The following is a 57,671-nucleotide window of genomic DNA, read 5'->3' as shown; positions in this document are numbered from 1 at the left end:
CCAGCGTGTTGTCGTCGCCCAGCGTGTTCCAGTTGCCCAGCGTGTTGCTGTTGCCCAGCGTGTTCCTGTTGCCCAGCGTGTTCCAGTTGCCCAGCGTGTTCCAGTTGCCCAGCGTGTTGCTGTTGCCCAGCGTGTTCCTGTTGCCCAGCGTGTTCCAGTTGCCCAGCGTGTTCCTGTTGCCCAGCGTGTTGTCGTCGCCCAGCGTGTTCCTGTTGCCCAGCGTGTTCCAGTTGCCCAGCGTGTTCCAGTTGCCCAGCGTGTTGTCGTCGCCCAGCGTGTTCCAGTTGCCCAGCGTGTTCCAGTTGCCAAAGTTTTTAACCATTTTTAAATCCTTTCATTATGGAAAAACAGCCTGAATTTCAGGCGTCCTGTTTGTTGTCGGTTTGGGTAAGAACAAATGTGTAATCTGTGAATGCTTCTGTTTCGCGCTGGCAGAATAAACACATGGCCTCGTAAAGCTCGTAGTCATGCTCGCCTGTATCCCAATTTCGCGTTCCAAAATCGCGCATACTTGCTTCTTCTATTAACCAGTCATGCCATGATTCGTTGTCGCCGTCGATGCCGTCATCTATGCAACTCTTGTAATACAGCGGCGCGATTTCGGCGGCGATTTTCAGACAGTCGTCAAGCCAGTATTCCATCATGCTGATTTCTTCACTTTCGCGTGCCATTGCGGCATCTTCTGCGGCGTACCATGCTTCCATTCCCCAGTCAGGGCTGCTGTATCCTATGTTGCACATTTCTTTTACCCGTATGAAAAAAGCCGACTTTTCAGCCGGCTTTGCTTGTTAAACTGATTCGGCAAACGCGCTATCTTGATAGCCAAGAGTTCTGCCGTAATGTCTTGCTGCGTCTGCTATTTTTTGCAGGTTGGCGGATTTAAGAATAATCGAGCCATCCATGTCTTTAAGGAAATATGTTCGCTGTGATTTCCCGATTTTTGCGATGGTGAAAGGCCGCCATTCGGTGAAATTGCTACGAACCTGAACCGTGAGAACTGTTTGCATGACCAATCCTTTTTTGTTGCGTTGAAATTAAGTAAGCCGTCTCGTCTGCATCTCGATGTTTCCCGCTGTACCGGCGGTTGGCATTTAGCACGTTTCCCGAAACGGCTTACTTAAGCCGCCTGTTCCCAAGCGGCGAATCCAATCTATCGCTGATACCTTTCCGCGCTACCGGTTGACAACTACGCCAAGAAAACTAAAGAACAATGCGCAATTAAATGCGCGGCTTACTGTGGTTGCAGGTATCGCAAACTTACAAACCCCTCGGCGTGTCAACCTAGACTGTATTTCCTGTGCCGGTCGCTAATCCCGAATGCTGTTTTAAAGACTTACATCGGGGGGCGTTTCGTTCTGTTTGCTGCTTCGTTGGGTTTATATTAGCGAAATGCGAAAATGAGATCAACAGGAAAACGCTAAATATTTAGCGAAATGTGATAAACAATTGAATTTAAAAGAAAGAAAGATTGTGGAAATTTTAGCGAAATGTGAATAGTCTTGAGAAATTTAGGAATAGAAAAGCCCGCGCATGGCGGGCTAGTTTTTTTATAATGCTGATTTTTAATTATATTTTTTAAGTTTGCGCTTTCTGTTGTGTTCTTTTAGACAGAACTTGCACCATTTTGTAAGGCCGTCTGCGTGCTTATGGCTTTTATAAAAGCTCGATAGCCGCCGTCTTCGCCCGCAGTTTGGGCAATATTTTAAATGCTTGTTTGGTTGATCGGTAAAAAGTTGCTGCTGGCTATCATTCTCCTGCCTTGCATGGTCTGCGCTTTGATTTGCGTTCGTTCCCGCATCTTGTTTTTTTATGACTGTAATTACAGACGGCGGGCGTTTGCGGATTTTGCGTAGTTCGTAGTATTGGATAAATAGCGTAAAAGCCAATACCAATAAGACAATTAAAAAAGCCCCCTCTATTATCTCCATTTTAGACGGCCTTTTGTAGCGTGTTTAAAATCTGCCAGCCGTCATCATGTCTTGACCGGACAATATCAGGTTCTATGATGCGTCGTTTTATTTCTATTACCACGCCACATATCACGGCATCATCAGGCATCGGTATATAACCAGCCGATCGGTTGGCTTGGTTAATCATATATCCGCCGGATATCCCAAATTGCAGGCGGGCAATAATGGGGCGTTGACGAGTGCTGTAATCAAGACACACCAACACTATATCGTTATCGCGCGGCTCCATCATCGGTTCAATAATCAGGATATCGCCTTTGAAAATGGTTTCATCGTCTGCCGCATTTTGAATTGTCATGCTGTCGTCGGCCATTTTAATGCCAAACGACTTGTCAGAATGTGAAACAAACGTTGCTATCTTATCGCCAGCCCGCTGCATTTCATCTTGCGGCAAATTTCCTAATGCGTATTGCAGGCCGTCTGAAATATCAAGTAGCGGCATGACCTTTAAAAACTGGTCTTGCTGAGCAGGTGTGGCCGGCTGGGATTCGCCGCCCTGGCTATACATGCTGTATTGGTTGTTTGACTGGTGGCCGTTTCCGTAGTTGTTCGATAGCTGCATGGTTCCGCTGTTGTCAACATTAATAGGCGTATCAAACCATGCGTTCGGCAGTTTTAATATTTTTTCTATTTTTCGAGCCGTGCTTGAGCTTAACGACCGCGGCTTGCCTGACTTTGAATCAAGAGAGCTATTAACCCATTGAGATACTTGCGAAGGGGACTTGCCTATAGCCTCTGCAAAATTCGATTGGCTTCCTAACTGCTTAATTATTAAGTCCAATCTTTCTGCACGTATTTCTTCTATCGTCTTCATGTTCACGGTTTCCAAATTTATAACTGATTGTATTTTAGCCAAAAGCAGTAATAGCGGTCAAACCTTTTCCAATCTTAGCAAATCGCTAAATTATTAAGCGATACGCTTGACTATAACTTAAGGGATTTGCTAAAATGAAATTAAATCCAAGTGGAGATAAAAATGAAATTTATTGATTACGCTAAAACCCAACAACGGGGCTGGCAAACCAAGATGGCAAATGACATAGGCGTTAAAAACGCAGACTTGTTTTATTGGGTTAAAGGCAAACGGCCTGTACCCATTCATCATTGCGTGAAAATCGAGCGAGCCACTAACGGCGAGGTAACGCGCAAGGATTTGCGCCCCGATGATTGGCATGAGATTTGGCCGGAATTGGCCGACAAATAAGAAAAGCCCGCGCTGGAACACGGGCTTTGCGATGACAAGCATTACTTTGTAATAACTCATGGAGTTTTTTAATTATGTCTGAAAACCTATCTCAATGCAACATGATTTTAAACCTGTTGCAAAGCGGCGGAAGCTTAACCAGCTACGAAGCATATACCAAGTTAAACATTACACAACTTGGCGCACGAATTAAAGAATTGGAATCGCGCGGATATGTGATTGGCAGGACTTGGGAAACAAGCAATAACAAACGTTATAAACGGTATTTTTTAGGGTAAGCGGAATGAGTGTTAAATTGATGTCAAAAGCATGGGAAATGGATATACCGACAGGACAAAAGATGGTTCTGTTGGCTTTGTGTGACCATGCAAACGATGATGGCGTCTGCTATCCGTCGCAAGATAAATTATCAGTAAAGTGTTCAATGGCTAAAAGAACGATTGTTTCACATATCCAATGGCTTGAGGAGCGCAGAATAATCACGCATAAGCGCCGGCAAAATACCCAACGTCGCCAGTCTAATTTGTATCAAATTACCCTTGAGAACTACTCTCAAGAATCAAAAAACAATCATTCTGCATGTGCAAATTCTGCATGTGCAAATTCTGCATGTGCAAATTCTGCATGTGCAAATTCTGCGCCCGAAAGTGCAAATTTTGCACCTTCCGAAAGTGCAAATTTTGCACCTTCGTATTATATAGAAGAACCATCAGTATTTAACCATCAAGAAGAACCATCAGTAGTTGCGCCTACCGCCGAAGCGGCAGACGCGCCGCCACCGTGCTTACCAAAATTGCTGAACCGTGATTGTCTGCAAGACGGTGATGTGCTGGTGTTGGAAGCCGAAGCCATGCCGTCTGAAAAACCTGCCAAACAGAAAACGGCCAATCCCGACAATACGAAAACATGGGAAGCATATCGCCAAGCCTACCTGCAACGTTACGGCGTTGAGCCTATCCGCAATGCACAGGCAAACGCCCTGATTGCTAACTTGGTTAAAGCGGTGGGCGGCGAAGAAGCACCGATGTTGGCTTGGTTTTACGTCAGCCACAACAAAGGCTGGTATGTGCAAAACCGCCATGCGTTAAAGCACTTGATTGCCGATGTGCAGGCTGTGCGCACCGACTGGCTGCGTAACGAGCAGATGACGACAATACGGGCAAAACAGGCTGAGCGCAAGTCAAGCACCGCCGAAGCTGCCGCCCGTCTGATTGCAAAATACGAAGCGGAGGGCGTGCAAAATGGGTAACAAAATCGAGATTGCAAAAGCATTAGCTGTTACGGCGGAATTGACCGCTACCGAATTAAGCGACATGGCAATGGAGGCGATTGTCGAAGACTTGGCGGTTTACGAAACTGCCGCCGTGTTGAAAGCCCTTAACCGCTGCCGCCGCGAACTTTCAGGCCGTCTGACTTTGGCGGCGGTTATTGAGCGAATCGATACGGGTTTGCCGTCTGCTGACGAGGCGTTTGGAATGCTGGTTGAGGGTTGGAAAAACGAAGCCTTGACCGTTGTCGTCCCTGAAATTGCGATGAAAGCGGCGGGCAATGGAGCGCATGAGTTGTTTTTGGCAAATGACAAAACGGGGGCGCGTATGGCTTTCCGCGATGCCTACCAGCGTTTTGCCGCTGATTTGCAGATTAACGGTGGCGCGGTTAAGTGGTTTGTGAGCAAGGGAAGCGACCGAAACCACCAAGTACAGGCGGTGATGGAGGCGGTGAGGTTAGGCCGTCTGAAGCAGGATGAGGCGGCAAAATACCTGCCATGCGAAGCGGCAGAAGAGCGGTTGCTGTTAACAGAAAACCGATTGCTTACGAACGAAGAAAAACAGACTGCATTGAAACACACGGGCAAGTTGCTGAAACTGCTTAAAAGCAAGATGGTGGTGCAGTCATGACGAAATGCTACCGATGCGCCAACGCTGATTTTAAAACGCCGGCAACAAATCAGATGGCGGGATTTGCAAACTGCCTGATTTTGAAACAGCCATACACCTACCTGCCTAGCTGTTGGGTGTGCGATACGGGTAAGTTCAAACAGGCGGGCGAAGCAACGATGGAGCGGCGGCGGCTGTTTTTCAGAAGCAATGGAAAGATGAAAGGGATTGAATGATGAATGTTGTTTTTACTTTGGTTTTAACGGCGGTTATTGCCGCCGCCATATTTGGGATTACTGCCTTGGTTGGCGCTTACTTTGACTATCGTGGCGATTTTAAGGATTACGAAAAATGGCAATGACGGGCAAATACGCAAACCAACGGCGCGGATATATCCGACGCGATGCAATCGAGAATCCTATGCTTATTGCGGGCTGTAAGCATGGCAGCAAAGGCAGAAACAACGAGCTGGCAAAGAAGCGCATAGCGCAATCGGTGAATCAGTATTACAAAAAGTACGAGGATTCATACGATGACAATTGATTTTGTTGATATTTTATTTGGCTATATAGTGTTGATAATGTTGTGGGAATCGAATGATGATTGACTGGAATGATGTTTTAGACGGTTCGGCTGCATTGGTTATGCTGCTGGTGTTTTGCTTCGCTTTAGCCTTTCTGCTGGCGGCGTTTGAAACGCTGGCCGATATGGAATACCGAAACGAAAGGGGAAGCCGTGAAGAATAAAATGTACGCACTAGGCCGTCTGAAAACTGGCGAAATGAACAAAACAGAAAAGGCTTACGCGGAATACTTGGAATCGCTGAAACAGGCGGGGGCTATCGCTTGGTATCGGTTCGAGGGCGTGAAGCTGCGGCTGGCGGATAACACTTTCTACACTCCCGACTTTGCTGTGATGAGTGCAGCGGGAACAATGGAAATGCACGAAGTGAAAGGGCATTGGATGGATGATGCAAAAGTAAAAATCAAGGTGGCCGCCGAAATGTACCCGTTCAGATTTATTGCCATTAAAGCCAAGGCAAAAAAAGACGGGGGCGGTTGGGATATGCAATTGTTTTAATGGGGTGAGAAAATGAGTGAAATTTTAGAGAAGACCTGTACATATTGCGGAGAAACGCTACCCGCAACTAGCGTGTATTTTTATAAATCAAAGCGCGGCAAGTATGGGCTGTCTGCTTACTGCAAATGCTGCGAGCTTGATATTAAACACAAAAGGATACCTAGAAAAAGCGATATACCGCTGTCTGTGTTTGATGGTTCTTGGATGCCGCCGATACTCGACAACGCATTGTGGCAGGCCGTTATAAACGGAACGCGCAATAATCGTAATGCAGCAACACCGAGCTGCGCAAACGGATTGCCGATACTTGATAATAAGATGTGGAGCAAGATATGCAGCAGATAACATACCGATGCCAAGTATCAAACGCCCGCCCGCTGCTCGAAACGATAGGCAGGAATATCAACGGCTGGCTGGCCGGCTGCCCTGACCTTGAAATTGTTATCAGGCCGTACAAAAGCAAACGCAGCATAGAGCAGAATAAGCGGCTTTGGAAAATATACAGCGAGATAGCCGATAACGTTTGGGTGAGCGGCAAGAAGTTTGACGCTGAAACGTGGCACGAATATTTCAAAGGCCGCTTTATCGGCTATGAAGAGCGGCTGCTGCCGAACGGACAAACGCTAAAGACGCCCCTATCCACCACTACACTAAACACGGCAGAAATGACGGAGTATCAGAACAAGATTCAGGCATGGGGAGCTGGCAGGGGGATTATTTGGGAGTTTTGAAAAAGGCCGTCTGAAATGAACTGACCCCAAAAAGTTGGACAGTTTAATCAAGCGGCTTCCAAGGACTGAATCCTGTACCGAACAGGACTCAGTCCTTTTAATTTCAACTTGATCCTGTCATGATTGTAATAACGGATATATTCGTGCAATGCCGCTTCCAATTCGGCAGCGGAATCATATTTGCGCGTATGGAAACATTCCGACTTCAACGTCCCGAAGAAACTCTCCATGGCCGCATTGTCCAAGCAGTTACCCTTACGCGACATACTCTGAACCAGACCGCTGTCCTTCAACTGCCTCTGATAGGCATGCATCTGATACTGCCAGCCTTGGTCCGAATGCAGTATTGGCTTTTCAGACGGCCTCAGTTTCTCCAGCGCACCTTTCAGCATTCTGCCGACCAAATCGAAAGTCGGGCGGGTTTGAATACGGTAACTGACGATTTCCCCGTTGAACAAATCCATAATCGGAGACAGGTACACTTTTTCCCCGCCGACATCAAACTCGGTAACGTCGGTTACCCATTTTTCGTTCGGCTGCCCTGCCTTGAAATGGCGTTGCAGGATATTCGGTGCGGTTTTTCCGACTTCCCCTCTGAACGAACGGTATTTACGCCGCCGTATCACCGCCTTCAGTCCCATCACCGTCATCAGACGGCTGATTTTCTTATGATTGACCTGTGTTCCTGTGTGGCGGATGGCTGCCGTGATCCTCCGGTAGCCGTATCTTCCTTTATGCTGCCGATAAATGTCATGGATATGCCGTTTCAAATCAGCATATTTGTCTTCTGCCGATTGGACGGTCAATTGGTAATAGAAGGTGCTGCGCGGCAGTCCGACAATCTCCAACAGCAGTTTCAACGGATGGCTTTGCCTTAATCCTGCGACGGTTTGCGTTCTTTCTGCCGCACTTCTTTCTCGCGGATTAAGGCATCGAGCTTTTTTAAGACGGCCATCTCTGCACGAAGATAAAGCAGTTCTTCCATCATTTCTTCTTTGGTTTTCAGATGGTCGGCTTTTTTGGCGGTTTCGGGTTGTTCGGGTTGTTTCACAGACTTCCTACCTTTCTGTTTGGGTCTCAATCCGTCTATACCGTGTTGGCGGTATCGGTGCAGCCATTGGGCGAGTATGGAGTCTGTCGGCAGATTCAAGCGTGCGCACGTTTCTTTTTGGGACAGACCCTCATGCATGACCATTCTAATGGCGTTCAACTTGAAATCCAAAGAATAGGCAGTGGTGCCGGTGCGCCGGTTGATGCCTTCTTCTCCGTGAAGGATATAACGGGATGCCCATTTGCGTACGGTGGCATGGTTTAAGGAAAAGACTTTGGCCGTCTGCTTTACACCGTGTCCCTGCAAATGGTATTTCACTACTTTCAATTTGAATTCATTTGGATACTTTGCCATAAAAAACTGCACCTCGTAAGTTGGGGATGGTGTCCAACTTTTGGGGTGCAGTTCAGAAAAGGCGGCTTTTTTGCGTTTTATGCCTTTGATTTTAATACTGATAATGTTTGATTTTTTTGTTTCCATTGATGCTGTCAAGACTGGATTTTGATTTAAAATACATATACTTAATTACTATTTTTTTGTATTTTGAATGAGTGATAAAGCATATCAGGCTTGGGTTAGGCGGCAGCCGTCTTGCATAAGCGGGCGGTATAGCGAATGGGTTAATGGTGATGGGTGGTGTGAATATGCCCATGTTCGGCGGGCGAAGAGCAGCGGAACGGGATACAAGCCCCTGTATAGCGGCGTGCCGTTAACCCGCGAAGAACACCGCCTGCAACACGAAATGGGAGAAACCTACCTATTGGCCGCCAACGGTATCATCACCGCCGATGCTAAGGGCTGGTTTGACGAGCAGGCCAAAAAGTATTTTGAGCGTTATCAGGATTTGGTATTGAGGGAAGGCGATGCTTAGAGATGATATTTTGAGATGCCTGCAAATGCACGGCAGGCAGTCGGCAAAAGAGATAGCGTTAAACATTAACCGCCCTGAAAAAAACGTTATGCGTGAGCTGTCATCATTATATGCGGGCGGCTATGTGTTGTATGAATCCATTAATGTTGTGCGGTATTTAAAGCTGCGCGGCTGGTCAATAAAGTCTGAAAAGACGCGGTTTTATTACTTGCCAATTAGACATGAACTTAAAGACGATATTTTGCGCATGAGGTGGACGACGTGAGCAGGGTGGTTAATGAATATGGCCTGACCGATAACCAAGAGGCATTTGCACAAGCATTCATCACATCAAAAAATGCGAGTGAGGCGTACAGGCAGGCATACAGCACAAAAAACATGAAGCCTGAATCTGTAAACAGGATGGCAAAAAAATTAATTGACAATGTCAAGGTGCTATCAAGAATCAATAAGCTACGCGAAGAACACAGAGAAAGGCATAACATGACGGTGGACGACATCATAAGAGAGCTGGAAGAGGCGCGGCAGATTGCCAAGGAAGACGGAAAGGCTGCGCCGATGGTATCTGCTTCAATGGGTAAGGCTAAGGTATTAGGGCTGATTATCGACAAACAAGAGATTAAGACGCTTGAGCCGCCCAAGATTGTGGTGGAGCTTACAAGCGGACAATCTGAATAATTAGAATAATATTCTTTTTTGAATATATTTTTTAAAACATAATGGCATTATGCCTATATGGATAATTGGCACAAAATGGCTGAAATGCGTTTAAAGCTGCATGAGCGGCAAAGTTTGGCCTACCTAAGCAAGGCAAACGAGATGCTTTACGGCGGGGCAGCGGGCGGCGGTAAGTCTCACCTGATGCGCGTCGTGGCAATAATGCTGTGCATGGAAATTGTGGGCTTACAGGTGTATATCTTTCGCCGTGTTTCAGATGACCTGAGAAAAAACCATTTAGAGGGCGTGAGCGGTTTGCGTTCCATGCTTTCATCATTGACCGATAGCGGCCATGTCAAGTTTAACGATTCAAAGGGCATATTTGAATTTTGGAACGGCGCAAAGATATATTTGAGTCATTGCCAGCACGAAAAGGATATGTACAAGTATCAGGGCGCGGAAATTCATGTGTTACTGATTGACGAGCTTACCCTGTTCACCGAAAACATTTTCAGGTTTTTGCGCGGTCGTGTGCGTTTAGGTGGGCTTAAAGTGCCTGACAAGTATAAGCACAAATTGCCTTTGATTTTGTGCAGCAGCAATCCGGGCAATATCGGCCATCAATGGGTTAAGTCTATGTTTGTAGACTCTGCAAAACCTATGGAGATATGGCGCACACCAAAATCAGAGGGCGGTATGCTGCGGCAGTATATCCCCGCCAAGCTGCAAGACAACCCAACGTTATTACAAAATGACCCCGACTACATACATAGGTTGGACGGCCTAGGCAATCCCGCCCTTGTAGCCGCCATGAAAAACGGCGATTGGGATATTATCGACGGTGCGTACTTTAGCGAGTTTGAGCGGGCAAGACACGTTATCAGGCCGTTTGCCATACCGCACTACTGGCCGCGAATTATGGCGCATGACTGGGGCTTTGCAAAGCCGTTTTGTGTCTTGTGGGGAGCAGTTTCAGACGGTACGTTCAGGAACCCAGATACTGGCAAATACATTCCGAAAAATGCCATTGTTATTTATCGTGAGTGGTATGGCAGTAATGGTGAACCTAACGTTGGGCTGCGGCTTAATGCGCTTGAGATTGCCAAAGGCATTAAGAGCAAATCACTTGATGAGCGGTTTGCGCAAATGGTGGCAGACCCTGCCATCTTCAGCCAAAACGGCGGCGAGAGCATAGCCGAAACCATGAGCAATAACGGCGTGCAGTTTTGGGCAGCGGATAACAAACGTGTAGCGGGCTGGCAACAGATACATCTCCGCCTGACTGGTACAGATGAGAGCGAGGGCGAGCCGCTGTTATACATCTTTGACACCTGCCTACACCTGATACGAACGCTACCCGCATTGCAACATGACGGTCATAATGCCGAAGACATAGATTCAAGTATGGAAGACCACGCAGCCGATACGCTGCGTTATTTGTGTATGACCCGCGTTCTGGCAGCGAGCAAGCCGAAACGGAAAGAATCGATGCCCGCATGGTTGCGGATTGAATCGTGAAACCGATTAAAAAAATCACACAATTATAAGCATTTAAACGTATGGTGCAGACATGGATAATATTTTAAAAGACGACCAGAAAGACGGAAAAAGCGGCGGCGATAATGCCACGCTGAAAAAATGGAATAAGGAAGTTGAACGTGCGCTGAAAGACGCCGATAAGCAACACAGGGTGTTTAAAAAGTGCCGTGACTCTGTTGATTTAAGCTGCAAGACGGAAAAGCGAAAAGTGAATCCTTATTTGATTTTCTCGACGCTATCAAGCCTTGTACCTGCTTTGTATGCCAAAAACCCTGAAATTGAGATACGGCCTAGTGCGGTTGCAGCTTCTGCTGCTAGTAATGGCAATATCTGGGTTGAGTTTGCCAAGACAGCCGAACAGCTTGTACAGCGTGAACTGGTTGTAGAAACAGACCTTAAGCGCAAGATGAAGTCTTGCCTGTTATCAACACTTACAACAGGGGTGGGTTGGTTAAAGGTTAGCCTGCAAGATGATTATGGCAGCGACCCTATCCAGCATGACCGTATGCCCGACGCACAAGACAATGTGGCAGAAATCAAGGCATTGTCTGAAAAGCTGGAAGATGCGGGAACTGAACACGACTTAATCAAAGAAGAATTGGAAGTACAAATGCAGAATGTTGAAGCAAGCCTTATGGGCATGGGCGAGCTTTTCATTCAAAAGGGTTTTGTTATCGACCGCTTGGCAAGCGAAGATGTTTTTGTGCTTGATGACAGCATCAAGGAAATATCGGAATACGCCAACGCCAACGCCATTGCGCAGCGTGTATGGATTAGTGGCGACGACTATATGAAGATGTTCGGCAAGAGCGAAATACCGCCTTCTGCCAAGCGTTTCAGCCGAAACAAAACCGAAAACAGTTACAAATCAGACGAGCAGACAGAAGACGTTATGCTTGAGGTTTGGGAAGTGTGGGATAAAAAATCAGGCCACGTTTATACCTTTGCCCGTGGCGCAAAAGAGTTTGCCCGCGAACCTTACCGACCGCAGCTTACCGGTGAGCGTTTCTATCCTTTTTTCTGCCTTGCATTTAACCATGTTGACGGGCGGTTTTGGCCGTTGAGCGATGTGGAAACACTCATTGACTACCAAGATGAGTATGCGCATATGCGGAGCCAAATACGAGATGTGCGCCAATATAACAAGCCTACATATGCAGTACCCAAAGGTGGAGACCTTAACGCTACCGATGCAAACCGCATGATTCAGACGTTGAGAGATGATGAGCATGGCACATGGCTGGCGGTTAATGTAAACCCCAATCAGCCTATTTCAAGTAATTTCCAACAATTGCCCATTCCGCAAGTCAATCAAAGCCTGTTTGACCCGTCTATGGTATTCCGTGATGTTGAGATGACCACACGGTCAGGCGATGCGGCGCGTGGCTACATCAACAAAGCAAAGACTGCAACGGAAGCCGAAATTATGTCTATGGGTATGCAGTCGGGGATTTCGGAACGCCAAGATGTGATGGAAGACGTGATGCGCGATATGAGCCGATACGCGCTTGAAATCCTTGTGCGCAGCTATACGCCTGAAGAAGTAGCCCGCATTCTTGGTGCGGATTCATTTTGGCAGAACCTTGATATTGATACCGCATACCGTTACTTATCGGTGGATATTAAGGCTGGCAGCATGAGCAAGCCTAATAAATTCCAAGAGCGCGAGCAATGGACGCAATTCCTGCCCGTGTTCCAGCAGAACATTATGCAGATGGCGCAGCTTATCCAATCAGGGCAAAACTCGCTGGCTATGGCGTTGCGTAAGATGCTGGAAGAGACACTTAACCGATTTGACGAAAGAATTAACCTTGATGAATTTATTCCAGACTTTCAAGCTGATATGATTACGCAACAGCAAATGCAGATGCAAATGCAGCAGGTCGCAAACCCGTTAGAACAAGTTGAGCAACAAGGAGCCATGTAGCATGACGACAGAAGACGTTTTAAGCCACGACAACAACACCGAAGACACAGGCGAAGATGCAGGCAATCAGCCTGATGAATCGCTGGAATCCGTAATTGATTCCGCGCTTGGCGGCGATGAAAGTACGGAAGATGCAGCAGATTTAGACGGCCTGCCCGCCAAAGAATCAAAGCCCGAACAGAAAGAAGAAAGCAAGCAGCCCGAACAGCCGCAGGTTGACGAAGACTTAACGCCACCTGATGGCTTAGGACAAAAGGCAAACGAACGTTTTCAGGCGCTTGCAAACGAAGTGCGGGAACGCCGCGCCAAGGATGCGGAGGTGCAGCAGATTGCCGCGTCTTATCAAGAGTTCCAGCGTCTTGCCCAAGAAAGCTGTAATGATGCTGGTGAAGTTTCGCAGTTGTTTGATTATGCAAAAGCCGTTAAGAACGGTGATTATGACCGTGTTGAACAATACTTGCGCCAACAGGTAGCACAGTTCGAGGCATTGAGCGGGCGCAGCTTGGGCGGCTTGCTGATGGAAAACTACGGCGACTTAAAACAGCGCGTTACCGATATGGAGCTTGACGAGGAAACAGCCCGTGAAGTTGCGGCGGCGCGATGGCAGCAACAGCAGCTTGAGCAGGCGCAACGACAACAGCAGCAGGCATACATTCAGCAACAGCAACAAATGATGAATGAACAGGCTATTCGCAATCAGGCAATTCAAGGCGTTGAACAGTTCAGTATGCGCATGGCTAAAACTGATTTGATGTGGCCTGAAATTGAGCCGAAATTAACAGACTATGCCAGAAAGAATCTTACCAACATTCACCCGTCTATGTGGGTTGGCGCATTGCAAAGCTATTACCAAGGTCTGAAAGCATCAATGCAGCCCGTTCAACAGCGCGTTAACCCGTTACGAAGCGGACGACAATCAGGCGGCGCGCATGAGCCGCGAACGCTTGAAGATGCAATCAGCGCAGCCTTAGAGGGCTAACAAACCAAACCGCCTACATAGCGGTTTTTTAATGCCTATCGGAAACCGATTAAGGATTTGGCAATATGCCGACATTGATAAAAAGGATGATGATATGAGCAGTTACCATAAAAAAATGATGGCAATGCTTGACGGTGTGGAGGGAATGGACGACACATCGGCAAGTTTGGTTCGATGGGCGCAAAATGCTTTTGGCGATGCTGGCGGTGATGTTGCGCGTGCGGTTGTTCAGGCACCTGCAACATTTGCGCGTGGTATCGGCGGCGGCGCAGTATCTGCAAATGCCGGCATTAACCAAATGTTGCGAGATTACACGCCGCTTGGCGCGTTACCCGTTGTCGGCTATTGGTTGCAAGATGCGGCTAATCAGGGCAGCAAAGACGCGGCGCGAATCCAATCAGGCGCAACAGCAAACTACCAAACAGCTATTGGCCGTGATGTCGGTCAAGGCATTAACAGCCTTGGCGCGACCGCACCGCTTACAGCCGCAGCCGTTGCAACCAAAAACCCCGCTATTATGTATGGCGGCATGGGCGCACAAACTGGATTCACAGAGTATGGTAATGCGCGGCAGGCTGGTTTATCACCGCTTAACGCCTTGTCTTATGCTGGCAATCAGACGGCCATCGAAACGGCAACGGAGAAACTTCCCGCTGGCGCATTAGTTGATGCGTTCAAAACAAGCAGCCCAGTTGCAAGCCTGATTAAGTCGCCCCTGAAATACGCATTGGGCGAAGCTGGCGGCGAGCAGTTGGCAACGCTTGGTCAAGACTTTATCAAGGGCGCATACATTGATTCACAAACCAATGATAACTGGTTGCAGGATTACCAAGACAGCCGTCTTGATGCGGCGCGTTCTACGCTTGTTTCTTCGCTGGTTGCTGGTGGTGGTAACGTTGCTATCGGTTCGGTATCCAATGCGGCGGCGGAAGCTGTTGGCGGAAATAAGTCTAACCGCTATAAAAGATTGATGGCGGAACTTGATAAGCCGCAATCAGGCAATGCCAATCAGGTCAACCAGTTTCTGAAAGACAGCGTTGTCGGCGGTGGCATGAAGACGCGCAACGATATACCGACTGTGCGACAAGCTACGCAACAGAATATCAAATACAGACAAGCATCACCGAAAACCATTAATGATTTACGGGCGATTTCACAAAATCCGAATATGCGGAAAATGCTTAACCTTATTTCCCACACAGAGGGAACGGAAAAGCACGGATACAATACGCTTGTCGGCGGTGGCCGTATTAACGACTTAGGCAAACACCCCAATAAAGTAGGGCTTGTAACAGGTGATGGAGCAAGCACGGCTTTTGGACGCTATCAGATTGTAGGCAAAACTTGGCGCGGACTTCAGAAACAATACGGATTCACAGATATGAACCCTGCCAGTCAAGACGCGGCGGCGGTTGCATTGATTCATCAGCGCGGAGCGCTTAATGACGTTCTCAATGGAAACTATAAGGCAGCCATTAACAAACTTGGCGATGAGTGGGTTAGCCTGCCATCAAGCACAAACAAGCATCAAGGAAAGCGGTCATGGGCTAGGGTTGAAAAATTCCTGAATAGTCAGGGCGCAGGCATTGAATCAAACGGGCAGCCATTTGTTCAAAATGGCCTTGATGATGATATGCCTATTCAAGGCGCAAATATGTATGATGATAACCAAAGTAACATCATGCGTAATTCAGCAAAAGAACAGGAAGATGCAGCCCGCGCAATTGCAGCGTCGGCAGAAGAACAGGCGTATCAGGCGCGTCGGGCTGGCCGTGCAACGCGCGTATTCCTTGATGGGAAAATGCAAGATGCGACGCTTGAACTGATGGACGCGGACGAGTTGACACCTGCCGTTGCCAATACCGATAACCAGTATCGAGACCGCAGCCGCGCCGCTTCGCAGGTGCAGATTAACCAAATTGCAAACAATCTTGAGCCTGAATTACTTGGTGATAGCAAACAGATTGATTCAGGCGCCCCGACTTTGGCGGCGGACGGCCAAACAATTATCGGTGGCAATGGCCGTGTGATGGCAATCAATCAGGCATACGAACAGGGCAACGGCGATAACTACCGCCAGTATCTGGTTGATAACGCGGAGCAGTTCGGCCTTAATCCTGATGATATTGCGGGAATGAACAAGCCTATATTGGTTCGCCGTTTTGTTGATGCGTCTATCGATACGAATAAAGCCGCCGTTGCGTCTAACGAGGGCGGCTGGCTTGGTATGAGCGCATTGGAGCAGGCGCGGGTAGATGCAGAGCGTTTGCCTGATTTTGGCACGTTTGTTCCGGCTGACAACGGGGAGTTGAACACACCTGCCAACCGTGGATTTATCCGCGATTTTGTAGGTAGCATGCCTACTACCGTTCAGGCGCAGATGATTGGTGCAGACGGCCAATTAAGCCAAGATGGCGTTAGACGTTTTCGCAATGCCATGTTGTATAGCGCATATGGTAATAGCCCTGCATTGAGCCGTATGGTTGAGAGTACCGACGCGGGAATGAAAAACATGGTTAACGCCATGATGCAGGTTGCGCCGACAATTGCGAAAGCAAAGAACCATATCAAAGATGGCGCCATGCACAGCGCCGATATTTCGGACGATATTGTTTCTGCCGTTGAAAAGATTAATCAGATACACGAGAGCGGCGGAAGTGTTGCTGATTACTTGGCGCAGCAAGGAATGTTTGAAGATGACTTATCACCTGTTGCCCGCGAACTGGTGGCATTCTTCGATGAACACCGCCGAAGTGCGAAAGCCATTACAACATTGCTTAAAAACTATTATGATTTGCTTGCAGCGCAAGGCAACCCAGCCGATGCCGATATGTTCGGCGGCGATGCGCGAGCACCCGATAAACAACAATTGTTAAATGAAAGCATTAATACCTATGAACGACAACACGGAAAACAACAGCAGCGCGACATCTTCACAGACGGCCAATCAGAATCAAACGCCGCCGTTGGTGAGCCTGTTTCAGAAACTGAACAGCAACCCGCAGGCAGCCGAAGCGATGAAACAGGCGTTGGCGAAAACACGGGCGGAACTGAAGAACGAAACAGAGAATCAAGCGGAATAATTTATAGCCGTTCTGAACCAACACGCACCAAGTATGAGCAGCGTATTGACGAGCTGTTTAATGGTGCGAAAGCCGATAAATTCGGCGGCGTTACCGTGCTTGATCGCGCCGATATTTTGGATATGCTTGGCTATGGTGATATGCCGTTGCGTCTTGTTGAGGGCAAAGTTATTGCCGGACAGACAAATCACCCGCTGATGACTGCTGATGTTTGGAAGAAAATCCCTGATTGGGTTGATAGCCCCGCTATGGTGTTTGATTCCGATACGGTAGATGGACGATTGGTATTTATTGCGCCTGAAAAAGTGCGCGGAAATGATGTTCGTATTGTTATTGAACCGAAAGGCGATGAATTACAGGCACATATGCTTGTGAACGCCTATGACAAAGATACAAGTTCGCCATATCTTCGCTGGGCAAATGACCGCTTGTTGAGGTATGTAGATAAAACAAAAGCCGCACGGATTAATGAGAGATTCGGGCTCCGATTGCCCGACATTCTCAAAAATCCATCTTTAGCCCCTAGCGCCCAAATTCATGGCATGGATCGCGGAAACACTAAAGACTTGCGGCTTGGCAAGATTCTAACAGAAAAGAACCTGCAAGGCTACCGTAAAAATAATCCTGATAAGCGTTTTGAGCGTGGTGAAAGCAGGCCGTCTGAAATTTCATCGGAAAGAATCGCCGAACTGGAAAGCGCTGTTGTTGCTGCAATTGGCAAAAAGAATGCCGCGATGATTGATATTGTATCGCGCACAGATGTATCACGCCCCGACAACGCACAAGACTTGCTTAATGCGCAAGGCTGGTTTGATCCACAAACAGGCCGTATAACGCTTATCGCAGAAAACATTCAAAATGAAGACACAGCTAAGTTTGTTGCTTGGCACGAACTGGCGCATAAAAAAATCCGTGTTGATGGTTTTGATAAGTGGCAGTCGCTGTTTAAGCAGGCAGACGGCAACGCTGCTGTTAAGCGTCTTACCGATGCCATTATGAAACAACGGCGCGGTGATAAAGATGCGGCAGCCGTAAACCGTATTGCCGCCGTTGAAGAAGCCATTGCGGAACTCTATGCTGCCAAACAGGAAAACAACATAGAAGCATTAGAGCGCAAATACGGAATAACCATGCCGGCAGCATTTAAAGACGGCTTGGACGGTTACTTGTCGCGCGTAGTTAACCGAATTAAAAACATCCTGAAAGACGTACTGGGAATTAGCCGTGAAACGTTTTCAGATGGGCAGGTATTCGGATTGCTTAAGCGCGTTGATAGCATTGATGCAGGTCAATATTTTGCAGAAGAAAGAAAAGTAAATGAACAGTATAGCCGCGCATCTGATGATGAAAAGATTGCTTATGAAAAAGCAAGAGATGCCGGTGAAACTGAACTAACTTTCGGCCAATGGAAGCAGGTTAGAACACCTGAATTTAAGTCTTGGTTTGGCGACTGGGAAAATGATCCTGAAAATTCGTCTAAGGTTATAAATCCGCGCACAGGCGAACCGCTTGTTGTGTATCACGGCACTAATTCGTATGGATTTAATATATTCGACTCCAGAAAAACGAAAGGGGTTTATTTTTCCAGCGTAGAAAAAGTTGCGAAGAGTTATGATTTCGGAAGCATCGGCGGCGTCTATGATGTTTTCCTTAATATTCGCAACCCCGGTATTGTGGACTTTCACGGTAGCAAGTGGGATAAATATGTTTCCCCTGAATCAAGAACATATGGTGAATTTATTGTTATTAATCAATATAACGAATTTGAAGCTAGATTTGATAATTTAAACGATGCTGAAAAATATGCAAATGAAAATACAGATTATGACGAAGATTTTATCTTAAGTGTAATTAATGAAAAAAATGCTAATGAAATTTATGGAATCCCAACAGGAAAACAAAAATATTCAACAACAGAAGATTTGTCTGTATCTGCAAAATCAAAAGGAAAAGACGGAAGTATATTTAAAAATACGTCTGACAATTCAGATTATGAAGTTGATACGATTTCAGATATTTACGTTGCATTTAATTCAAATCAAATAAAATCTGCAACAGGAAACAATGGCCAATTTAGCGCTGACAATGACGATATACTCTACTCAAGCGGAAATACCGACATGAGCAAAAAAGAGCGCGTCTTGTTTAACGAGCTTGGAGAGCTTCAAATTGGCTTGGCGGCATACAATAAGCTTGGAGAAGTGATTAAACCGCTGGCGTCTAAAGCTGGTTTGGCAAACGGATACCATGAGAACTTCACCCAATACATGCGCGACCACATGGCTAGCATTAACGCGGCAGGCAGAACGGCAAAACAAATAGCTGAAATGGGTAAAAAACTTACCGAATCGGAACGGAAGCTGCTTTCTGATGTTTTGGAAAAGGAATTGCCGGAAGGTGCGGAAGTTACGCCTAAAATTCAGGAATTGGCCGATACCGTGCGCACTATATTTAACCAACAGACGGACGACCTTGTAGCGCTTGAAATGGTTTCAAAAGAGAGTGCCGAACGGTTCCGCGATACCTACCTGCCGCGTATGTATAACAAGATAGATATGCTGCCTGAGAGCATCGATAAGATGCAAAAGCAGTTTAACCGCGCATTGCGTGGCGGCCTTGGTAAAGCCATTGCGGGCAAACACCTTAAAGGGCGCGGCCTGTTCAAAGAAGTTAATCGTGGCGAAGTTGAAAAATACGAAGCGCAAGGGTTTGAAATCCGCGAAGACTACGGAACAAAAGGCCAAAAAGCAAACAAGGTTTTGATGTGGCGCGACTTTACACGGGAAGAGCGCACAGCAATGGGAGAAGAGCGCGACGCCATGCTACGCTTTTCTGTTGGCTATATTAGGACGCAGTCGGATATTGCCAAAGGTATGTTGTTTAAGCGCATTGCATCAGATGAAAACTTGGCAAGCATTACGCCAGTTGACGGCTGGGTTCGTGTTTCTGATGCGGTTATTGCGGATACTGGCGGCGTGAAACGCTACGGCGCATTGGCTGGAATGTATGTACACCCGCACGTTGAAGTTGCGCTTAGAAACCAATTTTATGTTGATGGCGTGATGCAAAAAATATGGCGTTCAATGCTTGGCTGGTGGAAGATTACCAAGACTGTTTACAACCCAGTTGCGCACGTTAATAACGTGGTAAGCAATATCGTTATGACGCAGACGGCAGGGGCAACACCCAAAGACATTGCGGCAGGCGCAATTGCGGTTAAGGATAAGAACGCACTTTATCAGGAAGCGCTTGAGCATGGCCTTGTCGGTGAAGCTGTTGACGTTGCGGGCATTAAAGAAATGTTCGTTGGCATAAACAATGTTTCAGACGGGCAGCTTACCGACCTGCTTATTACCCGTGCAATCAAACTGGCGGATAAATTGACAGGCCAAGTTGTGAGCAAGACGGCCAAGTTCGCACAAGATTCCTACCGCGCCGAAGATGAAGTATTCCGCATGGCTTTATACAAAATGGCGCGAGACCGTGGATTGAACCCCAAAGAAGCGGCGGATTATGCCTATACGTTTATGTTCGACTATGCAGATGTTCCGCCGACAATCCGCAAGGTGCGAGACTTGGGCATACTGCCGTTTATCAGTTACACCTACAAAGCTGTTCCCGCAATGGCGCGTCTTGCATTGACCCGACCGCACAGAATGTTGGCCGTTACTTTGCTGATGTACGGCATTAATGCGATGTCTTACCTGCTGATGGGCGAAGATGCGGACGAAGAGGAAGAGCGCGAAAATATGCCTGAATACCAAAAAGGCTATACCATTTTCGGAACGCCAAAACTTATCCGCCTGCCGTGGAATGATTTGGACGGCAAGCCGATGTTTATTGATGTTTACCGATGGTTGCCGCTTGGCGATTTTGCCGATACGCAAAACCAAATGGGCGGCATTCCGCTGCCGCAATGGTTGACGCCGAACGGACCCGTTATAAACCATACGCTTGCTTTGCTTGCAAACAAAGACACCTTTACAGGCAAGGAAGTTGTCAAGGATTACCAATCAACGGAAGAGAAAGCGAAAACATACGGCAAATGGCTTGCTTCCCAATGGCTGCCTGCAAGCGTTGGCGTTCCATACTCGTATCACACCAACAACGTTTTAGACGGCCTGAAAAACCAGTTTGAGGGTACGAAGTTTGCAGATGTGCTTGAGTATATGGGCTATACGGGAACAGATTCGCGCGGAGACGGCAAGCAGTTATACCGCGCCGCGCTTGGTTCGGTTGGCGTTAAGATACGCGGAGAAGACCCCGCAGAGCTTAAGGCGAGAAAGGCGCGGTATATTCGGTATCAGATACGCGAAGCTCAGGCAGATATGCGCCGCATCAGTCGGGATAACAGATTAACGGACGATTCCAAGCGTTCAAAAATCGAATCACGACGCGAGCATATAAAAGAACTTCAAAGACAATTAGGCCGCCGCGAATCTGAAACTGATTAATCGGTCAATAGAATACCCATGAAATTAATACATGGGTATTTTTATTATGGCACAACCGAACAAGTATAACCCTATCACACGGTTTTCCAATTCATCGTACAGCACCAGCCGCTCAAAGATTGAACCGTTGGCGCTTGATACGGAACTGAAAAATATTTCAGACAGCATTAACAATGTTGTTACCAATCTTGCAAAAATACAGCGGGACGATGGAAACATTAATGATGCTGCGCTTGGCGAGTATTACAAAAAAATCGAGCAAGACGCATTAAGCAGCGTTGATGCGAGAATTTCCAGCACTATTGGCGGCGCGGCAAAATCAGCTGTTGATGCTTATATTCTTAGTGGCGCTGTTAAAGCTGCCGTTGATGCCTATGTTCGAACGTTAACATTTCCCAATGGCGGAACAACGCCCGCGCCTATCGGGACAACAGAGTTTGACCTGCTTAACATTCTGCGAGCCGCAAACGACGCGGCAGACTTCGCGTATCTTGAAGCTGGCACATACAAAATCACATCACAAATCCGCATCACACCAACGGAATACCCGAACCTTAAAGGCATTATTGGTAAAGGCAAGGGCAATACCGTTATTACTTTTGATTGGGCGCAAAAGTTCGACTGGGATTCAAATACCAATGAAACAGATGCCCGTTCAGAGTGCGGTATTTTGGTTGATGGCGTACACAACAAAACGCTAAAAGACTTTTCTATCCGATACGAAGGGGAGTTTTACCGCAAAGGCCAAAGCTACTTTGGCTGCGTTTCGTGTATCAACATTCAAAACTCAAATAATAACTTAGTTGATTCAGTTGAAGCCAGTGGCGCAAACAGAGCCGGTATCTTTTTTGGCGCGACGAGCGACGCATTGAAACAGGAAAATGCGGCCGTTAAAAACGGAACATTGAGCGTTGATTCAATTAAGAGCCACGGTTTGAACAATACCGTGCAGAACTGCCATGCGCACCATAACCGCGTGGCTGGTATTCTGATTCAAAACCAAGTCGGTACTCGTGTTCTTTCAAACACCTGCGAATACAACGGCCACGAAGCCGACGGCGGAACTGGCTATGGCATTTGCGCGTTCTCGAATAGCGTAAACGTTGGTATCAAGGTTATTGGTAATACAACCCGCAAAAACTACCGCAAGGGCATTGATTCCCACGATGCATACGACTACGAAGTACGCGATAACCGAAGCGAGGGAGACCGGTTCTTCGGCTGTGCAATTGAATCTCGCGGGTTCCCTATGCGAAACATTGTTATTGAAAACAATGTGTTTATTCAGGACGGAACTTTCCGACTAACCCTTGATGATGAACATACCGACTGGACGAATCACAGAAATTCTGACTATTACCGCTATACGGCGGTTCGAATCGAGAATAAATCTCAAGCATCTCAACCGTGGAAAAACCAGCCGGATAACGTTTCAATCATTATCCGAAACAACAACATTTCAGGTATTGAATGGGACGGTCGAGGAATCCACCGTGTTATTGAAATTCGCAACAACGAACAGGCTACCCATGTTCGTTTGAACTGCGATGTTAGCGGCAATACAATCAAGGGCAAGAGCGTTCACAATATCTTTTTTGGATATAGTGAAACTACTGCTTATAACGGGCTTGGTAACTTTGTTCTCAAAAACAACAATATTGATTTTGATGAAATACGCGATGTTCCGTTCTCTTTTCAAGAGAAGAATCAGTCAGGTGTTACGGGCGGTTTGCTTGAGGTTTCGGGAAATACAATCACCACTCGAAAAAATGATGCATGGGTAAATATCCTTAACCTTGAGTGCGAAACCCGCCCGCTTATCAAGTTTAACGGCAATACCATCAATATGCCGATGGTAACCAAGCAGCAAATCCGTTTGGTTTCTTCTGCCGGTGCTTCAAAGCAGTTCTTAGAAGTTATGAATAATATTTGGAATACAGCAAGCACGGCTGATCAGGTTAAAGCATTGTTTATTACCCGCAACACCGTTCCTGCTTCGAATATTAACGTTTACAACAACCGCGTTAAAGATTCAAACGGCGACATTATTACTTATGATGGGGCAACAACAAACGCCACATCTAAAGACCCTGCTAACCCCAGCACTCAACCCAGCACGCCTGTTGGCGGCAATATTTGGGAAGATTCCTATACGCTGCCTACTGCTACGGTTACAGCACCTGATTCATCTATTGTTCTTAACTGGGATGGCGCTACCGCTGATTCTATTCAGTCTTCTGATGGATTCTCAATTGTTGTTCAGGCTGGCGGCTACCCGCCTGTTGGTTGGACATCTATTGTTGATACTGCTGCATCGCCTAAGTATATGCGTTCCCGTCTGAAACGTGACATGGCGTCTGCCGGCGTCTATCCGCGCCTGAAGATGAACAGGGCAACGACATCAATTAGCACGATCATTTTCCCGATGAAGATTGTTTCGCTTGGCACATCTTCTCGAATCACAACCGGCTTGCCGATTATTGGTTTTGGTAAAACTGAGAATGAAGTTGATTCTGTTATTTCAGGCGGCGCGGTTGCTATTCAGGGTTCAGATGCAACCAAATTCAAATTCACTAAAACAAACGGCATCTATGTTGACGGCAAGCCTTACAACCTAGAAGAGCTTAGCATTGGCAAAACATACATTATCGCCCTGAATGCCGAACCGGGCGCGACATACATTAACTTCGGTGCAGCATGGAACGGCAACGGACAAGTAAGTGCTGATACCTTTGAGGGTGTTGAGATACATAATCGCTCTTTAAGCCCTGCCGAGACAATCGCTGCATCTTTGCGAGCAATAGCAAAAGCCAAGCCGGAGCTTATCAATGGCGGCAGCGGCAGCAATGCAGGTACTGGCGGAACTGACAGCGGTACTGGAACAGGTGGCGCAGGTGGTACTGGTGGCGCTGGAACAGGCGATAATTCGAACACTCAACCCAGCACGACGACACCAACGCCGACTACTGACAAGAACGCAGTATTCAGCATGACAAATGCAGAAATTGGCGCAAATTCTGTATCGGCAGATAGTGGAAGTGTTGTGCTTGTTTCCGCAAAAAATGTTGAAACGCGCGCTGATGCAGCCGATTGGTCGGGTATGGTTGTTAATGATGGAACATTTAAGGCGGTTAAAACATCGCTTCCTAATGGAAATACTATCGCTGGCCGATTTATCCGAGTTGATAACCTGTTGGTTGGGGAAGAAAGCAGCACAATTATATTCCCGTTCAAGGTATTTGCAGGTGGAACCACAGGTTCTGTGGCAATTGTCATTTCCATGTTATCGGGTTCGCCTGTTGCCGTTGGTAATGCAGCTTTATCAGAAGATGGCTTGGGCTGGATTGCCTACCCGTCTAACGGATTCACGATCAACGGCGTGCTGCCTAAATCAACGAATTTACTTGAGTTCAATAAGTGGTATATCGGCATGCTTACTCAAGCCAAATCTATTGATGCTGTTCGATTTGGCACCAACCATGTTGCGAATGTTTGGCGAAATCTGTTCATCGGAGAATCAGTTGAAATTGCAACCGGCGCAAGCAGTTCAGAAGTGCAGGCCAAATACGAAGCGCTTAAAACAAAATATGGTGTCGTTTAGACGTAGCTAGGCCGATTCGGCGGCCTTTTCTGGAGTATTAGATAAATGAAAAACATTACTATGGAAACGGGAAGTGGCATTAGTTGGGGCGGAGCAGGAATAGGCTTGCTTGGCCTTGTGAATGAAATTGAGTGGGTAACTCTTGTAGGTATGGTTGTTGCTATTGGCGGCTTTGTTATGAATTTCTACTTCTCATATAAAAAAGATCGCCGAGAAGCGCAGTTATCGAGCATGAAAGAATCCCGCGATAAGGAAGAGCATGAGCTTAAGAAGCAAGTGTATTTATCGCAGATTAAGCACAGGAGCGGAAATGAACAATAAGTGGAAAGTTGCAGCGTCAACATTGGCTGTTTCGGCTGCTTTTTTCTCCGCCTTAATTGGCTACGAGGGATACCGGAGCAAGCCTTATATTGATTCTGTTGGCGTACCGACAATTGGCATCGGGAATACTGTTTATCCAGGTGGGCGAAAGGTAAAAATGACCGATAAGCCCATCACCAAGCAGCGGGCAATCGAAATCAGCAAGCATCATGTAAGCAAAGATGAAGCCAAGTTCAAGGCGTCTATTCCTGATGTTTATTTGCATCAAACGGAATACAACGTTTTTATGGACTTTGCTTATAACTTTGGCATGGCTAACTGGAACAAGTCATCAATGCGGCGCGAACTGCTCAATGGCAACCATGTGGCGGCTTGCAAGGCATTGTTGAAATACAAGTATGCAGGCGGGCGGGATTGTTCCGTTCGGAAGAATAACTGTTACGGGGTTTGGAAGCGCCAGCTTGACCGATATAACAAGTGTATGAGTGTGAACTGATGATTTACTTAATTAAATACTGGAAATATGTGGCGGCTGTTTTGTTGGTTGTTTGCGTATTTGTTGTTTGGAATAGCGGGAAGCAGAAAGCCTACAATCGCGGCTATAACGCAGCAACAGCAAAGATAAGCGCGGAACTTGCAAAGGCTGCAAAAAAGCAGGCTGAAAAAGCCTACGCGGCAAGTGTTTCATATCAGGAAGCAAAGGACGAACGAGAACAGAAAGAAAGGGTTAGAAATGTTGAAGTGCAAAAAATTATTGAACGGCCTGTTTATCGCAACGTGTGTCTTGACGATGGCGGCCTGCAAATCATCAACGATTCTACCAACGGCCATTAATCCGCCACCAGCAGACTTGGCACAGCCATGCCAAAAGATACCAAAACTGCAAGGCAAGACTGGCGGCGAAGTGTTGCCGTATATTCTTAGCCTGCATAGTATTTATAAGGATTGTTCGGAAAAGCAGGCGGGTTTGGTCAAGGCGTGGCCGAAATAAAACACATGAAATATAGAAGCCATCTTTAATCAGATGGCTTTTTTATTTGCGTATGAAACTGATTAATCAAAGTTAAAAATCATGTCATACCGATTCATGGCGTAATTTCCGCTTCGCCAGCGGCAGCGTTAGCAGGTTCGCATCTGTAAATCTAGTCGGTTCTATTTTTTATTTCAAATAAACTGGAGTTGATTATGTCTCTTACATCTGCCGAACTTGCCCGCGCTGGCAAGGCTGGTTTAGACCATTACCTAAAAAACAATCCGATTGACCAAGTGGATATGAAGCGCCCACTTCTGAAACACCTTACTGCCAAGAAAAAGCCTTTTGTCGGTGCGCGTGAACACGTTGTTGAACAAATCCGCAAGGGTTATGGCTCTGCTGGTCAATGGTTCGACAGTTCCGATACGCTGAACTATACCGTTCGTGATACGCTGGAACAAAGCCGTTTCCCGTGGTATGAATTTCACGACGGTATGTCTGTGAGCGAATCTGAACTTGCCGCCAATGGTATTACCGTTGACGACAGCGGTAAATCAGGCTCAGTTACTGATGCGGAAAAAATTCAGCTTACCAACCTGATGGCCGAAAAGATGGAAGCGTTGCGCCTTGGTGCGCAAGAACGTTTCAGCCAAGACTTGCATTTGTCTGGCGCATCTTCTACCAAGCAGATTGTCGGCTTGGACGGCCTGTTGCCGTTGGATAATGCGACTGGTACTGTTGGCGGCCTTGACCGCGCAACATTTAACTGGTGGCGACACCATGCCGATGCCACTCTTTCAACGTCAACCATGCACGACAAGATGGAGATTGCTTGGCGACAATGTTCAAAACGCTCAAAAGGCGGCCAGCCCAATGTTATCTTGGCTGGTGGTGCGTTTATTGACGAATACCGCAAAGCAGCCCAACAATCCAATACCATCGGTGCGGCTGTTCGCCACGTTACCGACAGCGGCAAGGGCGGCGTTGACTTGGATATTTCCGCCAGCGGCCTGTACTTCAAAGGCATTCCGATTGAATACTGCCCAGAATGGGACGACAATTTCGGCGGCCGCGACAGCACAAGCAAGGATTGGTCTAAACGTTGCTACTTCCTCAACATGAACCACTTAACTTTGCGCCCGCTGCAAGGTAGCGATTTCGTAACCCGCCACCCGCCCCGTGCTGCATCTAACTATATCCACTCATGGGCTGTTCTGTGGCGTGGTGCGTTAACTATGAATATGCCTTCTGCCCACGCCGTGTTGGCATTGGCCTAACGAATAACGGGGCTTGTTTATCTTGCCCCGTTTCCTATTAACACTCAAAAGGTTTTTTTATGAAAGTAGCCCTGTATCCTTTTTTTATTGCACGTTCGATTGATACTAAAATCAAAGTAACTGTACCGAAATATGAAGCTGAAATTTTGTTATCGGTTCACGGTGAAGACCGCGTATCCATCGAAAGCGATAATGTTGTCGGCTCGTTTGAAGTTGACAGCGCAGCAGAAGAGCGCGAACGCTTGCGCATGAAATACGGCATGAAAAACCAAGATTCGTTTTGGGTTGATGATGTTTTCAAGCGGCAACAAGACTTCGCCGACGCGCTGGAAAAATCAAAATACATCGAAGAATCTGCCGAAGATGGCGCGTATTCAAAAAACACGCGCGAAGAACTCAAAGCCATTCTTGACGGCATGATGGTGAAATATCCCGCCAACGCCTCTAAAGAGCAGTTGATTTCTTTGGTTGAAGCCAATGCGCCCGCTGTTTAAAACACTCGCTGAATTGCGCCAAAGTCTTGCCATATCGCTTGGTTTTGGCGCGATGGCTGGCGTGATTGATTTACAGATACCGATTCTTAACCAGTTCTTGCAGCAGGCGCAAAGCCAATTATGGCGTGATGTGAATTGGCGTTATCTGTATCGCCAACACATTGAAGACTTGGGGCTTGGGCAGCGTGTTCTTGATTTGCCTGATGATGCGCCGCTTGGGAATATAAACGGCATATACGCCTATATTAACGATGAGTGGCGCGAGCTTCGGGCAGGCATTCCGCGAAGTGGTGAAATTGTCAGCTACGGTTATCCGATTTGGTATGAGTTAACAGGCAGACAGTTTGATGTTCTTCAGGTTGAGTTTGAACCTGTTCCGACTGATAAACCGATACCGATACGCATTGAGTATTACGCCGCGCCCGAAAACTTCACAAATGATGATGACCGATGCAGCGTTCCCGATGATATTCTGCTTACGCTTGCAATCATCATGGCAAAAGGCCATTACCGCCAGCCTGATGTTCAGCTGTATGCAGACCGATTCTCAAAGATGTTGATTCATGCAAAGGCGGAAAATTTCGGTGTTGACGGCGAAGTGTTCAGGCCTTGTCGCGCATTGTATGACCCATATGCAGAACCAGTTAAGACTAAATAAAGCCGACGAGAGTGTCGGCTTTTCTGTTATTTGAAACCAATTAAGCGGGTGTTTTAATCGCATTAAATTTACATTTGAGTGCGATATGCCAGCTATTACATTTGACAGGTTCGATGGCGGCCTTGATTTGCGGCAGCTTCAATCTTCTGCCGATGCAAACCGCCTACGAACTTTGAGAAATGCCTACATCACGACGGGGCGCACAATCAAAAAACGCCCCGGCATGAAAAAGGTTGCAAACATGCCGACAAATACGGTAGGTATATTTTCAGGCATTGACGGATTGTTTACGTTTACATCTGATGTAAATTCGCCAAAGACGGCGCAAGGTATAGACGGCTCGCTTATCCGCATTATCGCCGTTCCGTATAACAATGACACGCTTCAGGAAATTGTTCATGTTGAAGTGTTTAACGGCAATTTGTATGTTGCCGCAAAGTATGTAGGCGGCGATGTTAAACACCATTACATCAGCGGAGATGACCCTAAAGCGTATTTGATTGACGATGCAAACTGCCCGCATTCCCGTTCATTTATTAAGAAGTCGGGCAAGATGTTTGCCATTAAAGACGATGTTGTAAGGTTTTCTGCAACAGGTAATGCGCGGGATTGGACGACTGAAAAAGATGCAGGATTCCTGCCCGTATCTTTGCAGCAATCAGTAAATAACAAACCTACTGCACTGGGTGAATACCAAGACAACCTAGTCGTATTCTTTGAGGATACCGCGCAGATTTGGCAGGTTGATGCCAACCCTGCTAACCATAGGCTGGTTACTACGGTTCCGATTGGAACGGTTTATCAGTATAGCCATGCAAATATGTCAAACGATATTTTCTTTTTATCGCCGTCTGGTTTTCGTTCTATTGCGGTACAGGCGTTTTCCACAAACATGATGGACAACGACATAGGCAGCCCGATAGACACGATTGTAAAAGATACAATAACTAGTATTGCAAACAACAACCCGCGCATGATGTACTTTCGCGGCGGCGGTCAGATTATATGCTTTAGCGGAAATATTGCCTATGTGTATTGCTTTAGCCGAAGCAGCAAAATTTCAGCATGGTGCAAATGGGAGTTTCCATTATCAATCGACAATGCTACTGAAATGGACTCAAAGGTTTATTTGCGATGCGGCAATAATCTGTTTGTACTTGATGAAAAAACAAAAACGGATTTTGATACATACGGCATTGATGCGGAAATTGAGTTGCCGTTTTTGGATATGCGCCAGCCTGGAATTTTAAAACAATTCACGGGTGTTGATATTGCCGCATATGGCGATATTGAAATGAGCTTTAAATTTGACGCGCGAAACCCCGAACTTGAAACGATGCCGCTTTATCTGGACAACGATACGCGTTCAATGCCAAGGATACCCGTTGAGGTTATGGCCACGAATATGGCGATTAACATAAAAAACAATTCAGACGGTGATTTTGAACTTGCGGCAATTACGGTTTATTTCGAGAGAATGTCGGGGTTTGGCGTATGATTGTTCCATTAACACATGAATATGCTAATTACATTGCATTCAATATGCGTGAAGATGATGCCCGCGAAGTTCTCGCCACGCAAACATCTGATTACCGCCATCAATTCGCCGACGAGTGCGCGGCAATGGGTGGCTGGTGTTTGATAGATTCAGGCGGCATACCCGTTGTAATGGGTGGCGTTTTTGAATGCTGGCCTAATGTTGGCAATGCTTGGTGTGTTGCAACGCATGATATATCCAAGCATGGAATTGAAGCAACAAAGGCGGCAAAGTTCGCCATTAATGAGAAGCAGCATTTACACAGGGTTCAGGCTTTTAGTGCGGATTTCCACACGGTATCCCACAAGTGGCTTGAGTGTTTGGGATTTTCTCGCGGGGCTACGTTAAAGAAGTTTGGTAAGCGTGGAGAAGATTTTATTGTTTTTGAACTTTTGAGGTGATTTTATGTGTGGTGGTGGAGTTTTAAAACCCTTGCGTGCACTTGACCCGATGACGCGCATCATGTCTAACAGCAGCAGCGCGGCCAAAACGTTAGACCCGTTAGACCATTACGGATATACGGCGGAGCGTAACGCAGCGCAGCTTGCCCAAGAAGAGGCGGAGCGGCAACGACAGCTTAACGAGGCAGCGGCGGCGGAAGAGGCACGAAAAGCAGCAGAGGAACAGCGTCGGATTAACGCGGTAAATTCAGTTAACAGCCTTTATGATTCTAGCGGTCGGCAGCAGGGGTATGATTCGGTTCGTGATTCAAGCCTGAAATTTGCGATGGACGAAATTGCACGAAACAAAGCAGATGCCGAACGCATGGCGCGTTTTGGTTTGGCACGCTCTGGCCTGTATGGTGGAAGCGCAGATTTGTCAACAAGCAACGACATTGCCGATTCTTACAGCCGCAGTATTATCCAAGCAAACCAGCTTGCTGATAACAAGGTTGCTAGCTTGAGAAGCCAAGACGAAGCTATGCGCGCAGACCTTATTTCACGCATTAATGCTGGCCTTGATGCGGATAGCGCATTGTCAACGGCAAACCAGTCAATGATGAATTACCGTAATGAAGCATTGACCGCTCCACAGAGCGCATTATTGAATAATCTGTTTTCAGGTATAGGCAATGCATTCAGTAGTTACCAGTACGGAAAAGCGGCAGCTAACCCTTATGGCGCCTTGGCAGAAACAAGCCCTGTAAATTCAGTAGGTCTTGCATCCAGCTATAAAGGCCGTATTACAAGTTAAAGGGGGGTTATATGTGCAATCCCGCAATTTTTATTGCAGCAGCCGGTGCTATCCAAGCAGAACAAGGCAGGCAAAAACAGGCGTTTGAATTTGAGCGTGCGCAACGTGCGGACGATTTTTACGAAAATGCGCGGCAGCAATTACTATTACAACAGCGGCAGCAGAATGAAGATTTTGCCAAGCAAAAGAATGATGCAATCGTGAAAGAAGCGGAAGAAGTTTCACCGCTTCGCCTTGAGAAAATCATTCAGGCCGAAGATGCCCAAACGCGCAGCAATGTAAAAGCTTTGCAGGATTTGAACGCGGTAGGCAATGAAAGCATTTCACAATATGCTGACGGCAATCACAGCGAAACATACCTGAAAGCACGAGCCAATACGGCGGCAAAGCAAACCGAACAGGCAATTGCATTAGCTCGTCTGTTTGCTTCGCAATCCGCGCCAAGTGATGCCATTGCCACGCAAAAGCAAAACTCGCTTATGCCAAGACTGGAACAGGGGCTTATTGATTCCCGCAGAAACAGCGCAAACCGTGGCTTTAATGTTCTGTTCGACAATATGGCAAGTTTGCGAAACCGTGCTACGCGGGTTGACCCAACCAAGGGGCAGGCGCAACAGGCACTTGGCGGCGCTATGATGCAGTATGGAATGGGTCAGATGGGCGAAAGCGCGGGCGGATATTTCGGCAATCAATCGGCGAATCAGTCAATAAAAAACAATCTTTTCTAACGGTTTATCATGGTTAAATTCTACGTTGACGGACAGGGCTTATCTGCCATTGCGCAAGCATTATCAGGACAATCAAAGCAGGCAGGTATTCAGAAAGGGTTGCAAAATCAAATGATGGCGGCCAAGCTGGATAATATGCGGTTTGAACAGCAGGAAAAATACCGACAACAGGAAGCTAAAGACGGCCTGCTTACTTCAACGGTTCGGCAAATGTTCCCGCATTTAAGCCAGCGCGAACAGGAAAACATCGCATATCAGGCTGGCGGCAATGCGCCCGTGCGTGGTTTTCAGTATGGTTCAGACGGCCAGCCCGTTATGGGCGCGGACGGTGTGCCGCTTTATGATGATGATTATTCAATTCCTGATTCATTGCGCAACACGCCGCAGTTTTCCGCGTTAACTGATGCGGTTAAAAAACTGAATATGGCTAACGCATACGGCAAGGATATTGAAGATGTCGCCCGTGGTCATGGCCGCATGGATTTGAATAACTATGAATCAGGATTGCGCAGCAATTTGGCGCAAGCATTGGCGCAAGGCAATAGGGAAGCGGCCAATCAATACACATCGGCATTAAGTGGCAAGGCTTACGAGCCATTCCAAATGGCGGGTAATGGCCTGATGTACAATCAAGCAACGGGCGCATATCAAGATACGCCGTTGTCTATATCCAACATCAATCAAAACAACGCCGCCGCCTTTGCCAACCAGCAGCGCGGTAATTTGTACGGTGTTCAGCAGGATACCGAACGGACGCAACAGCAAAGCTATTTGGCACAAGCCGATGAGCGCCTTGCAAATGCCGAACGATTGCGCCAAACAACGGCAGGTGTTATCAGTAACAACGGCGTTATGTTTGATGCAAACGGGAATATTCAGCGCGTTCAGGGCGAGCAGAAGCCGCTTCCTGCACCTAATAATGATGTTGTTCGTATGTTTGGCGTTAATACCGGAGAAGTTGACCCTATTACACAAAAGCCGATTATAACCACCGATATTGAATACATGAATAATGTTCAGAATTTTGCGGTTCAAAACGGAATCGGCAATTGGGTAACGGCAAAATATATGTATGACCAGTCAACAAATCCCGTAAATGTCGGCAGAGCGCTAGGCGCAGCTGTTGGCGATATGCTTAGACAGCAGACAACACAACAGAAATTACCGCAACAGCAAGCCACAAAGACGGCGGCAAAAGCAACACCTGAAAGCATAGTTGGCATTAAACAAGGAATGAGCCAACAGCAGATATACGACGCATTAAGCAGAGCGCACAAAAACGGAACGGTGGATAAGGCTGAACTGAAGAGACTGGCGGATAAATATCTAAAATAGCTTTGGCACATTTTTTGACACAAAAAACAGCAATCAAGAGTAAATGCAAAGAAAACATAAAGGCACAAACCTTTGTTTTTCATCTATGTATTTACTCTTGATTGCTATCTTTGCGGGTTCAATTCCCCCCGCCTCCACCAGAATACCCGGCCTGAAAACCACACTTCGGTTTTCAGGCTTTTTCTTTTTCGTTCATTCGGTTAGGGCGTTGTTTCTGTTTTTTCAGCCAATATTTTCGCTATTTCGGTAATTTACAATTGCTATGCTTGCAATGCGAACCGTTTTTATTTATATTTGCACCTAATAATAAAACTAACTCTCATTCGAGAAGCACAAAACAAGGAGCACGAAAATGTTTGTCTGCATCTGCAACGCCATTACCGACCGCCAAATCCAAGAAACCGTTGCCGCCGGTGCCAGCAGCCTGAGCGATTTGCAGGCGCAGTTGGGGGTGGCGACCTGCTGCGGATGTTGCAGCGATTTGGCCGCCTCTTATTTAACCGGCAGCAGCGCCCAAGGCCAGAGTACGGTTACTGCGGGCATTAACGTGCAAAGCTGATTTTATTGGTTTCATTTTGATAACAGGCCGTCTGAAATATGAACTGTCCCCCAATACTTGGACAATTTAAGAATTTTTCTCAAACAGCCTTTTCAAGCTGGGTTCTGTAGCCGACAGGACTCAGCTTTTTCAAGTTTAAACTAATCCGTTCATGATTGTAGTAATGTATGTAATCATCTATTACCTCTGTCAGCTCCGCCACCGACAGCGCACCTTCCTGATAGAAACTCTCCGTTTTCAGTGTACCGAAAAAACTCTCCATCGGCGCATTGTCCCAACAATTGCCTTTGCGCGACATACTTTGCACAATCCCTTTCTCAGCCAATTTCGTTCGATAAGCCTCGGTGCGGTAAAGCACACCCTGGTCGGAATGCAGCAGCGGCGTTTGGCCTTTCAGACGGCCGAATGCTTGGTCCAACATTTGCGCCACCATTTTACTGTTTGCTCTGCGGCCTAAAGAATAGGCCACAATCTCCCGATTAAACACATCCAATATCGGCGATAAGTACAGCTTCCCGTCTGTGCATTTGAACTCCGTCACATCGGTCAGCCATTTGTCTGCCGGTTTGCCGGCGGTAAACTCTCGATTGAGAATATTGTCCGAAGCCTCTCCTACTGCTTGCGGACGGTAGGTTTTTTTACTGCGGACTTTGGCTTTTAGTCCCAACAAACCCATAATGCGCCGCACTTTCTTTTTGTTCCACGACAATACGGCGGCAATCCGCCGATGACCGTAACGGCCTTTGTGTCGGCGATAGACTTCACCCACTGCGGTTTTGGCCGCCGCATCGGGATCGGCTTTGCCGATATGGTAATGAAAGCTGCTTTTGGGAATGCCGGCACTGTGCAGCAGATATTTCAGCGGGTGCTTCGCCCTCAACGTTTGAACGGTTTCGCAGCTTTAGCGGCGGCCGCTTCCTTTTCGTTGAGGGCTTTCATGTGCTTTAGGTAGTCGTTCTCCGCCCTCATGTATCGCAATTCTTCAATCAGTTCGGCCTGTGTTTTTTCGTGGTCGGGTTTGTCGGCGGTAAACGGGTTTTTGCGTTTGGTCTTCATAGAGGCAGCCTGCGGGTGTTGAAGTGCGGCAATACCGCCTTGCCGATAGGCGGCTATCCAACGGCGCAGGTGGGTGCGTGAGACGTTGAAGTGCTCTGCGGTGCGCTGTTGGCTGTGCACTTGGTGGTAATGGAGTACGGCTCGGTATTTGAAGTGTAGGTTATATAGTGAATTCAAATAAAAACTCCGAAATGAAATAACTGCATTCAAACTTGCAATTGGGCGATATGCTAAAGAATCGTTTTACCCTACTTCGGCATTCTTATTTTAATCCACTATATTTGGACATAAGAAAACTGCACCTTTTAAAGTTGGAGGGGTGTCCAACTTTTGGGGTGCAGTTCAATATTTTCAGACGGCCTGTTTGCTTTTGTACAATGTTCCTGCATTTTCAAACTTTCCACGTCAATACTCGGGCGAAGCCCGAGTATGGCGCAGGGGGTAAGATGGCTGCGTAAATTTTGCCAAGGCTCAGGCTTTCCCTTGCGCTTCGTTGCGCAGCTCGCGGCGCAGGATTTTGCCCACGTTCGATTTGGGCAGCTCGTCGCGGAATTCAATGTTTTTGGGCACTTTGTAGGCGGTCAGCTCGGTGCGGCAGAAGGCAATCAGCTCTTCGGCGGTGAGCGACGGGTCTTTTTTCACCACAAACAGTTTCAGCGCTTCGCCTGTTTTTTCGCTGGACACGCCGATGCAGGCCACTTCGAGCACTTTGTCGTGGTGCGCCACCACTTCTTCGATTTCGTTGGGGTAAACGTTGAAGCCCGAAACCACAATCAAATCTTTTTTGCGGTCGACCAGTTTGAACCAGCCTTTTTCGTCCATCACGGCGATGTCGCCGGTTTCGAGAAAGCCGCGTCCGTCGATGGCTTTGGCGGTTTCTTCGGGGCGGTTCCAATAGCCTTTCATCACTTGCGGGCCGCGTATCCACATTTCGCCGGGTTGGCCTATCGGCACTTCTTTGCCGTCGGCGCCGCGCAGTTCGACTTCGGTGGAGGGCACGGGCAGGCCGATGCCGCCGCTGTAGGCGGGGATGTTCAGCGGGTTGCAGCACACGCCGGGGCTGGCTTCGGTGAGTCCGTAGGCTTCGACGATGGGGGTGCCGGTGATGTTTTTCCATTTTTCGGCCACGGCTTTCTGGGTGGCCATGCCGCCGCCGAGGGTGAGCTTGAGGGCGGAGAAATCGACTTCGGCGAAATCGGGGCGGTTGACCATGGCGTTAAACAGGGTGTTCACGCCGATAAACACGCTGATTTTTTCTTTTTTCATGTCGCCGATAAAGGCTTTCATATCGCGCGGGTTGGTAATCAGCATGATTTTGGCGGCGGCCTGGGTGAAAATCATCAGGTTTACGGTGAGCGCGAAAATGTGGTAGAGCGGCAGCGCGGCAATCACCACTTCTTCGCCGGGCACGAGTTTGTTTTTAATCCATTCGGCGGCCTGCTGCATATTGGCGCAGATGTTGCCGTGGGTGAGGACGGCACCTTTGGCCACGCCGGTGGTGCCGCCGGTGTATTGCAGGAAGGCGGTGTCGTCGCGGGTGATGCCGACGGGGGTGAAGGGTTGTGATGCGCCCTGTTTTAAGGCCGTCTGAAAGGAAATGGTGTTGGCGATGCGGTATTCGGGCACCATTTTTTTGATTTTGCGCAGCACGAAATTAATCAGGCTGCCTTTGAAGAAACCGAACATATCGCCGACGGTGGCAACGATAACGTTTTTGATTTTGGTGCGCGGTAAAACCAGTTCGAGCGTGTTGGCGAAGTTTTCGAGTACGACGATGGTGGTGGCGCCGCTGTCGTTGAGCTGGTGTTCGAGTTCGCGCGGGGTGTAGAGCGGGTTGGTGTTCACCACGGTGAGACCGGCCTGAAGGGCACCGAAAAGGGCGACGGGGTATTGCATCAGGTTGGGCATCATAATCGCCACGCGCTCGCCGCGCGGCAGTTTGAGGGTGTTTTGCAGGAACGAGGCGAAGTCGTTAACCAGCTTGGCGGTTTCGGCATAGCTGATGGTTTTGCCGAGGTTTTGGAAGGCGGGGCGGTGGCCGTATTTTTTGGCGCTTTCTTGGAATACCTGAATCACCGATTGGTAGCGCGTGGGGTCGATTTCGGCGTTTACGCCCTCTTCGTAGCTGTTGAGCCAGATTTTTTCCATGATGTGTTTCCTTGTGTTGTGCAGGCCGTCTGAAAATCGAATTTTTTCAGACGGCCTGTGGTTTTATCAGGTAATGATGACGGGCTTGTCGGTTGCGGTGATGATGCCGCCGCCCAGGCAGATGTCGCCGCTGTATAACACGGCGGATTGGCCGGGGGTAACCGCCCATTGGGGTTCGTCGAACAGCAGCTCTGCGGTTTCGTTGTCGAGATAGCGCAGTTCGCACGGGGCATCAGCCATGCGGTAGCGGGTTTTGCAGGTGTAGCGGCCTTCAGACGGCCTTTCGGGCAGTGTCCAGCTTAAGTCGTTCATGGTCAAGCTGTTGGTATAGAGCAGCGGGTGGTCGTGGCCTTGCACCACAATCAGCCGGTTTTTGCCCAAATCTTTGCCGGCCACAAACCACGGTTCACCCGCACCGCCTATGCCCAAGCCTTTGCGCTGGCCGATGGTGTAAAACGTGAGGCCGACGTGTACGCCCACTTTTTTGCCCTCGGGCGTAACCATGTCGCCGTTGTCGGTGGGCAGGTATTGCTGCAAGAATTCGCGGAACGGCCGCTCGCCGATAAAGCAGATGCCGGTGCTGTCTTTTTTTGCTGCGGTGGGCAACTTGGCTTCGGCGGCCAGCCGGCGCACTTCGGGTTTTTCCAAACCGCCGAGCGGGAAAATGGCGCGCTCGAGCTGGTGCGGTTGCAGGCGGTAGAGAAAATAGCTTTGGTCTTTGTTGGCATCCCGCCCTTTGAGCAGGTAGTGCACGCCGTCGCGCACTTCTTTGCGGGCGTAGTGGCCGGTGGCAATCGCGTCGGCGCCTTGTTCGACGGCGTAGTCGAGAAAGCATTTGAATTTGATTTCGGCGTTGCACAATACGTCGGGGTTGGGGGTGCGGCCGGCGGAATATTCTTTTAAGAAATAGGCGAATACGTTGTCTTTGTATTGGGCGGCGAAGTTGACGATGTCGATGTCGATATTGAGAATGTCGGCCACGGCGATGGCGTCGAACGAATCCTGCTTGATGCTGCAATATTCGTCGTTGTCGTCGTCTTCCCAGTTTTGCATAAACACGCCGCGCACCTGATGCCCCTGCTCTTTGAGCAGGGCGGCGGTTACGGAGGAATCGACGCCGCCGGAAAGGCCGACGATGATGTTTTGGGGGATGTTTGCTTGCATGGCGCGGATATGGGGGCGGTGCGGGGGTTACAAAAGTGTTGATTTTAGCATTTTTAGGCAGGGGCTGAAAAATGGTTGGGGCAAAAGATAACAGGCCGTCTGAAAAATATTTTCAGACGGCCTGCCATACCGGCAGCGCTTATTGCGGGCGCACTTCTTTGCCGTTGATTTTCACGCGTGTGAGCTGCAAATCGTAGGTTTTGCCGTCGTCGCTGTAGCTGATTTGGGCGGGAATGTTGTCCAGCCCGGGGGCGAAGGCATAGTTGACGGTGCTGTCGCCGCGCTGCAAGCGGTATTTGTTGACGGTGGTGGTGTTTTTGCCGATTTTATACTGGCCGCTGCCGGTGCGGTTGAGGCCGCTGACGGGATAGATTTTTTTGCCGTTGGTAACGGTGAGGCCGGCGGGCAGTTTGCCGTCGCTGGCGGCAAGCTGCCAGGCGAGGGTGAATAAATCCATCGTGGGGCCGGAGGCGGCTTCGGTTTTCTGTTCGCCCGCTTTGCCGTAGGTTATGCTGCCGCCGCCGAATTTGGCTTCGGCATAGGTTTTGCCGCCGCGCACGTCTTTATAGTAAGACGGAATCAGGCGGTTGCCCGAAATGGTGCCGCCCGATTCGAAGCGTATGCTGTAGAGCGGCACTTTGATGCTCGACACCACTTTGTAGCGGTTGCCGCTGCGGGTGAAGGTCATGGTGGCGGGAATGCCGTAGCTGCTCGAATACCGCAATTCGGCCGACTGCGGCAGCGGTGCGGCCAGCGCGGGGGCGGTTAGGGTAAGGGCCAATACGGTTAAACTCAATTTTTTCATAAGGCTTCCTTTCTTGAATCGGCTGCTTTATCTGTTTGCGTTCAGGCCAGCAGGCGGGTATTTTGCACCGTTGCGTCCGGGCTGCGGATAACGCGGTTGCCCGATATTTTCAGACGGCCTGCAACGAAATCGGCCACGGCCTGCGGGAAAATCAGGTGTTCCGCTTCCAATACGCGCGCGGCGAGTGTGTCGGCGGTGTCGTTGTCGAACACCGGCACTGCACCTTGCGCGATAACGGGGCCGCAGTCCAGCTCGGGGGTAACGAAATGCACGGTGCAGCCTGCGATGCGGCAGCCTGCCTCGATGGCCCGCTCGTGGGTGTGCAGGCCGGTGAAGGCGGGCAGCAGCGAGGGGTGGATGTTGATCAGGCGGCCTTCGTAATGCCGGCAGAATTCGGGCGTGAGTATGCGCATAAAGCCCGCCAATACGACCAAATCGGGTTGGTAGGCGTCGATTTTCCGCATCATGGCTTCGTCGAATGCCAAGCGGCTGTCGAAGCTTTTATGGTTGAGACTGTCGGTGGCGATGTTGCGTTCCGCCGCCCAGGCCAAACCGGCGGCGGTTTCGTTGTTGCTCAACACGGCGGCGATGCGGGCGCCGGGAATCTGTGCTTCCACGATGGCCTGCATATTGCTGCCCCTGCCGGAAATCAGGATAACGATGTTTTTCATGTTTCAGACGGCCTTTTAATCGGAGTGGTCGGGATAAAGGTTTAGCGGAAAAATCATTTTTGCCACAAGGCAGCAAGCCGCAGACAGTACGGTAGTACGGCAAGGCGCAGCAACGCCGTGGCAGAAATAAAGTTTTTCGCTATGGTGCCGTTGCGGCGCACAGGCGAGCGTTCTGGCGCAGTTTAACGGCTTTTAAAGGAATCGGTGTGTATTGTAGCAAATGTGGGGAATAGGGGGCCGGTACCGTTGCGGGCTTCGGCTGCGTCAAACCTTGTTCCGCTCTTCCAGTTTGGCCAGCCGTGCCTCGAAGCGGGCGGTGTCGTCGCGCAGGGTATCGACTTCGTGCGACCATGCCGACAGCGTGTGTTTGTCGACCACGGGCGCTTCAGGCTCTTTGGCGAAGTCGCCGAGCTGTTCGAGTATGCTCAAACCGATCTGCTTGGCGGTGTGGCCGGCTTTTTCGGCGCGCACGCTGATGCCGCCTGCCGCCGCATCGCCGAACAGGCGGCTTAAGTCGTCGTTGGCGTGGTAGCGCAGGCTGCCGATAAGCGGCAGCAGGGCAACCCCTAAGCCGGTGTCGCCGCTAACGGATACATCGCCCACGCCGGGCGTTTGCCCTTGCAGCACTTTCTGCACCGCGCCGGCGTTAAAGCGGATTTCGGTGTCGGCGGCGTTTCGGGCACATTCCAAAAAGCCCTGTTCGTTAAACGTGCCGGTAATCTGCACGCCGGCGGCGTGCAGGGCGAGGGTTTTGCCTGCAAAAGCACTTAAAGCGGCTTGGGCTTCGCGGTTTTGCTGAATCAGGTGGTTGATAACGGGAAGTAGGGCGCTCATGCAAATCTTCTTTCTTGAAGGCCGTCTGAAAACGGCGTGCGGTTTTTTCAGACGGCCTTTATATCACAATAATATCCCGGCGAAATCATTGTAAACCGTATGCACGGTTTTGCCGCCGCACCGGTCGTCCGTGTCGAACTCGGGTTCGGGCAGGCCGAGTTTGGCGGCTTCGGCGCGGTAGAATTCATGTTTGGGCGGGTGTTGCGGCTCGACGATATTGCGTATCCGCAAACCGGCGGGCGTGGCGGCGGCATGGTGCAGGGCGGCAACGGCGCGGCTGCGGTGCAGCATATTCACGGGTTGGTGCGCGCCGGCAAGATGCTTGCGTTTCAGCAGGCTGTGCAAAGGGTGGCGTTCGGCGCAATAGAGGCCGCCCAAACGCAGAATATCGATATTGGCGATGCCGCTGCCCAGCAGCAGCTCTTCGGCTTGGCGCACTTTGCGGGCGCTTTCGGTTTGCGGGTCGGGCGGGGTGTGTTCGCCGCATTCGCGCACGGCATCGCCGTAAACCGAAGTGCTGCTTGCATAAACGATATGGCCGATGCCGAAATGCCGCGCAAGTTGCAGCCAGCCCGCCAGCACGGCGGGGTAGTCGGACACGGCAGAAGGCGGCAGCAGGCAGAACCACACGGGATTGTCTGCCCATGCTTGCCAGAAATCCGCTTGGAAAACCCGTGTATCGTTTAAATCGGCAGCGTGCAGGTTTACCGGCAGGTTGATGTCGTCGGAAATGATGCTTCGTTTGAGCGCCGACACGCGGCTGCCGCCCTCGAACATTTTTTCGGCCAGCGGCCTGCCTAGATAACCCATGCCGAGTATGGCGCAATCGGGTGTGTGCATTTTTCAGACGGCCTTGTGTGTGGAAAGGGTGAACAGTATATAGCCGATAAATATTTTCCGATACGGGGTAGGTTTTCGGCTGCCGCGGCAGCCCAACCAATTATTTGGCAAAAAGTTTCGTTATGCTCGGGCTTGATCCGAGTATTTTATTGTTTCGGAAGAAATAGCAGATACTCGGGTCAAGCCCGAGTATGACGATGGTTGTATCGACGGCCCTTAGGTGTTGCAAAAGTTTCAGGCCGTCTGAAAATATTTTTTCAGACGGCCTGTTTGCTTTAAACGGATACACTCAATCCGTTGGTTTAATCCAGCTTTTTAAAATGCTTGCGGCGTTCGTGTTCCTGCAAATAACGCTTGCGCAGGCGGATGGATTGCGGGGTGATTTCCACCAACTCGTCGTCGTCGATAAACTCGACCGCGCTCTCCAGCGTGAGCTTGATGGGCGTGGTCAGGCGCACGGCTTCGTCGGTGCCGCTGGCGCGCACGTTGGTGAGCTTTTTGCCTTTTAAGGGGTTGACCACCAAGTCGTTGTCGCGGCTGTGGATGCCGATAATCATGCCTTCGTAGATTTTTTCGCCGGGCGATACGAACATACGGCCGCGGTCTTCGAGGTTCCACAGCGCGTAGGCAACGGCTTCGCCTTGCTCCTGCGACACCAGCACGCCGTTGTGGCGGCCGGGCATATCGGGCTTCACGGGGGCGTAGTCGTCGAACACATGGCTCATCAGGCCGACGCCGCGGGTGAGCGTCATGAATTCGCCTTGGAAGCCGATCAGGCCGCGGGCGGGAATGTGGTATTCGAGGCGGGTGCGACCGTGGCCGTCGCTTTCCATATTGGTGAGTTCGCCGCGGCGGCGGCCGAGTTCTTCCATTACCGCGCCCTGGTTGTCGTCGGGCACGTCAACGGTGAGGTTTTCATAAGGCTCGCATTTTTGGCCGTCGATTTCGCGGAACACCACGCGCGGTTTGCCCACGGCCAATTCGTAGCCTTCGCGGCGCATGTTTTCTAAGAGAATGGTCAGGTGCAATTCGCCGCGGCCGGACACGCGGAAAATATCGGCGTCTGCGGTGTCTTCCACGCGCAGGGCCACGTTGGTAAGCAGCTCTTTGTTGAGGCGGTCGCGGATTTGGCGGGAGGTAACGAATTTGCCTTCGGTGCCGGCCAAGGGGCTGGTGTTGACCATAAAGTCCATCGTTAAAGTAGGCTCGTCCACGCTGAGCATGGGCAGGCCGACGGGGTTGTCTTTGTCGGAAATGGTTACGCCGATGCCGATGTCGTCGAGGCCGGAAATAATCACGATGTCGCCGGCTTCGGCTTCTTCCAGCGGCACGCGCTCGAGGCCTTTGAAGCCCAGCAGTTGGTTGATGCGGCCTTGCGCCACCTGTTTTTCGTGGTTCATTACGGCAACCACCTGGCCGGGTTTGATGCGGCCGTTGAGAATGCGGCCGATGCCGAGGCGGCCGGTGTAGTTGTCGTAGTCGAGCTGCGAAATTTGCAGTTGCAGGGTTTCGTCGGCGCTGCCGGAAGGGGGCGGGGTGTGTTTCAGAATGGTTTCAAACAGCGGGCGCATGTCGCTGCTCTCGTCGCTCTCTTCCAGTTTGGCAAAGCCGGAAAGGCCGGATGCGTAAACGATGGGGAAGTCGAGTTGCTCGTCGGTGGCACCGAGTTTGTCGAACAGCTCGAAAGTTTGGTCGATTACCCAGCTCGGGCGGGCGGAAGGTTTGTCGATTTTGTTGATCACCACAATCGGGCGCAGGCCGAGCGCCAGGGCTTTTTTGGTTACGAAGCGGGTTTGCGGCATCGGGCCTTCTTGGGCATCAACCAGCAGCACCACGCAATCAACCATGCCCAACACGCGCTCCACTTCGCCGCCGAAGTCGGCGTGTCCGGGGGTGTCGACGATGTTGATGTGGTAGCCTTCGTATTCGATGGCGGTGTTTTTGGCGAGAATGGTGATGCCGCGTTCTTTTTCGAGGTCGTTGCTGTCCATCACGCGCTCGTCAACCTGCTGGTTGGCGCGGAAGGTGCCGGATTGGCGCAAAAGTTGGTCGACCAGCGTGGTTTTGCCGTGGTCGACGTGGGCGATGATGGCGATATTGCGGATTTGTTTCATGGTTCAAACAGCCTGATAGCTAAAAAATAACCGCGCATTATAACACGCTATTTGCCGGATTCTGCGCGGTTGTTTGTTCGGCAGGGGTGATAAATAATATTAATGAATAAAAAGAAAAAATTTATAACCTGTTTGAAAATAAAAAGTAAAAAGAAAAAATTGGGTTTGAACAAACCGGGGCGGGCGCTTTTGTTGTGCTTAGGCCGGTTTGTTGTGGTTAAATTTTGTAAATAAAAAATCGTATTGCAATAAATTATCAATATTAGGCGCAACAAAAATCAAAAGGAAACAAGCCGTTAATTTTCCGATTGGGTTTTCGGTTGCGGCATTGTCTTTGATAATTGTTTGTATTTTAAATGGAAAGTTTGTATAAATCGGGTTTGTTGCCTACAATTTGAATCAAGCAGATACGCAAACCGAAACACAAACGAAAGGACACATCATGCAAGGTGATAAAGCTGTTATCGATTATATGAACGAGTTGCTGGCAGGTGAATTGGCCGCGCGCGACCAATATTTCATCCACTCGCGCATGTATGCCGAATGGGGCTACAACAAACTGTTCGAGCGCATCGGCCATGAAATGGAAGACGAAACCGGCCATGCCGAAGCGTTTATCCGCCGCATTCTGATGCTGGGCGGCACGCCCAATATGGTTCCGGCCAAAATCAACGTGGGCGCCGACGTGGTGGCCATGCTCAAAGCCGACTTGAGCACCGAGCTGGAAGTTCGGGCCGCGCTGAAAAAAGGCATCAAGCTGTGCGAAGAAAAGCAGGACTACGTTACCCGCGACCTGATGGTGGCACAATTGAAAGACACCGAAGAAGACCACGCCCACTGGCTCGAGCAGCAATTGCGCCTGATTGATTTGGTCGGCATTCAAAACTACCTGCAAAGCCAGCTGTAACAGGCCGTCTGAAAGGAGATTATCATGCAAGGCGACCGTTTGGTTATCCGTGAGTTAAACAAAAACCTGGGTTTGCTGCTGGTTACCATCAACCAATATTTCCTGCACGCCCGCATTTTGAAAAACTGGGGCTTGGAAGAGTTGGGCGAACATTTCTACAAACAGTCTATCGTGGAAATGAAAGCCGCCGACGATATCATCGAGCGCGTTCTGCTGCTCGAAGGGCTGCCCAACCTGCAAGATTTGGGCAAGCTGTTAATCGGCGAGAGCACCGAAGAAATCATCAAGTGCGATTTGACCAAAGAGCAGGAAAAACACACCGCGCTGGTGGAAGCGATTGCATTGTGCGAAGAGAAGCAGGATTATGTTTCGCGCGATTTGCTCGAAAAGCTGAAAGACACCAACGAAGAGCATATCGACTGGCTGGAAACCCAGCAGGAGCTGATTGCCGGCGTGGGCTTGCCCAATTATCTGCAAACCGGGGCGCAAGAGGACTGACACACAAACCACTGCCAAATACAGCAGTCTGATTGAGCACCTCCAAACAAACGGCATACTTTCGGGTATGCCGTTTTTCTTTCGGGTTTGTTTTCAGACGGCCTGGGGTCTTTACAAAAATATAGTGGATTAAAATAAGAATGCCGAAGTAGGGTAAAACGATTCTTTAGCATATCGCCCAATTGCAAGTTTGAATGCAGTTATTTCATTTCGGAGTTTTTATTTGAATTCACTATACTTAAGGCCGTCTGAAACATCCGGAGACCTTTGCAAAATTCTTTTAGGCACCTTAAAACACTTGCGTCATGCTTATGCTCAACCCGAGCATCTGTTTGTTTTGGAAGAAAAAGAGATACTCGGGCCAAGCCCGAGTATGATGTATGCAATTTGCCTTGAGTTGATGCGCTATAAACAAACTATAAATCAGATCAACCGTTTTCCAGCCAGTCGGCCAGCAGGCCGGTATCGAGATCCCAGGCCCAGATGCCGTTGCCGCTGCCGCCGAGGCCGCGCAAAAAGAGATAGCGCACGGCGATTTTCGGCACGGGTTGTTGCCGCGAACGGAAATAGCGGGCGGCGGCAACGGCGTAAATCAGGGCTTGCAGATAATAGTGGTGGTGCGCCATTGCTTCGTTCATGGCTGCTTGGTGGTAATCGGCGGCGGTTTGCCCGAGATGGTTGGATTTGTAGTCGATTAAGGTAACGAGGCCGTCTGAATGCAGGCACACCATGTCGATAAAGCCGTTTAAAAAACCTTTTACATCGTTGAAATCCAACAGTTGCGCGGCGGCTGCGCATTCGGCGGGCAGGCCGTTATCGGGGCGGGCGAACCATTGCTGCAAATGCCTGAGCGAGAAATCGCGCATATACAGGGTGAATGCCATTTCGGCGCGGCGGCGTTTGGCGGGGGTGCCGGCAAGCGTGCCGCCGCCCAAGGGGGCGAGACGGGTGTGGTCGAGCATGGTTTCGACGGCCTGCTGCCAGTGCGGCTCGAAGCCGTAGCGTTCGAGGGTGGTGCGCACGAGTTCGCTTTGGCCGGAGGCGGGTGCGGAAAAGTCGAACTGTTCCAAAATTTCGTGCAGGCATACGCCGGCATCGGCGCCGCGGGCAAAGGAGTGGATATCGCAGCCGGGCGGGTTTTCAGACGGCCTGGATACGGGTGCGTCGTCGGTTTCGGCGGCGTCGATTGCAGGTTGCAGCTCTTCGCGGGAGTGTTCTTCCGCGTTGCTGTGGCGGGTTTGGCGGCTCAAGCCGGTGAAGCTGGTGTGGCTCACGGTTTCAAAGCGGCGCTCGGGCAGGGTTTGGGCCTGATAGTGGCCGTCTGAAACCGTTGGCGGCCGGTAATTTGCTGCCGGCGGTGCGCTTTCTATGAAAGCAAAGTCGGTGTTTTTCGGGGCGTTTTCGATAAAACGCTGCCAGTTGTGTTGCAGCAGGGCGGCTTTTTCGATTTTGTAGGCGGCTTCGGCTTCGATACGGCTGGTGTCGGCGCTGCCTTCGAGCAGGTAGGCCAGCGGGTTGCGGGGGGTGTCGCCGCAATGGGCGGCATACACGGTTAGGCGTTCTTCGGCGCGGGTGAGGGCCACATAGAGCAGGCGCAGGTTTTCGCTGAGGGCTTCGTCGGCCAGGCGGTTTCGGTCGCTTTCGTCGGGCTGGTGCGGGGCGATCAGTTCGGCCTGTCCGTTGCGGTGGAGAATCTGCCAGTGTTTGTTTTCGGCGGGTTTGGCGTCCCACGCAAACGGGCAGAACACCACGGGATACTGCAAGCCTTTGGCGGCGTGCATGGTAACGATTTTCACCAGATTTTCATCGCTTTCCAGCCGCAGCAGGTTGCTGTCGGGGTGGCTGCGGCCATCTTCTGAGGCCGTCTGAATCTGTGCCAGCAGCCATTGGTGCAGCGCGGCGGGGCTGAGGCTTTGTTCGCTTTCTTCGGCCAGCCGCTCGATAATCTGGTGGTAGTTGGTGAGGCTGCGCTCGTTGCCTTGCGCCAGCAGCCGCGCTTCGATGCCGTGGCGTGCGGCAAACTGCTGCACGGCGGTGTAGATGCCGTATTGCTGCCAGGTTTCGGCGGCGGTTTGCGCCGATGCAATCCATTCGAGCAGGCTGCTTTCGTTGCGGTTGAGGTCGTAGAGTTCGGCGGCGGTTTGGCGGAACAGCACGCCGCCGAGCACGAAGCGCAGCGGCCCGGTGTCGTGCGGTTGCAGCCAGAAGCCGAGCAGGGCGGCGAGGGCGGCGGCTTCTTCGGTGGCAAACACCGATTCGCGGCTTAACAACACGCTTTGGATGCCGCGCTTTTTCAATTCGGCGGCCACCATCTGCCCTTCGCGGTGGGTGCGCACCAACACGGCAATCTGCCCCGCTTGCAGCGGTTTCCCGGCTTCATCGGGGTGTTTTTGGTAGTTGAGGCAGCCTGACGCGGCTTGGTTGAGCAGGTCGGCGGTTTCGTCGGCGCAGTATCCGGCGGCGCGGTAGCGCAGAATGTCTTTGTTATCGCCCTCGTCGGGGCGGTTGAGCCAGCGTATCTGTATGGCGCTGCCGCCGCCGTTCAGACGGCCTGTTTCGCGGGCGGCACCAACATCGGCATAATCGATGTGATCCAGCACGAACGGGCGGTTTTTTTGCCGGAAAAGGGCGTTGATGCCGCGTATCAGGTTGCCGTGGCTGCGGTGGTTGACCGCCAGCGTGTAGTGTTTGCCGGCATCGCGCGCGGCTTGCAGGTAGGCGTGGATGTCGGCGCCTCGGAAGCTGTAAATGGCTTGTTTGGGGTCGCCCACCAAAAACAGCGGGCGGTTCTGTTCGGCAAACAGGCGGCTGAAAACGGCGTATTGCAGCGGGTCGGTGTCTTGGAATTCGTCTATCAGCGCGGCCTGCCAGTTGGCTGCGGCGGTTTGCGCCAGCGCGGCGGCGTGCGCGCCGGTGGTGAGGGCGTTGTAAACATCGAGCAGCAAATCGTCGAACACGCGCTCGCGGCGGTTTTTTTTGCGTTCGGCCAGCGCGGCGGCGAGGTGGTCGAGCAGGTCGAAATAGAGGGCGGCAAGGGCGTCTTGTTCGGCTTGGGCGGTGTTTGCCAGTTTGCGGCCGAACTCTGCCAGTTTGTTGAATTCGGCCTGCGTTTCGGTATCCACCGTTTTGCCTTTTTTGAGTTTGCCGGGCAGTACGTCGGCGGAAAGGTTTTCGAGGCGGTTGAAAAAATCTTCTTTTTTCTTGGCTTCTTTCGGCACGTCGGGCAGGCGGTTGTTTTCTGCGGCCTGTTGCAGGGTGGCGAAGAGTTCTTGATAGGAATTTTTTCTGAAATAGGTGCCGTTTAAAACGGTTGCAAACAGCGCCCAGAACTTTTCTTCCAAAGCGGGCAGGGCGGTGCGGATTTCCTGCCAGATTTGTTCCAATTCGGCATGGCTTGCGGCCAAATCACCCGCAGGCCGTCTGAAAACCAAATAGGGGCGGGCGGTAAAGTTTTTAACGGCTGCCAAGGCGGTTTGCGGGGTTTGGCGGTGTTTGAACACCAGTTGCGCCAATAAAGGGTAGGGCGCTACTTTTTCGCGCCAGAAATCCTGCGCCGGCACGAGCAGGCGCTCGCGGGTGTCGTCGGTGAGTTCCACGTCGAACGGCACTTGGCACAGAAAGGCATAATCGCGCAGCAGCCGCTGGCAGAAGCCGTGTATGGTGTAAATCGCGGCGCTGTCGAACCGGCCGATGGCGGCTTTCAGGCGCACAATCAGCCGCTCGCGGCTTTCTTGCCGCAGGGCCTGTTGCAGCAGCGGCAGGATAAAATTGTCGCCGGGGTGGCGGCTGCGGCAGTGGTTTTGCAGGCCGTCTGAAGTGGCGCCGTGTTCCAATGCCGATAAGGCATCGTCCAAACGTGCGCGCAGGCGGGTTTTCAGCTCGGCGGTGGCGGCTTTGGTGAACGTTACCACCAGCACGCTTTCAACCGGCATTTTTTCGAGCACGATCAGGCGGGTGAAGAGGGCGGCGATGTTGTAGGTTTTGCCTGTGCCGGCCGAGGCTTCAATCAGGTTGGTGCCTTCGATGGCGATGGCGAGGGGGTCGAACGGCTGTGCGTGCATGGCGGGTTGGAAGTAGGGCGGTTTTGATTATTCAGACGGCCTGAAGGGTTTGCAGATTCATGCCGGCGTTAGTAGCGCCGTTATCGTATGCGGGCACGGGCGCGCGCAAATGGTTTGGGGTTGCGCCCTCTGTTTAATCTTCGGTTTTATTCTTGGATGATGCCGCGCGCTTTGAGCAGGGCGGTTTTGAAGTCTTCTTCGTAATCTTTCTGCACGCCCGGAATCGGGTCGTGTTTGCCGCGGCCGCTCATTTTCAGGTGGTAGATAATCACTTCGTCGGTCAGATCGGCAAGCGGTTTGTCGAAGCCCGCTTCGTCGGCGATTTTCTGCAAAACCTGCGGCAGGTTCAGCTCGGGGTCTTTCGACCAATAAGGTTGCAGCAGTTCGAGCAATTCGCGTAAACGGTGGCTTCTCATGGCGGTTCCTTTTTGTGGCGGTATGTAAATTAAGCGGATAGTGTAAGGGTTTTTGCGGCGCGGCACAAAGGTATCAGGCCGTCTGAACGAATTGTTTTCAGACGGCCTGAAGTTTGCAGGGCGCAGGCTTTTATAGTAACAGGCTTAAGAAAAATTACATTCGTCATACTCGGGCTTGACCCGAGTATCTTTATTTTCTTTGAACTCGGAGATACTGGGGTCAAGCCCGAGTATGACGGAGCGGTTGCTAAACAAGTGGTTCAACTCTGGCGGCAGGCATTCAAAAACGCCCGCAGTTTGTTTTCGTCTAAAAACCAATGGCAGATTTCGGTGCCGCCGTGCAGCAAAACGGGCACCAGCTCGTTGTATTGTTCTTCCAACTGCGGGTCGCTGTCCACGTCGATGATTTCCAAATCAAACCCGTATTCGGCCTGATAGGGCAGCAGGGCGTCGCGCATTTTGTGGCACAGGCTGCAATATTCGCGGAACATCAGCGTTAACGCCAAACGGTTTTCAGACGGCATGGTTGCTGCTTTCTTTCTTTTTGCGTGGTTTGCGGCGGCGTTTGCGTTTTTCGCCGCCTTCCCCGCCGCTTTCTTGTTCCTGCTTGGCGCTCATCAGCAGGCGGGTTTCGTCGTCGGCGTGCTGGAAGGCCGTCCACCATTGCGCCAGATCGGGGTCGGCGCTGCCGGTTTCGGCGCGCAGCAGCAGAAAATCATAAGCGGCGCGGAAGCGCGGCTGGGCAATCAGGCGGTGCGGGCGTGCGCCGCGGCGGTTGGCAAACTGCGGTTGGAGCTGCCAGATTTCGCGCATGGTGGCGGAAAACCGCTGCGGCAGGCCCCAGCCTTTTTCGATGTCGCGCAGCTCGTTAACGGCCTGCGTGAGCGCGGGTGTCGGTTTGAGGCCTGCGGCGAGGTTGCGCTGCCAATAGTTTTCGAGCTGCGGCCACATCACGGCGGCCAGCACGAAACCCACCGACACCGATTTGTCGGCGCGCAAACGCTCGTCGGTGTTGCGCAGGGCCAGCGTAACGATGTTCTGCCCGCCTTTGCCCGCCTGTTGCAGGGCGGTGAGAATCGGGTGGATGTCGGCGGCCACGCCCAAGCGTTCCAACTGCGTCAGGCATTGCAGGGCGTGGCCGGAAAACAGCAGCTTCATGATTTCGTCGAACAGGCGCGCCACCGGCTCCTGTTTCAGACGGCCTGCATACTCTGCCACCGGCGCGGCGGTTTCCCGCTCCACTTCAAAACCGAGCTTGGCCGACAGGCGCACGGCGCGCAACACGCGCACGGGGTCTTCCTGATAGCGTGCGGCCGGGTCGCCGATCATCACCAGCCTGCGGGCGCGGATGTCGGCCACGCCGTGGTGGAAATCGGTAATCTGCTGGCGTATCGGGTCGTAATACAGCGCGTTGCAGGTGAAATCGCGGCGCATAGCGTCTTCTTCCATGCTGCCGTAGGTGTTGTCTTTCATGATGCGGCCGTGTTCGTTGTGCTGCACCTTGCCGCCGCCGCGGAACGTGGTTACTTCGATGGTTTCCGGCCCCACCATCACGTGCACGATTTGAAAGCGCCGGCCGATGATGCGGCTGCGGCGGAATATTTTGCGCACCTGTTCGGGCGTGGCATCGGTGGCCACGTCGAAATCTTTCGGCTCGATGCCCAGCAGCAGGTCGCGCACCGCCCCGCCCACCACATAGGCTTCGAAACCTTCGTTGTGCAGACGGCGCACCACTTTTTCGGCGGCGAAGCTGAGCATATCGGCGCTGATGCGGTGTTCGGCAAACGGAACCACTTCTTTGTGCGCACGCGTTCTGCCCGATTTGCCGGGCAGCACCTTGTGCAGCCATTTTTTCAACATATTGTTCCAACCATAAAACAAGGCCGTCTGAAACGCCTGAAACCTTTGCAGAAAACCCTGCGCGCAAACTTTTCTGCAAAGGTTTCAGACGGCCTGCGTTACTCAATCGGCGGGGTTGTTTGCCAAACCCGCCGCGCTTTAGGGTCTGTCGACGTGGCCGACGAAGCGGTTTTTTGAGTCAAAAACCGCGTATGCAAGGCAAAAAGCGCAGCAAGGTTGAACACCTTGCGAGCATTTTAGCTTCGCAAGTCCGCTACGCTACTTAACGCCGCAGACGAGGAATTTTGACCAAAAATACCGCCGTTGCGTTAATTGTCGGCAGACCCTAGTAAAACGGCGCATTATACCCCATCGCCACACACTGCGCACAAAGCGCCGCGCATCACACCGCACACGCCGCTTTTTCGGCTATAATCCCGTATATTCCGCAACATATCGTGTAAAACCAAAGAGAACACAACCATGTATCACTACAAATCCGAAGCCACCCGGTTTCTCGACGACTACATCGAAAAACACCCCGAAGAAGCCGAACAGCGCCTGAAAAACCGCGCCCTTCTGTGGGATGTCGAACTCAACCCCGAAGAGCAGGCAGGCTACGAAGCGGCCAAACTGCCGAAAAAGCCCTACGCCTACCAGCCCGACTGATATTTTTCAGACGGCCTTTGCAGCCATGGCAACCCACAAACACAATATCGACCCGCAGCTTGCCGGCTATCTGAACAGCATCGGCGAACCCGAGCCGCCTGTTTTGGCCGCCTTGCGCCGGCGCACCGCCGGACACCGCTTGGGCAGAATGGCCATCGCCCCCGAGCAGGCCGCCTTGCTCACTTGGCTGGCGCGGCTGATCCGTGCCGAACACTATCTCGAAGTGGGCGTGTTTACCGGTTACAGCAGCACCGCCATGGCCTTGGCTCTGCCGCCCGAAGGCACCGTTACCGCCTGCGACATCAACGTTACCTTTACCGACATCGCCCGCGAAACCTGGCAGGCCGCAGGCGTGGCGCACAAAATCACCCTGCACCTGCAACCCGCGCTGCTCACGCTCGACGACCTGATTGCCGAAGGCCGCAGCGGCACTTACGACATCGCCCTGATCGATGCCGACAAACCGCCCACCCCGCAATATTTCGAGCGCTGCCTGCAACTGGTGCGCAGCGGCGGCATCATCGCCATCGACAACGTATTGCTCGGCGGGCGCGTGCTGCAACCCGTTGCCGCCGACAGCCCGCCTGCCCATGCCGTTTTGCAGGCATTCAACCGAAACCTGCCGCACGATAACCGCATCACCCCCATCACCCTGCCCGTGGGCGACGGCCTGACCCTGCTGTTGAAAAAATAACCGCGAGGATATCATGAACCCCAAACTCCCCGCCCTGCTGCTTTCTTCCGTTTTACTGCTGAACGCCTGCGCCAATACGGGCGCTTCGCCGTCTTCCGCAACGCAAGGCAACCCGCCCGATACGCGCATTCCCTATCCCGAACCCGACACACAGGCGCAAATCGATAATTTGGGCATTCAGATGGCCCGTTTGGAAAAACAGATAGAAAGCCTGCAAACCCGCGTGCGCCAGCTGGAACGCCGCGCACCGGCCGCCCGCACGCCGGCCCGCACCGGCAGCACGACCGTGCCGGCCGGGCCTGCCCTACCCGTTACCAGCGACTACGATAACGCCCTCAAACACTACCACAGCGGCAATTACGCCGCTGCCATCGCCCTGCTGCGCGGCGCCGACAGCGGCGGCAACGGCAGCGACGATGCCCGCCAGCGTATGTATCTGCTGATGCAAAGCCATCAGCGCATGGGCAACTGCGAATCGGTGATCAACATCGGCAACCGCTTCGCCAACCGCTTCCGCAACAGCGCCCAAGCATCCGAGGCTCTATTCAGCGTGGGTTCGTGCCAATACCGTATGCAGCAGCAGGACATCGCCCGCGACACCTGGCGCAAACTGATTCAAATCTATCCCGACAGCCCGGCCGCCAAGCGCGCATACGGCGAATTGAAAAAACGCTGATTGGGGCGTGTAGCCGGAAGGCTTGCGAAGCGGGTTATTCCTCAAAAATACCGCCGCAATGCTTTCTGACTGCACTCCCGGTCAAACATTAAAATTTAAAGGATTAAACATGGCTCAAATAGGCATCATTATGGGCAGCAACAGCGACTGGCCGGTTATGGCGCATGCCGCACAGTTTTTAAAAGAATTCGGCGTTGAATACGAAGCGCGCGTCGTTTCCGCACACCGCACCCCCGATTTAATGTTTGAATATGCCGAAACCGCACGCGGGCGCGGCATCAAAGCCATCATTGCAGGTGCGGGCGGAGCCGCCCATCTGCCCGGCATGGTGGCCGCCAAAACCACCGTGCCGGTGTTGGGCGTGCCCGTGCCGAGCAAATACCTGCGCGGCGAAGATTCGCTGCTGTCTATCGTGCAGATGCCCAAAGGCATTCCCGTGGCCACGTTTGCCATCGGCGAAGCCGGTGCGGCCAACGCCGCGTTGTTTGCCGTTGCCCTGCTGGCCAACGAAAATCCCGAGCTGGCCGAAAAACTCGAAGCCTTCCGCCGCAAACAGGAAGCCGCCGTGTTGGCGATGGAGCTGCCCGCAGCGGAATAAATGCCGTAGCTTTTGCCGGATAACCGGTTGAAGTTTGAAGATGCCGGTTTTCCGCCATACTCGGGCTTGACCTGGGCATGACGTTCAGACGGACTAAACAACCTGCTGAAGATTTCAGGCCGAAACCTTGGCAAAACTACCTTCAGGCCATCTGAAAACTTAATGCGGATGCACGGTTTCCGGTAGCACCGGCCCGTCATTGCCGGGCCTGATCCGTCAATCCGGCACCGGATACTTCTGAAATATTCACCTTTCGCCTGAATGCAAATGCCGGATTATCGGGCCAAGCTCGATAATGACGAAATCAAACATTTCAGACGGCTTTAATGAGTTTTGCAAAGATCTCAGGCCGTCTGAAAACCTTTTCCGGCACAGGCCGCCCATTGGGTTTAACAGGATACCGCCATGTTCGCCAATTTTTCCGCCATCGTTGCAGGCGCCGCGTTCGGCGCGTTGCTGCGCTACGCGTTCGGCCTGTGGTTTGCCGGCACGGCTTCGTGGTTTGCGTTCGGCACGTTGGCGGCAAACTGGGCGGGTGCTTATTTAATCGGTTTGATTGCCGCTTTGCTGGAGTGTTTTCCCGTGCTCAGCCCCAACTGGCGTTTGCTGCTGATCACCGGTTTTCTCGGCAGCCTCACCACTTTTTCGGGCTTTTCGCTGGAAATCATCGGTATGCTGCAAGCACAGCGGTGGGGTGCGGCGCTGTCGGTGGTTTCGCTGCATTTGTTCGGCTCGCTGCTGCTGACCGCTTTGGGTTTGGCAACGGTGCAGCTGTTCCGCTGAAAACGGAACGCAGCCATGTTGTGATAAATAAACTTCAGGCCGTCTGAAACATTTCAGACGGCCTGAAACATTTATGGCGGATAAGCTAGCTTCGATGTGAGGCAGCCGCAGACAGTACGGTATATAGTGAATTTACTTAAGAAAAAGTACATACGTCATACTCGGGCTTGACCCGAGTATCTCATTTTCCTAAAAATTTCTGAAACCCGAAAAGATACTCGGGTCAAGCCCGAGTATGACGAAACTGTTACTAAAATTTAGCGGATTCACTCTAGTTAAGTCACTATGGTAACCGGCCGGTTATTATCCGTAGCGTTCAACCGGCCCGCAGGCCGAGCCGCCCAGTGTTTGCAGCTCGATTTCCGCCTGCCCCTGCCACACGCAAGAGAGCATCCAGCTGCCGTTTACGGTGGTGCTGATGCCTTGCCAGCCGTGCTGCCCGTTAACGTGCAGGCGGGTTGGGCCGTCTGAAAAGGTTTGCAGGCCAACGCGCGCCATGTCGGCAGGGAAGGCCAAGCCGGCGGCTTTAAGCAGCGCTTCTTTGAGCGTCCACAAACGGTAGAAGCCGTCGGCCTGCCAGCCGTTTGCCGACAGTATCCGCCGCTCGTTTTCCGTGGCCACCCATCCGGCCAGCGCGGCAAAGTCGCGCGGGCGTATGGCTTCGATGTCCACCCCTGCTTTGACGGTGCCGCAGCCGCACAACAGCGCAGCAGCCCCTTTGCTGTGCGAAAGGGAACACGCCGGCAGGGGAGCCTGCTGTTTCAGGTAACGGCTAACTTGCCAATCGGTGCGCGTTGCCAGCGTGGGGTGGCGTTGGACGCGCTGGCGGTCGGCTTCGTTCAGCGCATCAGGGCGGTATAAAGCTGCGGTGCGGTTGTCGGCAATCAGGCAAATCAGGTGCGGGGTGTCCATATCATATCGGGAAGGTTTTCAGACGACCTATCTTTGCAAATTCCAAGTAACAGTTTTCAAAATACTTGCGTCATACTCGGGCTTGACCCGAGTATCTACCGGTTCTTTCGTAACAACAAGATACTCGGGTCAAGCCCGAGTATGACGCAGAGTAGATATTTTCAAATTTCGATGGGCTTTTTGAAAAATTTTCAGACGGCCTAAACGAATTTTGCAAAGGTCTCGGCCTGTGTGCCTAATCGGCCCAGTGTTTTTTCTTGGAGGTTTTGCCGATGCCCGGGTTGAAGCTGTTGGTGGGGTCGAGTTTGCGGTAAAACTGTTTCAGCGCGGGTTTGGCTTCGTATAGGTGGCCGACGTTGTGTTCGGCCGGGTATTGCGCGCCGCGTTGGTCGAGCAGGTGCAGCATTTCGTGCTCCAGCGCTTGGCAGTCGTGGCCTTTTTTCACGATGTAGTCTTGGTGGAACACGTGGCACATAAAGTGGCCGTAATAGAGTTTGTGGCTGATTTTGTTGTCGATTTCCGGCGGCAGTTGCTCAAACCAGTCGTTATCGTTGCGGCGCAGGGCGATGTCGAGGGCAACGATGTCTTCCACTTCTTTGTCGTGCACGGCGCGGTAACGCACGGCGGCGGAGGCGACGGCGAAGCGGTGCAGCATGGCGGCTTGGGTTTCTTCGGGGCTGCACTCGAAATAAGCGCCTGATTTGCCGCTGAAATAGTCTTTCAAAAAGGCGCGCGCTTCTTCCACGCCTTCGCCGCCCATTTTTAAAATCAAGTGGTGCTCGAAGCGGTTGCGGTAGTCGCGCAGCGATTGCGGCAGGTGTTCGGGCAGGTATTTGCTGGCAAATTGCAGGGCTTTGTCGCTGAAGTGTGCGGGCAGGATACCGAGTTTTTTGCCGAGGCGGTCGGCTTTGGCTTTGAGGTCGAACAGTTGCGGCAGGCGGTGGGTGCCGAATTTTTTAATCACCCAGAAAGTGTCTTTGCCGTACACCGCCGCCATGTCGAAAGCGTCGCGGTGGATGTATTCGCCGGAAACGGGCAGGTTTTTGAAATCGGCCAGCACGGCGCGGCGGATGGCGGTGAGTTCGTCGGTGCTGTTGGTGCCGATATAGAACACGGCGGTGTGTTTTTCGAGCGGAAAGGTGTCGAGGCGCACGGCAAACACCATCAGTTTGCCCGCGCAGCCCGAGGCTTCGTAGTGGCGGGCGGGGTCGGCGTTGAAGCGGGCGGCGCTGGGTTCGTCAACCTGCCGCACATGGTTGCAATAGGCGTGGTCGTGGCCTTTGCCGGCATCGGGCGTGATGTCTTTCTGCCGGTAATGGTGGCCTTGCAGGTTGGTGAGGATTTCTTCGGGGGTGTCGCCCAAATCGATGCCCAAGTGGTTGATAAGGTGCAGTTCGCCGTTTTCGTCTAATTGGGCGAACAGCGCCATTTCGGTGTAGGCCGGCCCGCGCTGCACCAGTGCGCCGCCGGAGTTGTTGCACACGCCGCCGAGCACCGATGCGCCGATGCACGACGAGCCGATAACCGAGTGCGGCTCGCGCCCCAAGGGTTTCAGCAGCAGCTCGAGCTGGTTGAGCGTGGCGCCAGGCAGGCAGACGACTTGTTCGTTGTTGTTGATGGGGCGGATGATGTTCATGCGCATGGTGTTCACAATCACGATATCGCGGTCGTAATCGTTGCCGTCGGGCGTGGAGCCGCCGGTGAGGCCGGTGTTGGCGGCCTGCGTGAGCACAATCACATCGGCTGCCACGCAGGCTTGCAGGATTTTCCATTGTTCCAAAAGCGTGCCAGGCCGCACCACGGCCAGCGCGCGGCCTTCGCCGAAGCGGTAGCCTTGGCGGTAGGGTTCGGTTTTGGCGGGGTCGGTGATGATGTAGGGTGTGCCG

Annotated in this window: 56 protein-coding genes and 1 pseudogene (2 of these 57 running past the window's edge); 36 read left to right on the top strand and 21 right to left on the bottom strand. The window is 51.0% G+C overall.

Annotated elements, in window-relative coordinates; genetic code table 11:
• The 5 genes from H3L92_RS13280 to H3L92_RS07085 all read right to left on the bottom strand — a co-directional run.
• Nucleotides 1–322 carry the beginning of a hypothetical protein gene (locus H3L92_RS13280; protein ID WP_245945402.1) on the bottom strand. It extends 347 nt beyond the left edge of the window, so the window shows 322 of its 669 coding nt (coding positions 1–322); the start codon lies at nt 320–322; its stop codon lies beyond the left edge, outside the window.
• 37 nt (nt 323–359) lie between these two features.
• Nucleotides 360–704 carry a hypothetical protein gene (locus tag H3L92_RS07100; protein WP_143824343.1) on the bottom strand — a complete coding sequence of 115 codons (345 nt, stop codon included), beginning with the start codon at nt 702–704 and terminating at the stop codon, nt 360–362.
• Between the two features lie 84 nt (nt 705–788).
• Nucleotides 789–1,007 (bottom strand): hypothetical protein, encoded by a 219-nt coding sequence (locus tag H3L92_RS07095; protein ID WP_085366008.1) that lies wholly within the window; start codon nt 1,005–1,007, stop codon nt 789–791.
• Nucleotides 1,008–1,562: 555 nt separating this feature from the next.
• Nucleotides 1,563–1,928 (bottom strand): hypothetical protein, encoded by a 366-nt coding sequence (locus tag H3L92_RS07090; protein ID WP_085366007.1) that lies wholly within the window; start codon nt 1,926–1,928, stop codon nt 1,563–1,565.
• Nucleotide 1,929: 1 nt separating this feature from the next.
• The gene (locus H3L92_RS07085) at nt 1,930–2,790 is read right to left on the bottom strand and encodes a LexA family transcriptional regulator (RefSeq protein WP_245945481.1); all 861 of its coding nucleotides are present in this window, start codon (nt 2,788–2,790) and stop codon (nt 1,930–1,932) included.
• A gap of 156 nt (nt 2,791–2,946) precedes the next feature.
• On the opposite strand from H3L92_RS07085, the gene H3L92_RS07080 reads away from it, so the two are divergent.
• The 9 genes from H3L92_RS07080 to H3L92_RS07045 all read left to right on the top strand — a co-directional run bounded on the left by H3L92_RS07080 (nt 2,947) and on the right by H3L92_RS07045 (nt 6,862).
• Entirely contained in the window at nt 2,947–3,174 is a 228-nt protein-coding gene (locus tag H3L92_RS07080) for a transcriptional regulator (RefSeq protein WP_085366005.1), read from the top strand.
• A gap of 74 nt (nt 3,175–3,248) precedes the next feature.
• Entirely contained in the window at nt 3,249–3,452 is a 204-nt protein-coding gene (locus tag H3L92_RS13600; RefSeq protein WP_085366004.1) for a helix-turn-helix domain-containing protein, read from the top strand.
• Nucleotides 3,453–3,457: 5 nt separating this feature from the next.
• A complete protein-coding gene (locus tag H3L92_RS07070; protein WP_085366003.1) occupies nt 3,458–4,423 on the top strand; it encodes a helix-turn-helix domain-containing protein in 966 nt (321 codons plus the stop codon).
• Nucleotides 4,416–5,072 carry a hypothetical protein gene (locus H3L92_RS07065; protein WP_085366002.1) on the top strand — a complete coding sequence of 219 codons (657 nt, stop codon included), beginning with the start codon at nt 4,416–4,418 and terminating at the stop codon, nt 5,070–5,072. Before H3L92_RS07070 ends, H3L92_RS07065 begins: the two co-directional genes overlap by 8 nt.
• Nucleotides 5,069–5,287: a hypothetical protein gene (locus tag H3L92_RS07060; protein ID WP_085366001.1), complete on the top strand. Its 219-nt coding sequence runs from the start codon at nt 5,069–5,071 to the stop codon at nt 5,285–5,287. The genes H3L92_RS07065 and H3L92_RS07060 overlap by 4 nt, the downstream gene beginning before the upstream one ends.
• Complete coding sequence (locus H3L92_RS13275; RefSeq protein WP_259345771.1) at nt 5,284–5,412, top strand: hypothetical protein; 129 nt, start codon at nt 5,284–5,286, stop codon at nt 5,410–5,412. The genes H3L92_RS07060 and H3L92_RS13275 overlap by 4 nt, the downstream gene beginning before the upstream one ends.
• 235 nt (nt 5,413–5,647) lie before the next feature.
• Nucleotides 5,648–5,797: a hypothetical protein gene (locus H3L92_RS07055; protein ID WP_158088152.1), complete on the top strand. Its 150-nt coding sequence runs from the start codon at nt 5,648–5,650 to the stop codon at nt 5,795–5,797.
• Complete coding sequence (locus H3L92_RS07050) at nt 5,787–6,131, top strand: DUF1064 domain-containing protein (RefSeq protein WP_211276417.1); 345 nt, start codon at nt 5,787–5,789, stop codon at nt 6,129–6,131. The genes H3L92_RS07055 and H3L92_RS07050 overlap by 11 nt, the downstream gene beginning before the upstream one ends.
• A 332-nt stretch (nt 6,132–6,463) precedes the next feature.
• The gene (locus H3L92_RS07045; protein WP_085366034.1) at nt 6,464–6,862 is read left to right on the top strand and encodes a recombination protein NinB; all 399 of its coding nucleotides are present in this window, start codon (nt 6,464–6,466) and stop codon (nt 6,860–6,862) included.
• Between the two features lie 47 nt (nt 6,863–6,909).
• On the opposite strand, the gene H3L92_RS07040 is transcribed toward H3L92_RS07045, so the two are convergent.
• Nucleotides 6,910–8,267, bottom strand: a protein-coding gene (locus tag H3L92_RS07040) for an IS3 family transposase (RefSeq protein WP_115336334.1) whose coding sequence is annotated in 2 segments (ribosomal slippage) — nt 6,910–7,811 and nt 7,811–8,267 — 1,359 coding nt in all. Because the reading frame shifts where the segments join, the coding sequence is not laid out codon by codon here.
• Between the two features lie 349 nt (nt 8,268–8,616).
• Between H3L92_RS07040 and H3L92_RS07035 the strand changes: the two genes are divergently transcribed.
• From H3L92_RS07035 to H3L92_RS06945, 20 genes are all read left to right on the top strand, one after another.
• On the top strand, nt 8,617–8,784 hold the full coding sequence (locus H3L92_RS07035) for a hypothetical protein (protein ID WP_158088151.1): 168 nt from the start codon (nt 8,617–8,619) through the stop codon (nt 8,782–8,784).
• 261 nt (nt 8,785–9,045) lie between these two features.
• A complete protein-coding gene (locus H3L92_RS07030; protein ID WP_158088150.1) occupies nt 9,046–9,462 on the top strand; it encodes a terminase small subunit in 417 nt (138 codons plus the stop codon).
• 57 nt (nt 9,463–9,519) lie between these two features.
• On the top strand, nt 9,520–10,959 hold the full coding sequence (locus tag H3L92_RS07025) for a terminase large subunit domain-containing protein (RefSeq protein WP_211276416.1): 1,440 nt from the start codon (nt 9,520–9,522) through the stop codon (nt 10,957–10,959).
• Between the two features lie 52 nt (nt 10,960–11,011).
• Complete coding sequence (locus H3L92_RS07020; protein ID WP_085365997.1) at nt 11,012–12,907, top strand: hypothetical protein; 1,896 nt, start codon at nt 11,012–11,014, stop codon at nt 12,905–12,907.
• A gap of 1 nt (nt 12,908) precedes the next feature.
• The gene (locus tag H3L92_RS07015) at nt 12,909–13,886 is read left to right on the top strand and encodes a hypothetical protein (protein ID WP_085365996.1); all 978 of its coding nucleotides are present in this window, start codon (nt 12,909–12,911) and stop codon (nt 13,884–13,886) included.
• Between the two features lie 94 nt (nt 13,887–13,980).
• On the top strand, nt 13,981–21,423 hold the full coding sequence (locus H3L92_RS07010; RefSeq protein ID WP_115336190.1) for an ADP-ribosyltransferase-containing protein: 7,443 nt from the start codon (nt 13,981–13,983) through the stop codon (nt 21,421–21,423).
• A 46-nt stretch (nt 21,424–21,469) separates the two neighbouring features.
• Nucleotides 21,470–25,024: a right-handed parallel beta-helix repeat-containing protein gene (locus H3L92_RS07005; protein ID WP_143824341.1), complete on the top strand. Its 3,555-nt coding sequence runs from the start codon at nt 21,470–21,472 to the stop codon at nt 25,022–25,024.
• A 45-nt stretch (nt 25,025–25,069) separates the two neighbouring features.
• Complete coding sequence (locus H3L92_RS07000) at nt 25,070–25,345, top strand: holin (protein ID WP_085365993.1); 276 nt, start codon at nt 25,070–25,072, stop codon at nt 25,343–25,345.
• A complete protein-coding gene (locus tag H3L92_RS06995; protein ID WP_085365992.1) occupies nt 25,335–25,841 on the top strand; it encodes a lysozyme in 507 nt (168 codons plus the stop codon). The genes H3L92_RS07000 and H3L92_RS06995 overlap by 11 nt, the downstream gene beginning before the upstream one ends.
• Nucleotides 25,841–26,179, top strand: coding sequence for a hypothetical protein (locus H3L92_RS06990; RefSeq protein ID WP_143824340.1), 339 nt, complete (start codon nt 25,841–25,843; stop codon nt 26,177–26,179). The genes H3L92_RS06995 and H3L92_RS06990 overlap by 1 nt, the downstream gene beginning before the upstream one ends.
• Nucleotides 26,079–26,336, top strand: a complete 258-nt coding sequence (lysC, locus tag H3L92_RS13715) for an Rz1-like lysis system protein LysC (protein ID WP_425451618.1) — start codon at nt 26,079–26,081, stop codon at nt 26,334–26,336. Before H3L92_RS06990 ends, lysC begins: the two co-directional genes overlap by 101 nt.
• A 194-nt stretch (nt 26,337–26,530) precedes the next feature.
• Nucleotides 26,531–27,595, top strand: coding sequence for a phage major capsid protein (locus tag H3L92_RS06985; protein WP_085365991.1), 1,065 nt, complete (start codon nt 26,531–26,533; stop codon nt 27,593–27,595).
• Between the two features lie 59 nt (nt 27,596–27,654).
• The gene (locus H3L92_RS06980) at nt 27,655–28,089 is read left to right on the top strand and encodes a hypothetical protein (RefSeq protein WP_085365990.1); all 435 of its coding nucleotides are present in this window, start codon (nt 27,655–27,657) and stop codon (nt 28,087–28,089) included.
• Nucleotides 28,073–28,747 carry a phage adaptor protein gene (locus H3L92_RS06975; RefSeq protein ID WP_085365989.1) on the top strand — a complete coding sequence of 225 codons (675 nt, stop codon included), beginning with the start codon at nt 28,073–28,075 and terminating at the stop codon, nt 28,745–28,747. Before H3L92_RS06980 ends, H3L92_RS06975 begins: the two co-directional genes overlap by 17 nt.
• 85 nt (nt 28,748–28,832) lie before the next feature.
• A complete protein-coding gene (locus tag H3L92_RS06970) occupies nt 28,833–30,245 on the top strand; it encodes a hypothetical protein (protein WP_143824339.1) in 1,413 nt (470 codons plus the stop codon).
• Entirely contained in the window at nt 30,242–30,685 is a 444-nt protein-coding gene (locus H3L92_RS06965; protein WP_085365987.1) for a hypothetical protein, read from the top strand. Before H3L92_RS06970 ends, H3L92_RS06965 begins: the two co-directional genes overlap by 4 nt.
• Before the next feature lie 61 nt (nt 30,686–30,746).
• A complete protein-coding gene (locus tag H3L92_RS06960) occupies nt 30,747–31,478 on the top strand; it encodes a hypothetical protein (protein WP_085365986.1) in 732 nt (243 codons plus the stop codon).
• An 11-nt stretch (nt 31,479–31,489) separates the two neighbouring features.
• The gene (locus H3L92_RS06955; protein ID WP_085365985.1) at nt 31,490–32,206 is read left to right on the top strand and encodes a hypothetical protein; all 717 of its coding nucleotides are present in this window, start codon (nt 31,490–31,492) and stop codon (nt 32,204–32,206) included.
• Between the two features lie 9 nt (nt 32,207–32,215).
• The gene (locus H3L92_RS06950) at nt 32,216–33,541 is read left to right on the top strand and encodes a hypothetical protein (RefSeq protein WP_085365984.1); all 1,326 of its coding nucleotides are present in this window, start codon (nt 32,216–32,218) and stop codon (nt 33,539–33,541) included.
• 352 nt (nt 33,542–33,893) lie between these two features.
• Nucleotides 33,894–34,100 (top strand): (2Fe-2S)-binding protein, encoded by a 207-nt coding sequence (locus H3L92_RS06945; RefSeq protein WP_085365983.1) that lies wholly within the window; start codon nt 33,894–33,896, stop codon nt 34,098–34,100.
• Between the two features lie 79 nt (nt 34,101–34,179).
• Here the strand turns inward: H3L92_RS06945 and H3L92_RS06940 are convergent, their stop codons facing one another.
• From H3L92_RS06940 to typA, 9 genes are all read right to left on the bottom strand, one after another.
• Nucleotides 34,180–34,980 carry an IS3 family transposase gene (locus H3L92_RS06940; protein WP_085365982.1) on the bottom strand — a complete coding sequence of 267 codons (801 nt, stop codon included), beginning with the start codon at nt 34,978–34,980 and terminating at the stop codon, nt 34,180–34,182.
• Nucleotides 34,977–35,333 carry a helix-turn-helix domain-containing protein gene (locus tag H3L92_RS06935; RefSeq protein ID WP_245945480.1) on the bottom strand — a complete coding sequence of 119 codons (357 nt, stop codon included), beginning with the start codon at nt 35,331–35,333 and terminating at the stop codon, nt 34,977–34,979. Before H3L92_RS06935 ends, H3L92_RS06940 begins: the two co-directional genes overlap by 4 nt.
• A 294-nt stretch (nt 35,334–35,627) precedes the next feature.
• Nucleotides 35,628–37,304 (bottom strand): AMP-binding protein, encoded by a 1,677-nt coding sequence (locus tag H3L92_RS06930; RefSeq protein ID WP_085365927.1) that lies wholly within the window; start codon nt 37,302–37,304, stop codon nt 35,628–35,630.
• Between the two features lie 66 nt (nt 37,305–37,370).
• The gene (gene mnmA, locus H3L92_RS06925) at nt 37,371–38,468 is read right to left on the bottom strand and encodes a tRNA 2-thiouridine(34) synthase MnmA (RefSeq protein ID WP_085365926.1); all 1,098 of its coding nucleotides are present in this window, start codon (nt 38,466–38,468) and stop codon (nt 37,371–37,373) included.
• Between the two features lie 139 nt (nt 38,469–38,607).
• Nucleotides 38,608–39,273, bottom strand: a complete 666-nt coding sequence (locus H3L92_RS06920; RefSeq protein ID WP_085365925.1) for a DUF3108 domain-containing protein — start codon at nt 39,271–39,273, stop codon at nt 38,608–38,610.
• 41 nt (nt 39,274–39,314) lie between these two features.
• Nucleotides 39,315–39,944, bottom strand: coding sequence for a phosphoribosylglycinamide formyltransferase (gene purN / locus H3L92_RS06915; RefSeq protein ID WP_085365924.1), 630 nt, complete (start codon nt 39,942–39,944; stop codon nt 39,315–39,317).
• Nucleotides 39,945–40,208: 264 nt separating this feature from the next.
• On the bottom strand, nt 40,209–40,778 hold the full coding sequence (locus tag H3L92_RS06910; RefSeq protein ID WP_085365923.1) for a ubiquinone biosynthesis accessory factor UbiJ: 570 nt from the start codon (nt 40,776–40,778) through the stop codon (nt 40,209–40,211).
• A 63-nt stretch (nt 40,779–40,841) separates the two neighbouring features.
• Entirely contained in the window at nt 40,842–41,618 is a 777-nt protein-coding gene (locus tag H3L92_RS06905) for a Rossmann-fold NAD(P)-binding domain-containing protein (protein WP_174222541.1), read from the bottom strand.
• A gap of 302 nt (nt 41,619–41,920) precedes the next feature.
• Nucleotides 41,921–43,732, bottom strand: coding sequence for a translational GTPase TypA (typA, locus tag H3L92_RS06900; protein ID WP_085365922.1), 1,812 nt, complete (start codon nt 43,730–43,732; stop codon nt 41,921–41,923).
• A gap of 442 nt (nt 43,733–44,174) precedes the next feature.
• Between typA and bfr (H3L92_RS06895) the strand changes: the two genes are divergently transcribed.
• Both bfr (H3L92_RS06895) and bfr (H3L92_RS06890) read left to right on the top strand, forming a co-directional pair.
• Complete coding sequence (gene bfr, locus H3L92_RS06895; protein ID WP_085365920.1) at nt 44,175–44,639, top strand: bacterioferritin; 465 nt, start codon at nt 44,175–44,177, stop codon at nt 44,637–44,639.
• Nucleotides 44,640–44,663: 24 nt separating this feature from the next.
• Nucleotides 44,664–45,137 carry a bacterioferritin gene (gene bfr, locus H3L92_RS06890; protein ID WP_085365919.1) on the top strand — a complete coding sequence of 158 codons (474 nt, stop codon included), beginning with the start codon at nt 44,664–44,666 and terminating at the stop codon, nt 45,135–45,137.
• A gap of 428 nt (nt 45,138–45,565) precedes the next feature.
• Here the strand turns inward: bfr (H3L92_RS06890) and recB are convergent, their stop codons facing one another.
• The 4 genes and pseudogenes from recB to H3L92_RS06870 form a co-directional block, all read right to left on the bottom strand.
• A complete protein-coding gene (gene recB, locus H3L92_RS06885; protein WP_085365918.1) occupies nt 45,566–49,198 on the bottom strand; it encodes an exodeoxyribonuclease V subunit beta in 3,633 nt (1,210 codons plus the stop codon).
• 146 nt (nt 49,199–49,344) lie between these two features.
• Complete coding sequence (locus tag H3L92_RS06880) at nt 49,345–49,614, bottom strand: YihD family protein (protein WP_085365917.1); 270 nt, start codon at nt 49,612–49,614, stop codon at nt 49,345–49,347.
• Nucleotides 49,615–49,874: 260 nt separating this feature from the next.
• Nucleotides 49,875–50,141, bottom strand: a pseudogene (locus tag H3L92_RS06875) (glutaredoxin family protein); the annotation flags it as partial.
• Nucleotides 50,128–51,474: a polynucleotide adenylyltransferase PcnB gene (locus tag H3L92_RS06870; RefSeq protein WP_085365915.1), complete on the bottom strand. Its 1,347-nt coding sequence runs from the start codon at nt 51,472–51,474 to the stop codon at nt 50,128–50,130. The gene H3L92_RS06870 and the pseudogene H3L92_RS06875, both read right to left, overlap by 14 nt.
• A gap of 462 nt (nt 51,475–51,936) precedes the next feature.
• Here H3L92_RS06870 and H3L92_RS06865 point away from each other — a divergent pair, with 462 nt between their 5' ends.
• The 5 genes from H3L92_RS06865 (at nt 51,937) to crcB (ending at nt 54,873) form a co-directional block, all read left to right on the top strand.
• Nucleotides 51,937–52,122: a DUF3460 family protein gene (locus H3L92_RS06865; protein ID WP_085365914.1), complete on the top strand. Its 186-nt coding sequence runs from the start codon at nt 51,937–51,939 to the stop codon at nt 52,120–52,122.
• A 25-nt stretch (nt 52,123–52,147) separates the two neighbouring features.
• A complete protein-coding gene (locus tag H3L92_RS06860; RefSeq protein WP_085365913.1) occupies nt 52,148–52,816 on the top strand; it encodes a class I SAM-dependent methyltransferase in 669 nt (222 codons plus the stop codon).
• A gap of 13 nt (nt 52,817–52,829) precedes the next feature.
• Nucleotides 52,830–53,492 (top strand): tetratricopeptide repeat protein, encoded by a 663-nt coding sequence (locus H3L92_RS06855; protein ID WP_085365912.1) that lies wholly within the window; start codon nt 52,830–52,832, stop codon nt 53,490–53,492.
• Between the two features lie 109 nt (nt 53,493–53,601).
• The gene (gene purE / locus H3L92_RS06850; protein WP_085365911.1) at nt 53,602–54,090 is read left to right on the top strand and encodes a 5-(carboxyamino)imidazole ribonucleotide mutase; all 489 of its coding nucleotides are present in this window, start codon (nt 53,602–53,604) and stop codon (nt 54,088–54,090) included.
• Nucleotides 54,091–54,495: 405 nt separating this feature from the next.
• Nucleotides 54,496–54,873, top strand: a complete 378-nt coding sequence (gene crcB, locus H3L92_RS06845; RefSeq protein WP_085365910.1) for a fluoride efflux transporter CrcB — start codon at nt 54,496–54,498, stop codon at nt 54,871–54,873.
• A 303-nt stretch (nt 54,874–55,176) separates the two neighbouring features.
• Here the strand turns inward: crcB and H3L92_RS06840 are convergent, their stop codons facing one another.
• Together H3L92_RS06840 and dld are read right to left on the bottom strand one after the other, a co-directional pair.
• Nucleotides 55,177–55,785: a 4'-phosphopantetheinyl transferase family protein gene (locus tag H3L92_RS06840; protein ID WP_085365909.1), complete on the bottom strand. Its 609-nt coding sequence runs from the start codon at nt 55,783–55,785 to the stop codon at nt 55,177–55,179.
• Between the two features lie 235 nt (nt 55,786–56,020).
• Nucleotides 56,021–57,671, bottom strand: the 3' portion of a protein-coding gene (gene dld, locus H3L92_RS06835; protein ID WP_085365908.1) for a D-lactate dehydrogenase. Its footprint extends 41 nt past the window's final position; the window shows 1,651 of its 1,692 coding nt (coding positions 42–1,692); the start codon falls outside the window, past its right edge — the gene reads right to left on this strand; its stop codon occupies nt 56,021–56,023.

This window comes from Neisseria dentiae (genome assembly GCF_014055005.1).
Classification (GTDB): Bacteria; Pseudomonadota; Gammaproteobacteria; order Burkholderiales; family Neisseriaceae; genus Neisseria; species Neisseria dentiae.
The sequence above is the reverse complement of the archived record's forward strand: the minus strand, read 5'-3'. Positions and strand labels throughout refer to the sequence as shown.

Coding starts and splice junctions, on each gene's coding strand:
- H3L92_RS13275 (WP_259345771.1), top strand. CDS start 5,284: ATGATGAATGTTGTTTTTACTTTGGTTTTAACGGCGGTTATTGCCGCC.
- H3L92_RS07095 (WP_085366008.1), bottom strand. CDS start 1,007: ATGCAAACAGTTCTCACGGTTCAGGTTCGTAGCAATTTCACCGAATGG.
- H3L92_RS06860 (WP_085365913.1), top strand. CDS start 52,148: ATGGCAACCCACAAACACAATATCGACCCGCAGCTTGCCGGCTATCTG.
- H3L92_RS06910 (WP_085365923.1), bottom strand. CDS start 40,778: ATGAGCGCCCTACTTCCCGTTATCAACCACCTGATTCAGCAAAACCGC.
- H3L92_RS07070 (WP_085366003.1), top strand. CDS start 3,458: ATGAGTGTTAAATTGATGTCAAAAGCATGGGAAATGGATATACCGACA.
- H3L92_RS06905 (WP_174222541.1), bottom strand. CDS start 41,618: ATGCACACACCCGATTGCGCCATACTCGGCATGGGTTATCTAGGCAGG.
- H3L92_RS07065 (WP_085366002.1), top strand. CDS start 4,416: ATGGGTAACAAAATCGAGATTGCAAAAGCATTAGCTGTTACGGCGGAA.
- H3L92_RS07025 (WP_211276416.1), top strand. CDS start 9,520: ATGGATAATTGGCACAAAATGGCTGAAATGCGTTTAAAGCTGCATGAG.
- H3L92_RS06880 (WP_085365917.1), bottom strand. CDS start 49,614: ATGAGAAGCCACCGTTTACGCGAATTGCTCGAACTGCTGCAACCTTAT.
- H3L92_RS06950 (WP_085365984.1), top strand. CDS start 32,216: ATGGTTAAATTCTACGTTGACGGACAGGGCTTATCTGCCATTGCGCAA.
- H3L92_RS13600 (WP_085366004.1), top strand. CDS start 3,249: ATGTCTGAAAACCTATCTCAATGCAACATGATTTTAAACCTGTTGCAA.
- H3L92_RS06985 (WP_085365991.1), top strand. CDS start 26,531: ATGTCTCTTACATCTGCCGAACTTGCCCGCGCTGGCAAGGCTGGTTTA.
- H3L92_RS06960 (WP_085365986.1), top strand. CDS start 30,747: ATGTCTAACAGCAGCAGCGCGGCCAAAACGTTAGACCCGTTAGACCAT.
- H3L92_RS06980 (WP_085365990.1), top strand. CDS start 27,655: ATGAAAGTAGCCCTGTATCCTTTTTTTATTGCACGTTCGATTGATACT.
- H3L92_RS06945 (WP_085365983.1), top strand. CDS start 33,894: ATGTTTGTCTGCATCTGCAACGCCATTACCGACCGCCAAATCCAAGAA.
- H3L92_RS06870 (WP_085365915.1), bottom strand. CDS start 51,474: ATGTTGAAAAAATGGCTGCACAAGGTGCTGCCCGGCAAATCGGGCAGA.
- H3L92_RS06970 (WP_143824339.1), top strand. CDS start 28,833: ATGCCAGCTATTACATTTGACAGGTTCGATGGCGGCCTTGATTTGCGG.
- H3L92_RS07005 (WP_143824341.1), top strand. CDS start 21,470: ATGGCACAACCGAACAAGTATAACCCTATCACACGGTTTTCCAATTCA.
- H3L92_RS06840 (WP_085365909.1), bottom strand. CDS start 55,785: ATGGACACCCCGCACCTGATTTGCCTGATTGCCGACAACCGCACCGCA.
- mnmA (WP_085365926.1), bottom strand. CDS start 38,468: ATGCAAGCAAACATCCCCCAAAACATCATCGTCGGCCTTTCCGGCGGC.
- H3L92_RS07010 (WP_115336190.1), top strand. CDS start 13,981: ATGAGCAGTTACCATAAAAAAATGATGGCAATGCTTGACGGTGTGGAG.
- H3L92_RS06930 (WP_085365927.1), bottom strand. CDS start 37,304: ATGGAAAAAATCTGGCTCAACAGCTACGAAGAGGGCGTAAACGCCGAA.
- H3L92_RS06955 (WP_085365985.1), top strand. CDS start 31,490: ATGTGCAATCCCGCAATTTTTATTGCAGCAGCCGGTGCTATCCAAGCA.
- H3L92_RS07020 (WP_085365997.1), top strand. CDS start 11,012: ATGGATAATATTTTAAAAGACGACCAGAAAGACGGAAAAAGCGGCGGC.
- H3L92_RS06965 (WP_085365987.1), top strand. CDS start 30,242: ATGATTGTTCCATTAACACATGAATATGCTAATTACATTGCATTCAAT.
- H3L92_RS07045 (WP_085366034.1), top strand. CDS start 6,464: ATGCAGCAGATAACATACCGATGCCAAGTATCAAACGCCCGCCCGCTG.
- H3L92_RS06975 (WP_085365989.1), top strand. CDS start 28,073: ATGCGCCCGCTGTTTAAAACACTCGCTGAATTGCGCCAAAGTCTTGCC.
- H3L92_RS06865 (WP_085365914.1), top strand. CDS start 51,937: ATGTATCACTACAAATCCGAAGCCACCCGGTTTCTCGACGACTACATC.
- H3L92_RS07000 (WP_085365993.1), top strand. CDS start 25,070: ATGAAAAACATTACTATGGAAACGGGAAGTGGCATTAGTTGGGGCGGA.
- typA (WP_085365922.1), bottom strand. CDS start 43,732: ATGAAACAAATCCGCAATATCGCCATCATCGCCCACGTCGACCACGGC.
- H3L92_RS07015 (WP_085365996.1), top strand. CDS start 12,909: ATGACGACAGAAGACGTTTTAAGCCACGACAACAACACCGAAGACACA.
- H3L92_RS07090 (WP_085366007.1), bottom strand. CDS start 1,928: ATGGAGATAATAGAGGGGGCTTTTTTAATTGTCTTATTGGTATTGGCT.
- H3L92_RS06990 (WP_143824340.1), top strand. CDS start 25,841: ATGATTTACTTAATTAAATACTGGAAATATGTGGCGGCTGTTTTGTTG.
- crcB (WP_085365910.1), top strand. CDS start 54,496: ATGTTCGCCAATTTTTCCGCCATCGTTGCAGGCGCCGCGTTCGGCGCG.
- lysC (WP_425451618.1), top strand. CDS start 26,079: ATGTTGAAGTGCAAAAAATTATTGAACGGCCTGTTTATCGCAACGTGT.
- H3L92_RS07055 (WP_158088152.1), top strand. CDS start 5,648: ATGATGATTGACTGGAATGATGTTTTAGACGGTTCGGCTGCATTGGTT.
- recB (WP_085365918.1), bottom strand. CDS start 49,198: ATGCACGCACAGCCGTTCGACCCCCTCGCCATCGCCATCGAAGGCACC.
- H3L92_RS06920 (WP_085365925.1), bottom strand. CDS start 39,273: ATGAAAAAATTGAGTTTAACCGTATTGGCCCTTACCCTAACCGCCCCC.
- H3L92_RS07100 (WP_143824343.1), bottom strand. CDS start 704: ATGGAAGCATGGTACGCCGCAGAAGATGCCGCAATGGCACGCGAAAGT.
- purE (WP_085365911.1), top strand. CDS start 53,602: ATGGCTCAAATAGGCATCATTATGGGCAGCAACAGCGACTGGCCGGTT.
- bfr (WP_085365920.1), top strand. CDS start 44,175: ATGCAAGGTGATAAAGCTGTTATCGATTATATGAACGAGTTGCTGGCA.
- H3L92_RS07080 (WP_085366005.1), top strand. CDS start 2,947: ATGAAATTTATTGATTACGCTAAAACCCAACAACGGGGCTGGCAAACC.
- H3L92_RS07060 (WP_085366001.1), top strand. CDS start 5,069: ATGACGAAATGCTACCGATGCGCCAACGCTGATTTTAAAACGCCGGCA.
- purN (WP_085365924.1), bottom strand. CDS start 39,944: ATGAAAAACATCGTTATCCTGATTTCCGGCAGGGGCAGCAATATGCAG.
- bfr (WP_085365919.1), top strand. CDS start 44,664: ATGCAAGGCGACCGTTTGGTTATCCGTGAGTTAAACAAAAACCTGGGT.
- H3L92_RS06855 (WP_085365912.1), top strand. CDS start 52,830: ATGAACCCCAAACTCCCCGCCCTGCTGCTTTCTTCCGTTTTACTGCTG.
- H3L92_RS06995 (WP_085365992.1), top strand. CDS start 25,335: ATGAACAATAAGTGGAAAGTTGCAGCGTCAACATTGGCTGTTTCGGCT.